Source organism: Stenotrophomonas sp. 10N36 (assembly GCF_056395005.1).
The window spans coordinates 1-44,185 of record NZ_JBFTIS010000029.1; the positions used below are offsets into that span (position 1 = coordinate 1).

General features: G+C 68.0%; 36 protein-coding genes. 10 read left to right on the forward strand and 26 right to left on the reverse strand.

Going from position 1 to position 44,185, the window contains the following annotated elements; genetic code table 11:
• Positions 1-126: 126 nt before the first annotated feature.
• Complete coding sequence (locus tag AC1DCJ_RS19180) at positions 127-1,293, reverse strand: efflux RND transporter periplasmic adaptor subunit (protein ID WP_478071690.1); 1,167 nt, start codon at positions 1,291-1,293, stop codon at positions 127-129.
• Positions 1,294-1,419: 126 nt separating this feature from the next.
• Here AC1DCJ_RS19180 and AC1DCJ_RS19185 point away from each other — a divergent pair, with 126 nt between their 5' ends.
• Positions 1,420-2,166 carry a response regulator gene (locus AC1DCJ_RS19185; RefSeq protein ID WP_102100680.1) on the forward strand — a complete coding sequence of 249 codons (747 nt, stop codon included), beginning with the start codon at positions 1,420-1,422 and terminating at the stop codon, positions 2,164-2,166.
• On the forward strand, positions 2,166-3,230 hold the full coding sequence (locus tag AC1DCJ_RS19190; RefSeq protein ID WP_137189375.1) for an ATP-binding protein: 1,065 nt from the start codon (positions 2,166-2,168) through the stop codon (positions 3,228-3,230). The genes AC1DCJ_RS19185 and AC1DCJ_RS19190 overlap by 1 nt, the downstream gene beginning before the upstream one ends.
• Here the strand turns inward: AC1DCJ_RS19190 and AC1DCJ_RS19195 are convergent.
• From AC1DCJ_RS19195 to AC1DCJ_RS19205, 3 genes are all read right to left on the reverse strand, one after another.
• The gene (locus tag AC1DCJ_RS19195; RefSeq protein ID WP_478071691.1) at positions 3,208-5,025 is read right to left on the reverse strand and encodes a DUF7844 domain-containing protein; all 1,818 of its coding nucleotides are present in this window, start codon (positions 5,023-5,025) and stop codon (positions 3,208-3,210) included. The two genes, AC1DCJ_RS19190 and AC1DCJ_RS19195, sit on opposite strands and share 23 nt — an antisense overlap.
• Positions 5,025-5,318, reverse strand: coding sequence for a DUF2388 domain-containing protein (locus tag AC1DCJ_RS19200; RefSeq protein ID WP_392732939.1), 294 nt, complete (start codon positions 5,316-5,318; stop codon positions 5,025-5,027). Before AC1DCJ_RS19200 ends, AC1DCJ_RS19195 begins: the two co-directional genes overlap by 1 nt.
• Before the next feature lie 65 nt (positions 5,319-5,383).
• Positions 5,384-6,772 carry an FAD-binding oxidoreductase gene (locus tag AC1DCJ_RS19205; protein WP_478071692.1) on the reverse strand — a complete coding sequence of 463 codons (1,389 nt, stop codon included), beginning with the start codon at positions 6,770-6,772 and terminating at the stop codon, positions 5,384-5,386.
• Positions 6,773-6,959: 187 nt separating this feature from the next.
• Here AC1DCJ_RS19205 and serA point away from each other — a divergent pair, with 187 nt between their 5' ends.
• A complete protein-coding gene (gene serA / locus AC1DCJ_RS19210) occupies positions 6,960-8,201 on the forward strand; it encodes a phosphoglycerate dehydrogenase (protein WP_137189371.1) in 1,242 nt (413 codons plus the stop codon).
• A gap of 81 nt (positions 8,202-8,282) precedes the next feature.
• On the opposite strand, the gene AC1DCJ_RS19215 is transcribed toward serA, so the two are convergent.
• Positions 8,283-8,864 carry an NUDIX hydrolase gene (locus tag AC1DCJ_RS19215; RefSeq protein ID WP_314405117.1) on the reverse strand — a complete coding sequence of 194 codons (582 nt, stop codon included), beginning with the start codon at positions 8,862-8,864 and terminating at the stop codon, positions 8,283-8,285.
• A 183-nt stretch (positions 8,865-9,047) separates the two neighbouring features.
• On the opposite strand from AC1DCJ_RS19215, the gene AC1DCJ_RS19220 reads away from it, so the two are divergent.
• The 5 genes from AC1DCJ_RS19220 to mtnC all read left to right on the forward strand — a co-directional run bounded on the left by AC1DCJ_RS19220 (position 9,048) and on the right by mtnC (position 14,777).
• Positions 9,048-10,526, forward strand: coding sequence for an amino acid permease (locus tag AC1DCJ_RS19220; protein WP_038688618.1), 1,479 nt, complete (start codon positions 9,048-9,050; stop codon positions 10,524-10,526).
• A 64-nt stretch (positions 10,527-10,590) separates the two neighbouring features.
• Entirely contained in the window at positions 10,591-12,018 is a 1,428-nt protein-coding gene (locus AC1DCJ_RS19225; RefSeq protein ID WP_038688620.1) for an amino acid permease, read from the forward strand.
• A gap of 706 nt (positions 12,019-12,724) precedes the next feature.
• A complete protein-coding gene (locus AC1DCJ_RS19230) occupies positions 12,725-13,369 on the forward strand; it encodes a methylthioribulose 1-phosphate dehydratase (protein ID WP_369968899.1) in 645 nt (214 codons plus the stop codon).
• A 142-nt stretch (positions 13,370-13,511) separates the two neighbouring features.
• A complete protein-coding gene (locus AC1DCJ_RS19235) occupies positions 13,512-14,075 on the forward strand; it encodes a 1,2-dihydroxy-3-keto-5-methylthiopentene dioxygenase (protein WP_038688624.1) in 564 nt (187 codons plus the stop codon).
• A gap of 3 nt (positions 14,076-14,078) precedes the next feature.
• A complete protein-coding gene (mtnC, locus tag AC1DCJ_RS19240) occupies positions 14,079-14,777 on the forward strand; it encodes an acireductone synthase (protein WP_141058329.1) in 699 nt (232 codons plus the stop codon).
• A 304-nt stretch (positions 14,778-15,081) separates the two neighbouring features.
• On the opposite strand, the gene AC1DCJ_RS19245 is transcribed toward mtnC, so the two are convergent.
• From AC1DCJ_RS19245 to AC1DCJ_RS19270, 6 genes are all read right to left on the reverse strand, one after another.
• On the reverse strand, positions 15,082-17,727 hold the full coding sequence (locus AC1DCJ_RS19245; RefSeq protein WP_478071693.1) for a beta-mannosidase: 2,646 nt from the start codon (positions 17,725-17,727) through the stop codon (positions 15,082-15,084).
• Between the two features lie 195 nt (positions 17,728-17,922).
• Complete coding sequence (locus AC1DCJ_RS19250; protein WP_478071694.1) at positions 17,923-19,116, reverse strand: AGE family epimerase/isomerase; 1,194 nt, start codon at positions 19,114-19,116, stop codon at positions 17,923-17,925.
• The gene (locus tag AC1DCJ_RS19255) at positions 19,113-20,105 is read right to left on the reverse strand and encodes a carbohydrate kinase family protein (RefSeq protein WP_478071695.1); all 993 of its coding nucleotides are present in this window, start codon (positions 20,103-20,105) and stop codon (positions 19,113-19,115) included. The genes AC1DCJ_RS19250 and AC1DCJ_RS19255 overlap by 4 nt, the downstream gene beginning before the upstream one ends.
• Positions 20,106-20,112: 7 nt before the next feature.
• A complete protein-coding gene (fucP, locus tag AC1DCJ_RS19260) occupies positions 20,113-21,423 on the reverse strand; it encodes an L-fucose:H+ symporter permease (protein WP_478071696.1) in 1,311 nt (436 codons plus the stop codon).
• Between the two features lie 44 nt (positions 21,424-21,467).
• On the reverse strand, positions 21,468-22,514 hold the full coding sequence (locus AC1DCJ_RS19265) for a LacI family DNA-binding transcriptional regulator (protein ID WP_038692249.1): 1,047 nt from the start codon (positions 22,512-22,514) through the stop codon (positions 21,468-21,470).
• Positions 22,515-22,619: 105 nt separating this feature from the next.
• On the reverse strand, positions 22,620-25,085 hold the full coding sequence (locus tag AC1DCJ_RS19270) for a GH92 family glycosyl hydrolase (protein WP_478071697.1): 2,466 nt from the start codon (positions 25,083-25,085) through the stop codon (positions 22,620-22,622).
• Positions 25,086-25,703: 618 nt separating this feature from the next.
• On the opposite strand from AC1DCJ_RS19270, the gene AC1DCJ_RS19275 reads away from it, so the two are divergent.
• On the forward strand, positions 25,704-28,793 hold the full coding sequence (locus AC1DCJ_RS19275; RefSeq protein WP_313426128.1) for a TonB-dependent receptor: 3,090 nt from the start codon (positions 25,704-25,706) through the stop codon (positions 28,791-28,793).
• Between the two features lie 209 nt (positions 28,794-29,002).
• Here the strand turns inward: AC1DCJ_RS19275 and AC1DCJ_RS19280 are convergent, their stop codons facing one another.
• The 15 genes from AC1DCJ_RS19280 to hisS form a co-directional block, all read right to left on the reverse strand.
• A complete protein-coding gene (locus tag AC1DCJ_RS19280; RefSeq protein ID WP_478071698.1) occupies positions 29,003-29,734 on the reverse strand; it encodes a copper homeostasis protein CutC in 732 nt (243 codons plus the stop codon).
• Positions 29,735-29,736: 2 nt separating this feature from the next.
• Complete coding sequence (locus tag AC1DCJ_RS19285) at positions 29,737-30,735, reverse strand: glycosylasparaginase (protein ID WP_478071699.1); 999 nt, start codon at positions 30,733-30,735, stop codon at positions 29,737-29,739.
• Between the two features lie 55 nt (positions 30,736-30,790).
• The gene (locus AC1DCJ_RS19290; RefSeq protein ID WP_051598834.1) at positions 30,791-31,795 is read right to left on the reverse strand and encodes a glucokinase; all 1,005 of its coding nucleotides are present in this window, start codon (positions 31,793-31,795) and stop codon (positions 30,791-30,793) included.
• Positions 31,796-31,967: 172 nt separating this feature from the next.
• The gene (locus AC1DCJ_RS19295; protein ID WP_478071700.1) at positions 31,968-33,566 is read right to left on the reverse strand and encodes a calcineurin-like phosphoesterase C-terminal domain-containing protein; all 1,599 of its coding nucleotides are present in this window, start codon (positions 33,564-33,566) and stop codon (positions 31,968-31,970) included.
• Positions 33,567-33,654: 88 nt separating this feature from the next.
• A complete protein-coding gene (gene hisIE, locus AC1DCJ_RS19300) occupies positions 33,655-34,278 on the reverse strand; it encodes a bifunctional phosphoribosyl-AMP cyclohydrolase/phosphoribosyl-ATP diphosphatase HisIE (RefSeq protein ID WP_137189358.1) in 624 nt (207 codons plus the stop codon).
• Positions 34,268-35,044: an imidazole glycerol phosphate synthase subunit HisF gene (gene hisF, locus AC1DCJ_RS19305; RefSeq protein WP_478071701.1), complete on the reverse strand. Its 777-nt coding sequence runs from the start codon at positions 35,042-35,044 to the stop codon at positions 34,268-34,270. Before hisF ends, hisIE begins: the two co-directional genes overlap by 11 nt.
• Complete coding sequence (gene hisA / locus AC1DCJ_RS19310) at positions 35,038-35,772, reverse strand: 1-(5-phosphoribosyl)-5-[(5-phosphoribosylamino)methylideneamino]imidazole-4-carboxamide isomerase (RefSeq protein WP_478071702.1); 735 nt, start codon at positions 35,770-35,772, stop codon at positions 35,038-35,040. Before hisA ends, hisF begins: the two co-directional genes overlap by 7 nt.
• Positions 35,769-36,371 (reverse strand): imidazole glycerol phosphate synthase subunit HisH, encoded by a 603-nt coding sequence (gene hisH, locus AC1DCJ_RS19315; protein WP_038688646.1) that lies wholly within the window; start codon positions 36,369-36,371, stop codon positions 35,769-35,771. Before hisH ends, hisA begins: the two co-directional genes overlap by 4 nt.
• A complete protein-coding gene (gene hisB / locus AC1DCJ_RS19320; protein WP_137189355.1) occupies positions 36,368-37,441 on the reverse strand; it encodes a bifunctional histidinol-phosphatase/imidazoleglycerol-phosphate dehydratase HisB in 1,074 nt (357 codons plus the stop codon). Before hisB ends, hisH begins: the two co-directional genes overlap by 4 nt.
• Positions 37,438-38,529 carry a histidinol-phosphate transaminase gene (gene hisC / locus AC1DCJ_RS19325; protein ID WP_478071703.1) on the reverse strand — a complete coding sequence of 364 codons (1,092 nt, stop codon included), beginning with the start codon at positions 38,527-38,529 and terminating at the stop codon, positions 37,438-37,440. The genes hisB and hisC overlap by 4 nt, the downstream gene beginning before the upstream one ends.
• Positions 38,526-39,821 carry a histidinol dehydrogenase gene (hisD, locus tag AC1DCJ_RS19330; protein WP_478071705.1) on the reverse strand — a complete coding sequence of 432 codons (1,296 nt, stop codon included), beginning with the start codon at positions 39,819-39,821 and terminating at the stop codon, positions 38,526-38,528. Before hisD ends, hisC begins: the two co-directional genes overlap by 4 nt.
• 11 nt (positions 39,822-39,832) lie before the next feature.
• Entirely contained in the window at positions 39,833-40,744 is a 912-nt protein-coding gene (hisG, locus tag AC1DCJ_RS19335; protein WP_137189353.1) for an ATP phosphoribosyltransferase, read from the reverse strand.
• A 13-nt stretch (positions 40,745-40,757) separates the two neighbouring features.
• Entirely contained in the window at positions 40,758-41,084 is a 327-nt protein-coding gene (locus AC1DCJ_RS19340; protein ID WP_159496619.1) for a YerC/YecD family TrpR-related protein, read from the reverse strand.
• A gap of 171 nt (positions 41,085-41,255) precedes the next feature.
• On the reverse strand, positions 41,256-41,549 hold the full coding sequence (locus AC1DCJ_RS19345) for a hypothetical protein (protein ID WP_448135746.1): 294 nt from the start codon (positions 41,547-41,549) through the stop codon (positions 41,256-41,258).
• The gene (gene hisS / locus AC1DCJ_RS19350; RefSeq protein WP_478071704.1) at positions 41,546-42,943 is read right to left on the reverse strand and encodes a histidine--tRNA ligase; all 1,398 of its coding nucleotides are present in this window, start codon (positions 42,941-42,943) and stop codon (positions 41,546-41,548) included. The genes AC1DCJ_RS19345 and hisS overlap by 4 nt, the downstream gene beginning before the upstream one ends.
• Positions 42,944-43,082: 139 nt before the next feature.
• Here hisS and AC1DCJ_RS19355 point away from each other — a divergent pair, with 139 nt between their 5' ends.
• A complete protein-coding gene (locus AC1DCJ_RS19355; protein ID WP_038688658.1) occupies positions 43,083-43,835 on the forward strand; it encodes a Crp/Fnr family transcriptional regulator in 753 nt (250 codons plus the stop codon).
• Positions 43,836-44,185: the final 350 nt, after the last annotated feature.

A 44,185-nucleotide genomic window follows, 5' to 3' on the forward strand; every position in this document is an offset into this window, starting at 1 on the left:
GTCTACACGGGACCCTGAGCGCCATGGATGGCGCGACGGAGCCTACAAGGACGTACTTGCGGCGTGTCCCGTGAACCCACCCACCCCGGCCCAGCCAGAGACCAGGTGCAAAAAGCAGCTTTTGCCCTAGTGCGAGCCAACGGCCTTCGCGGCAGTAGCACTGGCAACAGCAGCCGGCTGCCAAGGCCGGGCCGTCACCGCCATCCCTTCCTGCAACCGCTCCTGCCCTTCCACCACCACCCGCTCACCCGCCTGCAGCCCGTGGCTCACCACATACTGCCGGTCCACCAGACCATCCACCTCGATCGTCCGGATCACCGCCTTGCCCTCCTTACCCACCACCCACGCATACGACTGCCCGCCCGTACTGCGCAGCACCGACTGCTGCGGCACCAGCAACGCACCCACCTGCACCCCGCGCGGCACCCGCGCCCGCACGAACATCCCCGGCAACAACCGCCGCGCCGGATTGTCCACCACGATCCGCAACACAATGTCGCCCGTCTCCGCGTCCACATTGATCCCCGAAAACAGCATCCGACCCTGCTCCGCATACGGCGTCCCGCCCGTACCCAACAACGTCACCGGCAAACCCTTCGCCGCATCCAGCTGACCGGCCACCACCGCACGTTGAATACCCTCCAGCATCGACGCCGGCTGCCGCACATCCACGTACACCTGGTCCAACTGCTGCACCACCGCCATCGGCGTCGCATCGCTCGCCGTCACCAGCGCCCCTTCGGTCACCAGCGCCTGATCGATACGCCCCGCAATCGGCGACTCCACCGTCGCATAGCGCAGATCCAACTGCCGCCGCGCCAGCGACGCACGCGCCTGTGCCACGTCCGCCACCGCCTGCTGATGCTCCGCATGCGCGTCATCCCGCGCCTGCTGACTCACCGCCTGCGCCGCCGCCAGCGAACCCAGCCGCTCCGACTGCACCCGCGTCCGCGCCACGGCCGCCTCACTGCGCTGCAGCAACGCCCGCGCACTGTCCACCTCCGCACGGAACGCCGCCGGGTCGATCTGGAACAGCGGCGTACCCGCCTCCACCTCCGCCCCCTGCGCGAACAGCCGCCGCTGCACGATCCCGCCCACCTGCGCGCGGATCTGCGCCGTACGCACCGCCGCCACACGGCCCGGCAACTCATCGTCGCGCTGCACCGTCGCAGCCGAAAGCGACACCACGCTCACCTCCGGCGCCGCCACCGGCGCCACCTCGTCCTTGGCACATCCCGCAAGCATGACCGCAAGCACCGCCCATACAGCGGTTTGAATCCTGTTGGTTTTCATCAGCAGCACAGGGCCGCACGCGCGGCCAGAATCATGAATGGCGAAGTCTGCGGCGCCTGCGTGGGGTTTCGATGGAGGAACTGTGGAGATACGATGGAGCACAAGCACCTTCTGGCCCTGCCCCGCATGCACGCCACCGATTCGCCCAGCGCCGCCGCGCACTGGGACCGCTCGCTCAACGCGCTGGTCCTGATCGTCGAAGACGAACCGGAAATCGCCGACATCGTCGCCGCCTACCTCCATCGCGAAGGCCTGCGCACCGTGCGCGCGCAGGACGGCATCGGCGCCCTCGCCCTGCACCGCAGCGCCCGCCCCGACCTGATCCTGCTCGACGTGCAGATGCCCGGCATGGACGGCTGGACCGTGCTCAACACCGTGCGCCAGCGCGGCGACACCCCGGTCATCATGCTCACCGCCCTGGACCAGGACCTGGACAAGCTCACCGCGCTGCGCATGGGCGCCGACGACTACGTGGTCAAACCGTTCAACCCGGCCGAAGTGGCCGCGCGCGTGCGCGCCGTCCTGCGCCGCACGCTCAATGCGCGTGGCCCGGCCAAGCCCGGCATCCTGCGCGTCGGCAGGCTGGTGATCGACCCCGAAACCCACGCCGTGCACGTCGAGGGCGACGGCTACAGCCACGAACTGCTGCTCACCCTGACCGAGTACAAGCTGCTGCACTGCATGGCGCTGGCGCCGTCACGGATCTTCAGCCGCAGCGAACTCATGCACGAGTGCCTGCCCGAGAGCGAAGCCCTCGAGCGCACCGTGGACAGCCATGTCAGCAAGCTGCGCCGCAAGCTCGACGACGTCGGCCTGGGCAACGTGCCGGCCAGCGTGCGCGGCGTGGGCTACCGGCTGGCGGCCGACCACTGATGCGCCGCCCCGGGCTGAGCCGGCACATCGTGGTGTCGATGTCGCTGATGGTGCTGGCGGTGATCGTGATGGTGATCCTCAGCTCCTACCTGCTGTACGCGGTGCTGGTGAACTTCTACCCCTACGCCGAAGAACCCACCGGCTGGGCCCCCACCGGCCCCGAACTGGTGTGGATGGCCGCGGTCACCCTGCTGGGCCTGGCCGTGGCCGTGGCTGCCTCGGTGCGGCTGTCGCAGCGCATCCTGACCCCGCTCAATTCGGTGGTGGACAGCATCGGCAAGCTGGCCGGCGGCGACCTTGGCGCGCGCGCCGCTGCCAGCGACCGCTCGCTGGGCGAGGTGGCGCTGCTGGTGGACGACTTCAATGCCATGGCCCGCCGCCTGCAGAACATGGATGCGGACCGGGTGATGTGGCACGCGGCGATCGCCCACGAACTGCGCACCCCGGTGACCATCCTGCGTGGCCGCCTGCAGGGTCTGGCCGAGGGGGTGTTCCAGCCCGATGAAGCCCAGTTCCGCAGCCTGCTGGCGCAGGTGGAAGGCTTGTCCCGGCTGATCGAAGACCTGCGCGTGCTGAGCCTGGCCGACAGCGCGCGGCTGGACGTGCGCCGCGCGCGCAGCGACGTGGTGCATGAAGTGCATTCGGTCATGACCCTGGTCGACCCCGGCTTCCGCAGCGGCGGTTTCGTGCTGGAACTGGAAACCTCGCGCGGGGAGCATCCGGCCCATTGCGATCCCACCCGGGTGCGCCAGGCCCTGATGGCGCTGCTGGAGAATGCCCGCCGCTACGCCACGCCGGGGCGCGTGCGCATCGCCGTGCACGACACCGCCACCCACGTGCAGGTGTCCATCGACGATGAGGGACCGGGCATCGACCCCGCCCTGAGCGCGCACATCTTCGACCCGTTCATGCGCGGCGATGGCTCGCGTTCGCGCCAGCGCGGCGGCAGCGGGTTGGGCTTGGCGGTGGTCAAGGCCATCGCCGATGCCCATGGCGGCCGCGTATCGTGCACCGCCAGTGCGCTGGGCGGCGCACGCTTTGTCATCGAACTGCCGCGCCAGTAGCGGTTTCCTCGCGCGCCAGGGTACGCATGCGCGCGCCCAGCCGGTCCAGGTTGTTCTCGATCGTGACCAGTTCCTGCTGCTGTGCCGCCGGCAGGCGCGCGCGCAGCTGTTGTTGCAGCTGCTGCCACGCCGGTACGCCGCGGGCGCTGATGGCCGCGGTCGATGCGGCGGCCGCCGCCCGCTCGCTGCCCAGCGGCAGACCGTAGCCGCCGCCCGGCACCAGCGCCGCCGGGCTGACCAGCTGGCCGGTGTCGTGCAGCAGTGCCATCAAGTTGTCCCGGGCCGGGTCGGTACCGTTTGCGCGAGTGCCAAGCGTGCGTTTGAGCTGGTCTCGCGCGCGCAGTTCCTCGCGTTGGCGTGCCGCCTGTTCCAACAGCAGCAACGCCGCCGTTGCACGCAACCCACCCTGTTCCAGCCACGGTGCCCGCTGCGCCGCCGGACGCTGCAGCCATGCGGCCACCTCGGCAGTGTCCAGCGGCAGTTCGCCCCGGGCCACCTCGAACAGCTGCTGGTAGTGATCCTGCGCCGAGGCGAAGTAGTAGCCCTGGCGGGTCGCCTCGGCCCGGTTCTGCAGCACCGTCGGATCGGCGCGTCCCTCCCGGGTCAGGCGCGTCAGCAGGCCACGCGGGGTGATCCGGTTCAGGCCGGGCGTGGCCCACGCCGGCACGCCTTCCTGCAGCAGCTTGCCGGTTTCCACCGCGCAGTTGTTGCTCACGAACAGGTACCTGCCGTCATAGCTCCAGTGCACCTGGCCCACGCGTTCGAGCAGGCTGGCAATCTCTCCGGGCTGCAGCTGCAACGGCACGGAAGACAGCCCGCGCAGTTCCAGCTGGGTGTACTCGTTGATCACCTGGTTCAGAGGCAACACGAACAGCCGCGACGGGTACGAACCGGTGAGCCCGCGCCAACTGGAAATCTGCACATCGCCGACGAACGCGCGGAACGACAGTACCCGGTGGTAGGACAGGTCCATCCGGCAGGCCGGCCCCGGCGCGCGGCCCGGCGCGCAGATCACCAGCCGCAGCATGCTGTGGCCCCAGCGGCTCATCAGCTGGTCGTTGCCCTCGGCGAGCAGGTAGTCCACCGCGTACACGCGGGCCGGATCCAGCTGCAGCAGCGATGCGGCGCCCGATGCGTCGTCGGCCTGCACCAACGGCAGGCGTGAATCGCAGCCGGGGGCGTGTCCGCTGGCACCGATCTGCGCGGTGAACCAGGCATGCACTGCCGGGCGCCGGCAGGCATACGCGGGATCCAGCACGAAATGTTCGGCGTTGACCGCCAGAAACTCCGCCGGGCTGGTCCGCTCATAGTCGTCGGGGCTGCGCGTGCTGAAGTGATTGCCGGTGCGACCCAGCCGCCAGGGCCGCTGCTGCCAGCCACTGAGGTCGCGCCATCGCGCCGTCTGCGACCAGCCCCCGCCTGCGGCGCGGTCCAGCACATGGGTGAGTTCGTGGATCAGCGCGGCCTGCAGCGCGCGCGGCAGTGGCTCGCCGGTGCGTACGTCATCGAGCAGGTCACGGCGCAGGGTAATCGCGCCACGGCGGGTGCGGCCATGCACGTGTTCGGGAAGGGTGGACGACCAGCCGACCTTTACCGGGCGATCAAAGCGGTCCTGCCAGGCTGCGGGCAGCACCTGCTGCATGTCCTGCAGCGCACGTTCGGCGGCCAGGACCTGCGGCCCATCAAGTCCGTCCGGCTGCAGCTCGAATTGCAGCGCGGCCTGCGCGAAGGGGCAGGCCAACAGCGCCGCCAGGGCCGCCCAACGCCAGCGGCGGGCCCGGCGACGCGCCTGCATCAGCGTGCCAGCAGGGTCCGGGCCAGCGCCAGGTCGCTGGTATCGCGCTGCGCGGCATCGTGTTCGCGCAGGTGCAGCAGCGCCGCTTCCAGGCGGGCGCCACGGATGGCCCCGTCGCTGGCAACGAATGCCGCCGCGTCTTCGCGTGCATCGAGCACGATCTTGTCGTCGTCCGAGCTGGACGAACCGGCCGACGAAGCACCGGAGGCGGAGCCAGCGGACGAGCCGGCGAAACTGGAGGCCAGCGCCGGCAACGGCAGGGCAAGCACGGCGAGAAGCAGGATCGGACGCATCGTCATGGTGTCGTTCGAAGTGGGAAAGCGCAGAGCGTATAGCCTGCGTGAAGACCTGTCGCGCCCTACAGGTCGAACAGCTTGCCGGGATTCAGCAGCCCTTGGGGATCAAACGCACGTTTGACCGCCTTCATCAAGGCGATTTCCGGCGCACTGCGGGTGCTGTCCAGGTAACCCTTCTTGACCAGACCGATGCCATGTTCGGCCGAGATGCTGCCATCGAACCGTGCCAGCACCTGGGCCAGCAGCTTGGTCACGTGCTCGCACTGGGTCAGGAATTCCGCGTCTTCGGTGGCATCGGGCTTGAGCACGTTGATGTGCAGGTTGCCGTCGCCGATGTGGCCGAACCAGACCACGTCGAAGTGCGGGTACGCCTGCCCGATCAGCGCCTGGGTTTCGGCCATGAACGCCGGCATCGCCGAGATCCGCACCGACACGTCGTTCTTGTAGGGCTTGTAGCGCGCCACCGCTTCGGTGATGCCTTCGCGCAGGCGCCACAGCTGCGCGGCCTGCGCATCACTGGCACTGACCACGCCATCGCTGACCCAGCCCTGCTCCATGCAGGTCTCGAACGCCGCCATCGCGGCGGCTTCCTGGGCCTCGTCGCCGGCCGCGAATTCGGTGACCACGTAGAACGGGTGCACCTGCTCGAACGGCGCCTGCGCACCGTGCGCCAGCACGTGTTCCAGCGCGCGGTCGGTGAAGAACTCGAACGCCTGCAGCTGCATCCGCTCACGGAACGCGGCGAACACCTGCATCAGCACCTCGAAGCTGGGCAGTGCCAGCAGCATCACGTTGCTGGCCGGCGGCGGATCGGTCAGCCGCAGCGTCGCCTCGACGATCACGCCCAAGGTGCCTTCGGAGGCGATCAGCAGCTGGCGGAAATCGTAGCCGCTGGAATTCTTGATCAGGCCCTTGTTGAGCTCCAGCAGCTCGCCACTGGCGGTGACCACCTTCAATCCGGCGATCCACTCGCGGGTGTTGCCGTAGCGGATCACGCGGATGCCGCCGGCGTTGGTGGCGATGTTGCCGCCGATCGAGCACGACCCACGCGCGGCGAAGTCCACCGGGTAGATCAGCCCGTGTTCGAGCGCTGCGTTGTGCACCGCTTCCAGCGCCATACCGGCCTGTACGGTGAGGGTTCGGTCCACCGCGTCGAAGGCCAGCGGCTTGTTCATCCGTTCCAGGCTGAGCACCAGCTCACCGTGCGCAGCCACCGCGCCACCGGACAGCCCGGTGCGCCCACCCGACGGCACCACCGCCACCTGGTGCGTGCTCGCCCAGCGCAGGATCGCCTGCACCTCGTCCACGCTGCCCGGCAGGGCGATCGCCAGCGGCGCCGGGGTCCAGCGCCGGGTCCAGTCGCGCCCGTAATGCTCCAGATCGGCCGGTTCGGTCGTGAGCCGCAGCCCGGGGCAGTCCTGCAACAGCGAAGAAAGGCGCGGATCGGTCATGGCGGCAAGGCGGGACGAGGGAATTCCCAAGCGTAGCAGACCGCCACGCCGGGCCTGGCCGCCGGCATCCCTTCAACGTGTCAACGGATGCATCTGAAACCATCGCCGCGCCGATTGGCGCACTGCACAATCCCCCGCCCGTTCTGGCATAGTTGGGCGCTCCCGCCCTACACGCTGCGCCCCGCCCATGTCGCCGAAGAAGACCTCGTTCCCGAAGCAGGATATCCGCGTGCTGTTGCTGGAGGGGGTGAGCCAGACCGCGATCGACGTCTTCACCGCCGCCGGCTATTCGCAGATCGAACTGCACAGCAAGGCGCTGCCCGAGGACGAGTTGAAGGCACGCATCGCCGAGGCCCACATCGTCGGCATCCGCTCGCGCACCCAGCTCAGCGCCGACGTGCTGGCCAACGCCAAGCGCCTGATGGCGGTGGGCTGCTTCTGCATCGGCACCAACCAGGTCGACCTGGACGCGGCCGAACTGGCCGGCATCCCGGTGTTCAACGCGCCCTACTCCAACACCCGCAGCGTGGCCGAGCTGGTCATCGCCGAAGCGATCATGCTGACCCGTGGCATCCCGCAGAAGAACGCCGAATGCCACCGTGGCGGCTGGTCCAAATCGGCGGCCGGCAGCCACGAAGTGCGCGGCAAGACGCTGGGCATCATCGGCTATGGCCACATCGGCACCCAGGTGGGCGTGATGGCCGAGGCCATGGGCATGCAGGTGATCTTCCACGACGTGGAAACCAAGCTGTCGCTGGGCAATGCCCGCGCGGCGATCAGCCTGGACGACCTGCTGTCGCGCGCCGACATTGTCACCGTGCACGTGCCCGAAACCCCGGCCACGCAGTGGATGATCGGCGCCGAACAGCTGGCCCGCATGCGCCCCGGCGCGCACCTGATCAACGCCGCACGCGGCACCGTGGTCGACATCGACGCGCTGGATGCGGCGCTGCACAGCGGCCATATCGGCGGCGCGGCACTGGACGTGTTCCCGATCGAGCCCAAGGGCAACGGCGATGCCTTCGTGTCGCCGCTGACCGCGCACGACAACGTGATCCTGACCCCGCACGTAGGCGGCAGCACGCTGGAGGCGCAGGACAACATCGGCGTTGAAGTGGCGGCCAAGCTGGTGCGTTACAGCGACAACGGCAGCACCCTGTCGGCGGTCAATTTCCCGGAAGTGACCCTGCCCGAGCACGAGGACAGCCTGCGCCTGCTGCACATCCACCAGAACGTGCCGGGCGTGCTGTCCAAGGTCAACGAGATCTTCTCGCGCCACAACGTCAACATCGACGGCCAGTTCCTGCGCACCGATGCCAAGGTGGGCTACGTGGTGATCGACATCACCGCCAGCGAGGCACAGGCCGGCGCCGTGCGCGACGAACTGGCCGCGATCCCGGGCACGCTGCGGACGCGCGTGTTGTATTGACCCCCAGGCAGGTATCGACCGTTGGTCGATACACCTTTGAACGGGAGCCGATTGCCCCACGCGACGACCAACGGTCGTCGCCTACCGGGCGAGCCAGCGCTTGGCCATGCGCGGCAACGAATCGTCACCATCCGGCGTCGCGATCGCCGCATTGGCCACGTCACGGATCTCCCGCCACGCCAGCGCCAGCGACTCTTCGCTGATCGCAAACTGTTCGCTGCCCACCGCCCGCACCACGTAGCGGGCGTCGTAATGCCAATGGCCGGGCACGTCCCTGCGTTCGGGGATCCAGTGCTTGTCGATGTCGAACAGCGCGCCATCCTCCAGCACCAGCCCGCTCAGCCCGGACTCCTCCTCCGCTTCCTTGAGCGCCACCCGGGCCAGGTTGCGGTCGCCGTCGGCGTGGCCGCCCAGCTGCAGCCAGCGGTCCAGCTTGCGGTGGTGGGTGAGCAGCACGCGCTCCCCGTCGGCACTGACCAGCCACGCGCTGCCGGTGAAATGACCGGCCAGGCGCTCGCGCAGGAAGGGGTTCTCCGGATCGTCCAATAGTGTGCTGAATTCGTCAGCCAGGGCGGCGTGGGCAGGCTGGCGCTGCGCATACGCAGCCAGTTGGGCACGCAGTTCAGCATCAGCAACGGCAACGGATTCAGGGTTCAGCGACATGGTAGCGGGGGGTTCGGGCGGAATATGTCGATTATCGCCGGGCCATGCTGCATTTGTGCTTGTGCGCGGGCTTCAGCTTTGGCTAAGGTACAGCGGGCCCCGCACGCTGGGGCGCCCAGTTGCCATCAAGGTGCCCGGCAATGTACCGCGCACCTCACCTTTGTCCATTTAGGGAAGCACTGCATGCTGAAGTCTCTGTTGAGGGTCAAACCGGTTGAACCCGCCGGCCACGTCGACGCGGGTGAACCCATCGAAGGCAGCCTGGATGGCGAAGCCACACTGAAACGGACCCTCACAGCCAAACACCTCATCATGCTCGGGATCGGCGCGGTGATCGGTGCCGGCATCTTTGTGCTGACCGGCCAGGCCGCGGCCAACCACGCCGGCCCGGCAGTCATGCTGTCGTTCGTGTTCGCCGGCTTCGCCTGCGCGCTGGCCGGCCTGTGCTACGCCGAGTTCGCGGCGATGATGCCGGTCTCCGGCAGCGCCTATTCCTACTCCTACGCCACCCTCGGCGAAGGCATGGCCTGGTTCATCGGCTGGTGCCTGGTGCTGGAGTACCTGTTCGCGTCGGCGTCGGTCGCGGTGGGCTGGTCGGCGTACCTGATCAGCTTCATCACCACCACGTTGCACATGCCGTTCCCGGACGCGCTGAGTGCCGCGCCCATTGCCTGGAACGGGCATGAGTTCGCCGCCTCCGGCAAGCTGTTCAACCTGCCGGCGATGCTGATCGTGGCGGCGGTGACCGGCCTGCTGTATGTGGGCGTGACCCAGTCCGCGTTCGTCAACGCGATCATCGTGGCCATCAAGGTCTTCGTCATCTGCCTGTTCGTCGGCATTGGCGCGGCCCATGTGGACCCGGCCAACTGGCATCCGTTCATCCCCGAAAACACCGGCGTGTCCGGCGAGTTCGGCTGGAGCGGCGTGTTCCGCGCGGCCACCATCGTGTTCTTCGCCTACATCGGCTTCGATGCGGTCTCCACCGCCGCCGGTGAAACCAAGGACCCGCAGCGGAACATGCCGATCGGCCTGCTCGGTTCGCTGGCGGTCTGCACCATCGTCTACATCATCGTGTGCGCGGTGCTGACCGGCATGCTGCCGTACCACCTGCTGGGCACCGACAAGCCGGTGGCCACCGCACTGGAGGCCTACCCGAGCCTGTCCTGGTTGAAGACCGCCGTGGAGATCGGCGCCATTGCCGGCCTGTCCTCGGTGGTACTGGTGATGATGATGGGCCAGACCCGCATCGCCTACACCATCTCGCGCGACGGCCTGCTGCCGAAGGTGTTCGGCAAGGTCCACAAGCGCTTCCGTACTCCGTACTGGGCCACGATCGTGGTCGGCGTGATCGCCGCCGCACTGGCCGGCATGGTGCCGCTGAACGTGCTCGGCGAGCTGGTGTCGATGGGCACCCTGCTGGCCTTCGCCACGGTCTGCGTGGGCGTGCTGATCCTGCGCTACACCCGCCCGGAGCTGCCGCGTCCGTTCCGCGTGCCGCTGGTGTGGGTGATCTGCCCGCTGGGCGCGGCGTCGTGCCTGTTCCTGTTCTGGCAGGCGTTCGTGGTGCATTGGCACCTGTTCGTGGGCTGGACCGTGCTGGGCCTGCTGATCTACTTCGGTTACGGCATGCGCCACAGCAAGCTCAACACTCCGTCCGCCTGATGTACCTGACGGGCCGGCCACGCCGGCCCGTTCCACATACGCTCCACCTATAAGAAACCACACCATGTTCAAGCAACTGTGGGCCACCAAGCACCCGCACGCCGCCCACGAAGACGCCAACGGCCTGAGCCTGCGCCGCACGCTCGGCCCCTGGGGGCTGACCGCGCTGGGCATCGGCGCGGTGATCGGCGGCGGCATCTTCGTCATCACCGGTCAGGCCGCGGCCAACCACGCGGGCCCGGCAATCATGCTGTCCTTCGTGCTCGCCGCGATCTGCTGCGCGTTCTGCGCGATGGCCTATGCCGAGTTCGCGGCGATGGTGCCGGTCTCCGGCAGCGCCTACACCTATACCTACGCTACCTTCGGCGAGCTGTCGGCCTGGTTCATCGGCTGGATGCTGGTGCTTGAGTACGGTGTGTCAGCCTCGGCGGTGGCGGTGAGCTGGACCGGCTATTTCCTGAGCCTGCTCAGTCATTTCGACATCCACCTGCCCGCTGCACTGGTCAGCGCGCCGCTGGATGGGCAGCTGCGCCCGACCGGGGCGATCGCCAACATTCCGGCCGCGATCCTGGTGCTGCTGCTGACCTGGCTGTGTTACGTGGGGATCAGCAAATCCTCGGCGATGAACATGGCGATGGTGGTGCTGAAGACGGGGCTGATCATCCTGGTGATCATCGCCGGCTGGAAGTATGTGGATCCGGCCAACTGGACACCGTTCATTCCGGAAAACGCGGGGCCGGGCAAGTACGGTTTCGAGGGGGTGCTGCGCGGTGCGGCGATGGTGTTCTTTGCCTATATCGGGTTCGAGGCGGTGTCGGTGGCGGCACAGGAATCGCACAAGCCGCAGCGTGACATGCCGATCGGGATGCTGCTGTCGCTGGTGATCTGCACGGTGCTGTATATCGCGATGGCGGCGGTGATGACCGGGCTGGTGCCGTATCAGTTGCTGGGTACGGACGAGCCGGTGGTGACGGCGGTGGCGGCGCACCCGCAGTTGGGCTGGTTGCGGATCGTGGTGGAGATCGGGGCGCTGATCGGGTTGTCGTCGGTGGTGCTGGTGATGATCATCGGGCAGCCGCGTATTTTCATGATCATGGGGCGCGACGGGTTGTTGCCGCCGGTGTTCACGAAGATTCACCCGAAGTACCGGACGCCGCACATCAATACGGTGATCACGGGGATCGGGATCGCGTTGCTGGCGGCGTTGTTCCCRCTGGATATTCTGGGGGAGCTGACGTCGATGGGGACGCTGATTGCGTTCGCGGCGGTGTGTGCGGGGGTGTTGATTCTGCGTCGTACGCAGCCAGACTTGCCGCGTCCGTTCCGGATGCCGATGGCGTGGTTGATCTGTAGTCTGGGGGTGCTGAGCTGTATCGCGCTGTTGACGGCGATGACGGCGCACAACTGGATGCTGATGGGGATCTGGACGGCGGTGGGCTTTGCGATCTACTTCGGGTATGGGTATCGGAATAGTCGGCTTGCCGGGAAGTAAGGGGTGGGGTTTTGCCGGGCCTGCGGCCCGGCGGCCCGCTTTTACTGCAACGGCAAATGCAACTGCAACGGCAACGGCGGCTCTGGGGTGCTGTTGGGGTGGCGGGGCGGGGTGAGGCCGCGGGGGACGCCGCAAGTACGTCCTTGTAGGCTTGGTCGCCGCATCCATGCGGCTCACACCCCCGCAACCTCACCCCGTCCCACCCTCGACAGGTTCCGTGTGACGGTGCCAGGAGCAGATGGAGCGAGGGAGCGAGGGAGCGAGGGAGCGAGGGAGCGAGGGAGCGAGGGAGCGAGGGAGCGGGATGGTTGCTGCCTGGTTTCGTTGGTTCGCGGTGATTGGTGATAAAAAATGAAATCGAGGTAGGTGGCGACCGTTGGTCGTCACGCTTTGGAGCCGGCCACTGGCCGGCTTTGCTTTTTCTCCCCCCACCCCACAACGCTGGCACGCGCCTCAGTGTGTGGGGGGCTGGGCGGGGTGGGGTTTGCGGGGGTGTGAGCCGCATGGGCCCGAGGCATGCCTCGGGCGGGTTGGGCAGGACGCCCAACCCCGGTCTCGCCATGTGCGCACGAGAGCGCACACGCGCAAGCGGCGACCACGCCTACAGGGACGGATTCACGGCGTCCCCCGCAAACCCCACCCCGCCCAGCCCAGCCAGGAATCAGGCTTCATGTAGTACCTGCTTTTAACGATCCACCCCGTTAAAATGCCAGCCATGAACACCTTCCCCTACGATACGGCGCGCCTGAGCGAGCTGGCCCAGGTGCTGATCGACAACGTGCGTGAGCTGGCCCAGGCGGGCTGGACGCCGGCGACCAGCAGCAATTTCTCCCATCGCCTGGATGATCGCCATGCGGCGATCACCGTGTCCGGCAAGGACAAGGGCCGGCTGGTGGAGGACGACATCATGGTGGTCGACTTCGACGGCAAGGCCGTGGGGCGTCCGCTGCGGCCGTCCGCCGAGACCCTGCTGCACACCCAGCTGTATCGCCGGTTCCCGGAAATCGGCTGCGTGCTGCATACCCACTCGCCGGTGCAGACGGTGGCCTCGCGCCTGTATGCGCCGCAGGGGCATATCCGCCTGGAAGGCTACGAGCTGCTCAAGGCCTTCCACGGCAACAGCACCCACGAAATGGCCATCGACGTGCCGGTGTTCGCCAACACCCAGGACATGGACGTGCTGTCGGCCCAGGTCGACGCGCTGCTCGACACCCAATGCCTGTGGGGCTACCTGATCGACGGCCACGGCCTGTACGCCTGGGGCCGCACGATGGCCGAAGCACGCCGCCACCTGGAAGCCTTCGAATTCCTGTTCCATTGCGAACTGGAACTGCGCAAGCTGCGCGGCTGACCAGCAGCGCCTGCGTCCCGGTAATGCCGGCCGCTGGCCTGCTCCACGCCATCCTCGGAATACCGGTCGCTGACCTGCTGCATGCAATCCCGGTAGTGCCGGCCGCTGGCCGGCTCTTCCGGATCTTTTAACGTTCATGAAGATGAGCCGACTCCGCATTTTTGACGACACCGCCCCGGACGCCCCGCTGTTCGACAGCCGCGATGGCGCGGCGATCGCCGCCGAACTCAAGCAGATCGGCGTTACCTTCGAGCGCTGGCAGGCCACCCAGGCGGTCGCGCCCGGCGCGAGCCAGGAAGAGGTGTTCGCCGCCTACAAGGCCGACATCGACCGGCTGGTGGCCGAACATGGCTTCAAGAGCGTGGACGTGGCCTCGATCGCCCCGGACAACCCCAACCGCGCCGAGCTGCGGAAGAAGTTCCTCGACGAGCACTTCCACAAGGAAGACGAAGTACGCTTCTTCGTTGCCGGCTCCGGCCTGTTCACCCTGCACCTGGACGGCAAGGTCTACGAGATCGAGTGCGTCAAGGATGACCTGATCGCCGTGCCCGATGGCATCACCCACTGGTTCGACATGGGCGAAGAACCCAGCTTCGTGGCGATCCGCTTCTTCACCGAAGCCGACGGCTGGGTCGGCCATTTCACCGGCAGCGACATCGCCCAGCAGTTCCCGCGTTACCACCCCGCACAGCACCAGGCCGACTGATCCATGCCGCATCCAACCGTCATCCTCACCGACATCGAGGGCACCACCAGCAGCATTTCGTTCGTCAAGAACGTGCTGTTCCCCTATGCGCGCAAGGCCCTGCCGGCGTTCGTCGCCGCCCATGGCCAGCAGCCGGAGGTGCGGCGCTGGCTGGACGCGGTAGCCGTGGAGATCGGCGGCGCCTGTCAGGACAGCCTGATCGTGGAAACGCTGCAGGGCTGGATCGACCAGGACCGCAAGCACACCGCGCTGAAGGCGCTGCAGGGCATGATCTGGGAAAGCGGCTACCGCAACGGCGACTACAAGGCGCACTTCTATCCGGAAGTTGCGGCGGTGCTGAAGGGCTGGCATGCCGAAGGCAAGCCGCTGTACGTGTACTCGTCCGGTTCGGTGCCGGCGCAGAAGCAGTTCTTCGGTTTCAGCGAGGCCGGTGACCTGACCGGGCTGGTCTCGGGCTGGTTCGACACCGAAGTGGGCGGCAAGCGCGAGGCCGACAGCTACCGCCACATCGTCAAGGCGATCGGCGTACCGGCAGGCCAGATCGTGTTCCTGTCCGACGTGGTGGAAGAGCTGGACGCCGCACGCGAGGCGGGCCTGCAGACCCGCCTGCTCGATCGCCTGGACGACTACCCGCTACCGCGCAGCGGCGAAGCGACCCACGGCCACGACCGCGTCGAGAATTTCCAGCAGATCACGCTGTAGAGCGGGTAGACCCGACCGGTAGAGCCGAAGGGTAGAGCCGACGGGTAGAGCCGACTGTTAGTCGGCTAACGCCATGCCGATCGAAGAAAAGCAGCCGACTAACAGTCGGCTCTACCGTCGGCTGACGCCATGCCGATCGAAGAAGAGCAGCCGACTAACAGTCGGCTCTACCGGGTCGGCTCTACCGGGTCGGCTCTACCCGTCGGCTGACGCCATGCCGATCGACGAAGAGCAGCCGACTAACAGTCGGCTCTACCGGGTCGGCTCTACCGGGCGGATCTCGCCATGCCGGTCGCCCGTCGCGTTACCTTGCCTTCGTATCCGCAAGCGAGGTAAAGCGCAGCGCATCACGCAGCGTGTCCAGGTCCGCCTCACTGCGCAGGCGGATGGTGACCGTCTCGCCCGGCACCAGGTCCAGCGCGTTGTCGTCCAGGGTGGCATCCAGGCCGTCGAAGTCGATCCACAGGGCACGCACCAGCTGCGGCGCACGCAGGGTCAGCACGACACCCTCGCCCTCGGCGCGCAGCGTGCTGTCGATCTTCACCGGCGACAACGCCAGCGCCTTGGCCGCCGCGAAGTACACCACCTGCCGCGACACCACCTGCGTGCCGTCCAGCAACTCGACCACCGCCACCGTGCGGGCTGGATCGGCCCCCTCCAACAGGTCCGCATCGGCGAACCGGCCCACCTCCAGCGCGGACAACGGCGGCAAGGCCACCGTATGCCGCTGCTCACTGCGCAGCGCGCCATCGAGATCCATCACGCGCAACCGCCACGTCGCCTGCAGGCCGTGCTGGCGGTCGTTGAGCAGGCTTATCCGGGTCATGCCGTCGTCGCGCAGTGCGGCCACGGCCTGGTCGGCGAAGAAGCGCTTGGCATGGAAGTGCAGTGCCTTCCAGCGGCCTGCGTAGTCGATGCTGGACCACGACGCACCCGGCCACACATCGTTGAGCTGCCAGTACAGCGAGCCCATGGTGTACGGCCGCGACGCGCGGTGGTGCAGCGCGGCCAGCTGGATGCCGTCGGCCTGCATCACTTGGCTGAGGTACACGAACGCCGGGAAATCGCGCGGCGTGCCGTACTCCTCTTCGATGTACTTCAACAGGCGCTGGTTGCCCTCGCCCGCCATGAATTTCTGGTGGGCGCGCACCGTGGCGCTGTCCACCTGCTGCTCGGCGGCCGGAATGATGCCCTCCAGCGTGCGCAGCGACGGCCATGCCTGCAGCCCGTATTCGGACATGAAGCGCGGGGTCTCGCGCAAGTACGCGGTCACCGGCAGCGCCGGGTTCCCCCACACCTGCCAGTAGTGCTTGTCGCCCCGGCTGGAATCGTTGGCCTTGTCGTCCAGGTCGTTGCTGGGCGAACTGGACCAGTACGGCACGCCGAGCCCTTCATCGGCCACCACCTGGCGCAGGTCGTTGCCGAACAGGTCCACGTAGCCCTGCCATACCTTCGCCGCGAAGGCCGGGTCGGCAGCGGTGAGGTCGCGGCCATGGCCCCAGTCTTTCCAGGCGGTTTCTTCCTCGTTGTTGCCACACCACAGCACCACGCTGGGGTGGTGACGCAGCCGGCGCACGTTGTCGCGCGCCTCGGCCACCACATTCGCGCGGAACGCCGGATCGTAGCCGGGCTGCATGCCGCCGCCGAACATGAAGTCCTGCCAGACCAGCAGGCCCAGCTCGTCGGCGATGTCGAAGAACACATCGTCCTCGTAGTGGCCCCCGCCCCAGTTGCGCAGCATGTTCATGTTGGCGTCGCGCGCGGCGGTGAGCTCGCGGCGGATCCGCGCGGCATCCACCCGCGCCGGGAACATGTCGAACGGGATGACGTTGGCGCCCTTGGCGAAGATCGGTACGCCATTGATGACGAACGCGAAGCCCTGCCCGCCCTGGCGGTCCACTTCACGGCGCAGCTCGACGGTGCGCAGGCCGATGCGCTGTTCGATCCGGCGCGCGTCTGCACCGCCCGGTGCCAGGGTCGCCCGCACGGTATAGCGCGCCTGCTCGCCCTGCCCCGCCGGCCACCAGCGGCGCGGCTGTTTCAGCGCGACCGGCACGGTAATGGCGTTGTCGCCGAGCTGCAGCGAGGCGTCACGATCGATACGGGCCACTGACACACCGTCCGGATCCAGCACCTCCACGCGCACCGCGGCAACGCCAGGCGCGGCACTTTCCACCTGTACGGTAATCGCCAGATCGGCATGCGCGGCGTCGAGCGCGCGGGTCTGCACGGCCAAGGTGGTCAGGCGCTGCGCATTCCAGCTGTCCAGTTGCACCGGGCGCCAGATACCGGCCGTCACGTAACGCGGGCCCCAGTCCCAGCCGAAGTGGTAACCCGGCTTGCGCACGAAGTTGCCGACCATCGCGTCTTTGGGCTCGTCGCCGTACGGCGAGGGGTAGTTGCCGGCGATCTTGTGCGGCATCGCCTGCACGCCCGGCAGCAGCGTGGTGATCGGGGAGCGCAGCACGATGCGCAGTTCATTGCCGGTGGCACGCAGCCGGCCGTCCACCCGCGCGCGCCACGTGCGGTGGCTGTTGTTGGCCTGCAATAGCGGCTTCCCGTTCAAACTCACCGTGGCAAAGGTGTCCAGGCCTTCAAACGCCAGCTCGGCATGGGCGCGTGCCAGGGTGGCCGCGTCCACGTCGAAGCGGGCGCGGTATTCCCAGGCAGCCAGGCCGATCCACTGCAGGCCCGCCTCGGGCGCGCCCACGTAGGGATCGGGGATCAGGCCCTGTGCCAGCAGGTCGGTATGCACCGCGCCCGGCACCTGCGCCGGGCGCCACTGTTGCAGGCCGGGATGCGCGGCACCGCGCGCGTCTCCGGGCAGCAGGCGGAATGACCAGTCTGCCGCCAATGGGGCGGCCGCGACGGGCAATGCCCACGCGGCCAGCAGGGCCAGCAACAGCCAGCAGGCCGGTGCGACGACATGGAAATGGCGGTATGCGCGCATGGGGGCCTGCCTGGTTGTGGGAGCAGCCGACCAACGGTCGGCTCTACCGGGTTTGGGGTAGCCGACCAACGGTCGGCTCTACCGGGTTTGGGGTAGCCGACCAACGGTCGGCTCTACCGGGGTTTGGGGCAGCCGACCGACGGTCGGCTCTACCGGGGTTTTGGGGTGGCCGACCGACGGTGGGCTCTACCGGATTCAGCGGACCACGTTGAGCACTTCGTAGCACGCGCCCATGGTGTGGTAATCGGTCTTGCCGGCCGGGCTTTTCTCGTCGCTATAGGAACGGTTGTCCGCATCCAGGATGCGGTACCAGGCGCCGTAGCGGTGGTCGATCATGTGCTGCCAGGCATAGCCCCACAGCCGGTCGTACCAGTCCCAGTACTGCGCCTCGCCCGTGCGCTTGGCCAGTAGCGCGGCGGTGGCCAGCGATTCGGCCTGCACCCAGAAATACTTGTCGTCGTCGCAGACGCTGCCGTCCGGCGCGAAGCCGTAGTACAGGCCACCGCGCTCGGCGTCCCAACTACGCGCCACGGCCACATCGAACAGGTGGCGGGCGGTGGGCACCAGCCAGTCGGCCTGCACATGGCGGTCCAGGATCAGCAGCAGCTTGGCCCACTCGGTCTGGTGGCCAGGCTGGAAGCCCCACGGGCGGAACAGGTGCTTGGGATTGTCGCGGTTGTAGTCCCAATCGATCTGCCACTGGCGGTCGTAGTGCTCCCACACCAGTCCGTCAGCCTGGGCGGCCTGGCGGCGGGTCATGTGGTCAGCCAGCAGCAGCGCGCGTTCCAGGTAGCGCTGTTCGCCGCTGGCCTCGAACGCGGCCAGCATCGCTTCGCACATGTGCATGTTGGCGTTCTGGCCGCGGTAGTCGCTGAAGGTCCAGTTCGCGTCCGCCTCGTCCTTGTACAGGCCGAACGACGGTTCCCAGAAGCGCAGTTCCAGCAGCTGCCAGGTTTCGTCCATCCACCCGCGGGCGTCGCTGATGCCGGCCTTCAGCGCACAGCTGTAGGCCAGCAGCACGAACGCCACGCCGTAGCAGTGGTTGGTGGCGTCTTCGACCACGCCATCGCGCAGGGTCCAGGCGTAGCCGCCGGTGGCCGGGTTGCGGTGCACCTGGCGCAGGTAGCGCAGGCCGTGCTCGACCGCCGCCAGGTCCTCGGGCTTGCCGAACTCGCGGTAGGCCATCGCGTGGTTGAACACGAAACGGGTGCTGCTCACCAGGTGCTGGTGGCTGGCGTCGTACACGCTGCCATCGTCACGGTAGTAGTGGAAGAAGCCGCCGTTGGGGTCGATCTCATGCGGCTGGTAGAAGGCCATGGTCTGCGCGATATGCGCGCGCAGGAACGCAGGCGAACGGAAATCGGGGGTGGGCGGAACCGGCGTGGTCATGCGGCGTCTTCCTGTTGCTGCAGCAGCTGTTGGACTTCATCAAGGCTGGGCATGGCGGCGAACGCGCCCTTGCGGGTCACGGCCAACGCACCCACCGCGGCACCGAAGCGGATGGCACCGGTCAGGGCGGCCGGGTCCTGGCAGAACGTGGCGAAGGCACTGCCGTCGCCGCCGCGCTCGCCGATGCCGAACAACAGCCCCCCCACGAACGCGTCGCCTGCCGCGGTGGAATCCACCGTCTGCACGCGGAAGCCGGTGAGCACGCCCTCGGTGTGGCGGGTGTGCCAACGGATCGGGGCGGCACCGTCAGTGATCACCACCGCCTGCGCCTGCGCGCCCAGCAGCCGTGCAATCACCGCGTCGCCGCCACCCGCGTGTGCGGCGGCCAGGTAATCCAGTTCCTCACGCGACAGCTTGACCAGCTCGGCCAGCTGCAGCGCCTCCCACAACCGCGGCAGCGGGTCCACGCCGGCCGGCCACAGCGCGGGGCGCAGATTGAGGTCGATGCTGACCATCGCACCGGCGGCGCGCGCGCGGCGCATGCCGTCCAGCGTGGCCTCGGCGATCTCCGCTTCGGTCAGGCTGTTGGAGCACACATGGAAACTGCGCGTGCCGGCGAAGCAGTTGGGATGGAAGTGGCTGCTGCGGAACAGCAGGTCCGCGGCCGGCGGCCGGTAGAAGCTGAAGCTGCGCTCGCCGTGCGCGTCCAACGCCACGAACGCCAGCGCGGTCTTGGCCGCGTCGGTGCGCACGATGCAGTCGGTGGCCACGCCAGCGTCGGCCAGACTCTCGGCAAGGAAGTCACCGAACATGTCCTGGCCGAGCATGCCGGCGAAATGGGTGTCGGCACCCAACCGTGCCGCCGCGACGGCGACATTGGCCGGCGCACCACCGGCGTATTGCAGGAACGCGCGCGGGGTGGCCGGCGTGGCCGGCGGTTGGGCAAGTAGATCGATCAAAATCTCGCCGAAACAGACAATCTTGCTCATTCGGGCCTCAGGCTCCCTGGCGGAATGCGGCGTTCGGGCGCGAACCCGACAGGCCATAGAAAATGATGTAGCCGTAGCAGACCAGCGGCAGGATGAAGGACGGCTGCAGCCCGATGTGGTCGGCCAGCACGCCCTGCAGATACGGCACCACGGCGCCGCCCACGATGGCCATGATCAACAGGCTGGAGGCCTTGTTGGTCAGCGGTCCCAGACGCTCGATGCTGAGCGCGAAGATGGTCGGGAACATGATCGAGTTGAACAGGCCCACCGCCACCACCGAATACAGCGACACGTGACCCGAGCCAAGCATGGTCAGCGCCAGCAGCAGCACGTTGACCACCGCGAACAGGGTCAGCAGCAGGCGCGGCGAGAACCGCGTCATGATCGCCGAGCCGGCGAAGCGCCCGATCATCGCCAGCGTCCAGTACGCCGACACGTAATGGGTCGCCTGCTGCTCGGTGAAACCACCGATGGACGGCATCGACAGGTAGTTGACCAGGAAGCTGCCGATCGACACTTCGGCGCCCACGTAGAAGAAGATCGCCAGCACGCCGAACAGCACGTGCTTGTGGCGCAGTGCATCCATCAGGGTGTGCGTGCCACTGTCGCCCTGTTCGGTGGTTTCGGTCAGTGCCGGCAGACGGAACAGGTAGACGAACACCGCCAGCAGCGCCAGCGCGATGGCCAGGCCCACATACGGGCCCTGCACCGACTGCGCTTCCTGCACGCGGTAGGCGATCTGCTCGGCCGAGGGCAGCGCGGCGATGTCATCGGCGCTCTTGACCGTATTGCCCAGGATCAGCAGCCCGCCGAAGATCGGCGCGATCGCCGTGCCCAGCGAGTTCAGTGCCTGGGCCAGGGTCAGCCGGCTCGATGCAGTCTGTTCCGGCCCCAGCAGTGCCACGTACGGGTTGGCGGCCACCTGCAGCACGGTGATGCCGGTGGCCAGCACGAACAACGCGCCCAGGAAGGCTTCATACACGCGCAGTTCGGCGGCCGGCCAGAAGCCGAGCGCACCGACGGCCGCGATGGCCAGGCCCGCCACGATGCCCTTCTTGTAGCCCAGGTGCGCCACCAGCCGGCCGGCCGGCAGCGACATCAGGAAGTAGGTGCCGAAGAAGGTGAACTGCACCAGCATCGCCTTGGCGTAGTTCAGCTCGAACACCGCTTTCAGATGCGGAATCAGGATGTCGTTGAGGCAGGTTAGAAAGCCCCACATGAAGAAGATCGTGGTGGCCACGGCCAGGGCCATGCGCGTGTTGACCACGGGCGCGGACGATGACGAGGCAGGCAGTCGGGGCGTTGGAGAAATGGGCATTCAGGTACGCGCCTCGTTGCGCGGGCAGGTAAAGGGAAACGCCATCACGCAGCCACCGGGCCGCTGCTGGCGCGGATGCGCAGTTGTACGGGCGCCACGGTGCGTTGTGGCGCGGCATCGGGATGGTCCAGCCGCTGCAGCAGCAGTTCGGCCGCCTGGCGGCCCCGCTCGCGCGGGTTCACGGTAAGCGTGGTCAGCGGCGGCAAGGCCACCGCCGCTTCGGAGATATCGTCGAAACCGGTGACGGCGAAGTCCACGCCGGGGCGCACCCCGCGCGAGGCCAGGCCCAGCATCAGCCCGAGCGCAACGCTGTCGTTGTAGCAGACCGCCGCGGTGGGCGCCGGCACGCGCGCGAACAGTTCTTCGCTACGCGCGGCCGCTTCCAGGCGGCTGGGCGCCGACTCGATCAGCCAGTCCGGATGCAGCTCCCTGCCCGCTTCGGCCAGTGCCTGCGCATAGCCCAACCGGCGCTGGTGGCAGGAACTGGAATCGGCATGGCCACCGAAGAAGGCGATGCGTTCGTGCCCGCGTTCGATCAGGTGGCGGGTGGCCAGGTAGGCCCCCTGCTGGTTGTCCAGGGTGAGGAAATCCCAGTCGGCACCGGGCGGCTCGCGGTTGAACAGCAGCACGTTGGCGTTGAAGCCCAGTACCTGGCGCAGTTCGGCCGCATCACTGCCTTCGGCCGGCGACAGGATCAACCCGGCCGGGGTGTGTTCCATCAGGGTGGTCAGCACCGCCTGCTGCCGCTGCGGCGATTCGCCGGTGCTGCCCAGCAGGGTCACGAACCCCTTCGCGCCCAAGGCCTCGTCCACCCCGGAGGCGAATTCGGCGAAGAACGGGTTGGACAGGTCGTTGATCACCAGGGCCACGCTGGACGAGGTGCGCCGGCGCAGGTTGGCCGCGCCGCGGTTGTAGACATAACGCTGGCGGCGAAGCTCGGCCTCGACCTTGGCACGGGTGTCGACATTCACCAGCGGGCTGCCACGCAGCACCAGCGACACGGTCGCCCGCGACACGCCGATCGCTTCGGCGATATCGGTCACGGTGACGGCGCGCGTGCCCTTGCCCGCTGGTTTGACCTTGTCATTCATGGTGTCTGCCCGGTCCTTGTCATCCGGCAAGCGTAAACGATCGCATCGGCAAGCGGACCGCGCCCCTGCAGGCAGCCAGATTGCGACCAACGCCGATGCAACGGTTCATTCCAGCACCGCCCCGGGGGTGGCACAGAACGAACGCGGCAGCGCCTCGACCTGGGTGCCCCAGCCACGGGTGGGGGCCTGCGTGCCCAGCGCGAAGTCGATGCGACCGCCCTGCTGCAGCCGGTTCCAGTCCAGCCACACCGGGGCGTGCTCCTTGCCGTCCACGCGCACGCCCTGCACGTACTGCAGCGCGCGCCCATCGGCGCCGGCGGCGGCCAGGGTCAGCGTGCGGCCGGTGCCCAGGTCCACCTCCACCTTGTCGAAGCGCGGGGTATGCAGCAGGAACTGGCCGCTGCCCGGCACCGCCGGGTACAGGCCGATCGCGCTGAACAGGTACCAGGCCGACATCGTGCCCAGGTCATCGTTGCCGGTCACGCCGTTGGGGGCGTTGGTGAACAGCTGCTGCGCGGCACGCACCACGGTGGCGGTCTTCCACGGCTGGCCGATCAGCGTGTACATCCACGGCGCGTGCAGGTCCGGCTCGTTGTTGGGGTTGTAGCGGTACTGGTTGTAGTAGCTGTACGGGCCCACCACCCATTCCTTGCGCGCGGCGGTCAGCGGCGACTGCACCAGCGCGTCGTAGGCGAAGAACGCATCCAGGCGCTTGCCGGCCTGTTCGCGGCCGTGCATGGCCTGCACCAGCCCCGGCACGTCCTGCTGCGCCAGCCACTGGTACTGCCACGCGGTGCCTTCATGGAAGCCATGGTGCGAACGCGGGCTGTAGTGGCCGTCGGAGGGCACGTACCACTTGCCGTCGTCCATGCGCGGACGCGGGAAGCCGCTCATGCCGGTCTCTTCATCGCGCACCTGCGGGTCCCACACCTTGTGCCAGTTGCCGCCGCGCGCGCGCAGCGTGCTGGCGTCGTCGGCATGGCCCAGGCCATCGGCCATCTGCGCCAGCGCGCAGTCGGCCAGGGCGTATTCCAGCGTGGCCGAGCCGCCGTGGTGCGGATCCACGTCCATGCCCTTGGAGGGGAACGCGCGGTCGTAGGCGACGTAGCCGTTGTCCACGTAGCCGGGGTTGCCCGACCGGCCGGCATGCCGCGAGTTCAGCGGCGGCTGCTCGAAGGCGTTGCGGCGCAGCGCGGTGTAGGCCTCGCCCTCGCGCCCGTCCAGCGCGCCGAATCGCCACAGGTCGACCAGGAACGGGGTGACCGGGTCGCCGGTCATGATGTTGGTCTCGAAGTTGGCGTACCCCCAGCGCGGCAACCAGCCGCCCTGCGCGTTGATGGCCAGCAGGCTACGGCCGATGTCACGCGCCACCTGCGGGCGGGTCAGGGCCAGCCACTGGTTCTGCGCGCGGTAGGTGTCCCACAGCGAGAAGTACTCGTAGTAGGTCCAGCCGTCGGCGCGATGGATCGCATCGTCGTAACCCCGGTAGCGGCCGTCGGCATCGCTGCCGGTCAGCGGCTGCAGCAGCGCGTGGTACAGCGCCGAATAGAACACGGTGCGGTCGTCGCCGCTGCCGCCGTGGACGCGCGTGGTGGCCAGTTCACGGCGCCACTGCTGCTGCGACTGGCTGCGCATCTGTTCGAAGCCCAGCAGCTTGCCGCCCTGCATGCCCTCGCTGCGCAGGTTGTTGCGCGCACCTTCTGCGTCCACGTGCGAGATCGCGCTGATCGCGGTGACCGCGCGGTTCTTGCCGGTATCGAAACTCAACCAGGCGCCGCTGGGCTTCTGTTCGCCCTCCATGCGGTGGCGCGCGCCCGCCAGGCCGCCTTCTTCGCCCCAGGTGCCAAACGCCTTGAACGGGCGGTCGAACTCAATGCGGAACCAGGTGGTGTACTGGTGGCCACCGCAGAAGCTCTTGGTGACCAGCTTGCCTTCGACCACGCGATCACCGACCACGTCGATCACGCTGCCGATCACCGAATGGCGCTCGTTGGCCTGCCCCACGTTGACCAGCACGTGGCCGGTGCCGGCGTCGACCGGGAAGGTGTAGCGCTCGGCGGCGGCACGGGTGCGCGCGGTGGCTTCGGCATCGATGCCGCCGTAACCGGTCAGGCGCACCTTGTAGTAGCCGGCCTGGCCGATCTCGCCGTCGTGGGTGTAGGTGGACGCGTAGCGCTTGTGGTCGAAGCTCTTGGCATCGTCGGTGTTGAAGTCCCCGCCCTTGCCGATGCTGCCGGTGACCGGCAGTACCGACACCTGGCCGCCCTGCTCCCAGCACCCGGCCCCGGACAGGAAGGAATGGCCGAAGCCGCGGATCTTCGGGTCGTCGTAGCGCCAGCCGGCGTAGTGCTCGCCGATCGGGCTGACCTGGATCAGGCCGAACGGTGCCGACGCCCCCGGGAAGGTGTTGCCGTCATCCTTGCTGCCGATGAAGGTGTTGACCTCGCGCTCCAGCGCAACCGGGGCGGCGGCCTGCAGGACCGGCGCGAAGGCCAGCGCGAGCAGGCAGGCCAGGCGCGGCAGTGGGCGGCGCAACGGGGTAACGGCGATGACGGACGGCAGTCGGCGCATGCGTGGATCCTGTGGGTCGATGTCGGTACGGCAGACGGAAAAAGGCACGGCGGATGCCCGCCATGGCGTGCCAGCCATTCCCCCGCTGGCACCGGTCCAGATCCACGTTGGCGTGAATTTAGATCGATTCAAGTAAAGCACGGAGATTTCGGCGGATGCATTCTGCGGCGCAACATGGCGAGCTCGTTTTTCCATCTGGGATGCTGCCAGGCCCGCCGTTCCGGCCCTTGGTACGGGTGGCTGCCTTTCGCCGGTTGCCACAGCTCCAGCAGCAACCCGCTTCTCACGGCGGGACGATGGACCACCGGCTCCCGCCTCCGCCGCCCTGCGCAAGAAAACGTTTTCAGTCCTCCGACGTCATCAGCCCGGTTCCCGGCCCGCCTTGGCCATATTGCGGAGCAGCATGCTTCCCTGCCGAACCCGTGCTAAAAATTCCCCGCCAATCGTTTAGATCGATCCAACTTCAAACGGTCACGATTGCCGGAGCGGTGGGTGGGGGCCCACCAGGCTGCATGCGGGACGCACGGGAGCTCAGCGCTGGCAACAGCCCTCCCAAAACATTAGATCGATTCAACAACGTATCGCCACCGTTTCAATCCAGGAGAGGGAGAGAGTGGAATGAACAAGATGTCCCGCATGCGCAACCGCGACACGCTGTCGGCCGCCATTACCGCCGCGCTGTTCGCCGCCGCGATGGTGCCCGCCAGTGCCTTCGCACAGCAGGCCAGCCCCGCTTCGTCGCCGGAGGCCACCACGCTCGACGCCGTGACCGTCACCGGCTATCGCTACGCCATCGAAAAGAGCCTGCAGCAGAAGCGCGACGCCAACGCCGTGGTCGAAGTGATCACCGCCGAAGACGTCGGCAAGTTCCCCGACAAAAACGTGGCCGATGCGCTGCAGCGCGTGCCGGGCGTGGTGATAGAACGCAGCGGCGGCGAAGGCAAGACCGTCAGCGTGCGCGGCCTGGCGCCGGACCTTACGCTGACCCAGTTGAACGGCAACTACGTGGCCACCTCGGAAACCAACAACGAGGCCACCCGGTCGTTCAACTACACCCTGCTGCCGTCCAACATGCTGTCCAGCGCCGAGCTGTTCAAATCGCCGGAAGCGCGCATCGACGAAGGCGGCATCGGCGGTACGGTGATCCTGCACACCCGCCGCCCGCTCGAGATGGAAAGCAACTCCGGTTACGTCAACCTGGAAGGCACCTCGTCGGACACCAGCCACGACGTCGACCCGCAGGCGTCCGCGCTGTACTCCTGGCACAGCGAAGACGAGCGCTTCGGCGTGCTGATCGGCGCCACCAAGCAGAAGCGCACCAGCCGCACCATGCAGGTGAGCACTGAAGACTATCAGTGGTATGGCAACGGCACCGATGCGGTGGATGCCAACGGCAACGTGCTGAGCCAGGATGGCATCCACTATTGGTGGGGCCAATCGGGCTTCAACGACCAGAGCGGGCGCAACTACAGCGAGTTCTTCATGCCCACCTCAGTGAACTTCGCCGTGAAGGAGGAGAAGCGCGAGCGTACCGGCGGGCAGTTCACGTTCCAGTTCAAGCCGATCGACAACCTGACCCTGACCGCCAATTACTTCCGCTTCGAGCTGGAAGGCAACTACACCCAGAACATGCTGAAGGTTCCCGAATGGAACCTGGCGCGCTTCAACGGCGACGGCAACTGGGCCGGCGGGCGCCTGCTCAACGGCATGAGCTTCGACCCCAGCGGCAGCATCGTCACTGGCGCCCAGTACGAAAAGCTGGCCGGCAAGACCTACTACTGCAGCGAAGAACAGGCTGCCGCCGCCGGCATGGCGCCCGGTGGCTGGGGCCCGGATGATTGCACCATCCCCACCCCGCAGTTGACCGGCACTTACAGCAAGGAAAAGGCGCTCTCGCAGACCGCTGACCTGACCATCGACTGGGACATCAGCCCGCTGTGGAAGGCGTCCTTCACCGGTGGCCGTACCTGGTCCGAAGGCGGTCCGTCGATGAACTTCGGCATGTCGGCAAAGCCGCGCCGCCAGGTGGACGGCGTGTGGCAGTCCGGCAACAGCTACACCGCCTGGGACCTGACCGGCACGCCAAGCGTGACCTTCTCGCCGAACCTGCAGGACCAGCTGATGGCTGGCGTCGCCGAGATCGACACCGGCTCCACCGGGTCATCGTGGATGCAGACCAGCGTCAAGCAGAACTACTTCCAGGCCGACGTTACCAAGATGTTCGAAAGCGGCTGGCTGGACTCCATCCAGTTCGGCGCCAAGTACCGTGATGGCGAAGTACACCGCAACACCGGCAACACCTACTGGGTGTGCAATGGCAAGGACCCGGCCGACTACGACAACAACCGCTACCAGGCCGGCTGCGACTCCACCGCTGGCGTCGCCCAGCCCGGGTTCTTCCTGTCCAACCCGATCAGCAACATTGCCGGCGGCTTCAACGCCAATGTATTCCCGGGCATCAACTACCCCGCCTACATCAACTACCTCAACGACAAGTACGGTGGTTCGTACAGCCGCAAGGAAGACGACTTCGTCTACAACGTCAACGAGAAGATCTACTCCGGCTACTTCCAGGCCAACTTCCGTACCGAGCGCCTGCGCGGCAACGTCGGCGTGCGCGTGGTGCGCACCCAGCAGTTCGCCGAGTCGAGTGATTCGGTGGAACGCTTCAACGACTATTTCCAGGACAACGCCGCTGGCGCGCCGATGGGCTGCAACGACCCGGCTGCCGCCCCGCTGATCGCGTCCAACACCGGCTACGTCTGCCAGAGCGGCTTCGTGCGGCTGCCGGACGGGCTGGCGCGTGAGAAGACCTACGAGTTCGCCTCGCTGGACCGCACCTACACCGACTTCCTGCCGAGCTTCAACATCGCCTGGGACATCACCGACAACCTGGTGCTGCGTGGCGCCGCGTCGAAGGTCATCGCCCGCCCGGGCTACACCAGCATCGCCGCCCCCGGCAGCCTCAGCTATGTGAGTGAGGAGTACAGCAACGACCGTCGCGTCGCCGGTGGCACCGATACGCCCGGTTGGTACGGGCATGGCAGCAACAAGAACCTGGAACCGTTCAAGGCCACCCAGTACGACATCGGCCTGGAGTGGTACTTCAAGCCGGGTGCGGTCGCCGGTGCGGCCCTGTTCCGCAAGGACGTGGGCAACTTCACGGTGCCGGTGGTGCGCGACCAGCAGATGACGGTGGGCGGCCAGACGGTGACGGTGCAGAAGTACGAGACCGAAGCCAACGCGCGCGATGGCGTGTCGCAGGGTGTGGAGCTGTATGGCCAGTACACCTTCGACATGGGCTTTGGCGTGCAGGCCAACTACACCTACAACGACACCAACCTGGCCTCGATCGTGCTGGACGGTGAGGAAATCGGCGCATCGCCGCTGGTGGGCAGCGCCAAGAACCAGGCCAACCTCACCTTCTTCTACGAGAACGAGAAGTTCCTGGCACGCGCCTCATACAACCGTCGCGGCGAAGTCGTCGGCGGCTTGAACAACGGCCTCACCCAGTACTCCGAGCCGTACGACCAGCTGGACCTCAACGTGGCCTACAACTTCACCGAAGCCCTGACGTTCACCGCCTCGGTGCTGAATGCCACCAAGTCCGAACAGCGCATCTACCTCGGCGGCGACAGCAAGGCACGCCTGATCTCCAACACCTACACCGGCCGCCAGCTGTACTTCGGCGTGAACTACAAGTTCTAAGCATCACCCGCCCCCGCCTTCGGGCGGGGCAACGGTCCTCCACGGCAGCCGCGCTGGTACAGGCGGCTGCCGTTTTTTGTGGTCGCGCGGGATGCATCCACGCCTCCGGTAGAGCCACCCCAWGGGTGGCTGTCGCAACCGTCGGTGGCTACACGCGGTGGCGGAACCAAGAGCAGCCACCCATGGGGTGGCTCTACCCGCCTGATTCTTCAGATCCGGTCCAGCGCGGCGCGCAGCGCGGCGACTTCTTCGGCGTCGGTAACGGTCCAATCCGGCGACAGGCCGACCAGGGCCGGGTTGTGGTGGCGCATCGCCGAATGTTGCACCGCCTTGGCCGATGCGTGCAGTTCAACGCACCCCGTACGTGCGGCCACCGCGGCGATGTTGCGCGCATTGAGCCCCGCGCCGGCCATCACGCCAATGCGCGCGTTCGACTGCGCCACCAGCGCCGCCACCCTCTCCGCGCCCGCTTCGGCACTGGCCTGGCCGCCCGAGGTCAGCACCCGCTGGCAGCCCAGCGCGATGACCTGCTCCAACGCGGCGTGCAGATCGCGTGCGGCGTCGAACGCGCGATGGAACGTCACCTGCAGCGACCCGGCGGCCGATACCAGCGCCTGGCACAGCGCCGTGTCCACGTTGCCGTCGGCGTCCAGCGCGCCAATCACCACGCCATCGCAGCCCAGCTGCCGGCACTGGGCGATATCGCGCAGCATGATCTCCGCCTCGATCGGGCCATAGTGGAAGTCGCCGGGGCGCGCGCGGATCAACACGAACAGCGGAATGCGCAGGCGCTCGCGGGCCACGGCAATGCTGCCGTAAGACGGCGTGGTGCCGCCCTCGGCGAGGTTGTCGAACAGCTCAATGCGATCGGCGCCACCGGCCTGCGCGGCCAACGCCGAGGCGACCGAATTGGAGGCGATTTCCAGCAGCCGCCGCGCCATGCTCAGGTCTGCTCGCTGGTGTAGACCGATGCCGAATCACGCAGGTCGTCCTGGCGATCCTTGTCGCATACCGCGTAGACGAAGCCCCGGTGCAACGCATACGCACCGACCTGCCCGTGCTTGTCCAGCGCCAGGAAGCAGACCTGCAGAGTCTTGCTGGCCTCGGGGCGCTTGCGCACCAGCCGGGCGATCGCCTCACGGCAGGCCTCGGCCGGCGAGCGGCCCTGGCGCATCAGCTCCACCACCAGGAACGACGCGGCGTTGCGCATCATCTCTTCGCCCACTCCTGACGCGGTGGCGCCGCCCACCTCATTGTCCACGTACAGGCCGGCGCCGATGATCGGGCTGTCGCCGACCCGACCGTGCAGCTTCCAGGCCATGCCGCTGGTGGTGCAGGCACCGGCCAGGCGGCCGTTGGCGTCGATGGCCAACATGCCGAGCGTGTCATGGTTGCTGCTGTCGCCGGGACGCCCGCGGCGCTCGACGTTGATCTCCGGCGTGTACTGGGCGGTCTTCAACCAGTCGCGCCACGCCTTTTCGGCCGCCGGCGTGAGCAGCTTCTGGCGCTCGAAGCCCTGCGCGACCGCGAACTGCTGCGCGCCCTGCCCGACCAGCATCACGTGCGGCGTGTTTTCCATCACTTTGCGGGCCACCGACACCGGATGCAGGATGTCGGTGAGCGCTGCCACCGAACCACAGCGGCCATCGCCGTCCATGATGCTGGCGTCGAGGCTGAGCACGCCGTCGCGATCGGGATTGCCGCAGCGGCCCACGGTGGGGTTGCACAACTCGCTCTCGGCCCAGCGCGCGCCGGCTTCAACCGCGTCCAGCGCGCTGCCGCCGCCGGCCAGCACTTTCCACGCCGCCTGGTTGGCGCCCACGCCAAAGTCCCAGGTGGACACCACCCGCGCGCCACCGGCTGCCCGCGCACCGGCGCGCGGCAAGGCCAGCGCGCCTGCGGCCAGTACACCGGCCTGGAGGAACTGCCTGCGATCGGTCATCCCACCCACTCCCTGCAAGATTGGTCATCGAACCGCCCGCTGCCGGGCGGACGCGTCATGCCACGGCGCGTTCGTGGCGCGCAGCGTGCCATACCGCCGCACCCAGCATGCCCAGTTCGCCATGTTCCACCCGCCACACCGGCACCTGCGCCAGCACCCGGCCCATCACACCCTTGGCCAGGAACCGCGCCTGGAAGCCGCCCGCGTGCAGGAAGTGCGCGATGCGCGGCGGAATGCCGCCCACCAGGTACACCGAGCGCGCACCGAAGGTGATGGCCAGGTCGCCGGCCAGGCTGCCCAGCCACGCGCTGAAGACCTCCAGCGTTTCCACTGCCACCGGGTCGTCGCCCAGATGCGCGGCGGCAATCAGCTGTTCGGGGGTGTCCCACTGCGGTGCCACGCCGCGAAGGCCGCACAGGCAGGGGTACAGGTTCATCAGGCCGCTGCCGGACAGAATGCGCTCCTGGTCCACGTGCGCCCAGCGCTGCTGCATCTGCCGCAGGATCTCCAGTTCCAGTGCGGTGCCGGCAGTAAGCGCGGCATGGCCGGCTTCGCTGGCCAGTACGGGTTGGTGCCCGCCCTGGAAACGCAGGGCCGCGCCGAGCCCGGTGCCTGGGCCCAGCACCAGCGCCGGCCAACGCGATGCGGTGTCAGGCGCGCCATTGAGCGGCACCAGGGTATCGGCCTGCACATGCGGGATCGCATAGGCAACCGCTTCGAAATCGTTGATCAGCGCCAATGACCGCAGGCCGGCCTGGGTGCGCGTGTCGGCCACCGACACTGGCCACGGCAGGTTGGTGTTGACCAGGTGGTCGCCTTCCAGCAGCCCGGCGATCGCCACCACGGCGCTGTCCAGCGGCTGCCCGGCGCTGGCGATGAAATCGGCCAGGATCGCGGCCAGGCTGGCAAACGCGGCGCAGCTGTAACGGCGCAGGCCAACAAGCTGCGGCGGCTGACCGGCGCGCAGTTCGGCCACGGCCAGGCGCGCGAACGTGCCACCGACGTCGGCCACGAGCAGCGTTTCAACAGACGATTCCCGGCCGGGCGTCAGCAAAGACACATCGGAAGGGGCCGGAGACTGCTCCGGAAACGGTACCGCAACGCTCACTCGCAGGCCTTGGCTGGGGTCGAATAACCCGGTGCGATTTTCGGCGATCGCACCGGGTTTGCAAAGCAGGTCGCGCCGTACAGCAGCGTATGCAGCCGCTGCGCCGTGCGCGGCAGGCGCCCCATCAGGGCTTGCCGACCTGCAGGCGATAACTGGTGCTGGCCGACGCGGTGGGGCCATCGGCATGCACCGCGCGCACTTCCACCTTGTGCTCGCCGGCGGTCAGGTTGGTGGGCAGCGCGCCGCGCCACAGGTGCGGCGACGGCGTGGCTTCAGGAGAGCGATCGAAACCGCGCAGGTGCTCGGCCTGGTCGTCGGCCACGTTCTCCACCAGCAGGCGCGGGTCGGGCTGTTCCACCCGCTTCATGGTCTGCCAGGCACCGCTGTCCACGCGGTATTCCACCAGCGTATCGGCCTGGCCCATGAACACATTGGCGTACACGCCCCACGCCGGGTAGGCGTCCTTGCGCAGCACCTTGGGCGCGTGCAGGGCAATCTGGTAGTCATCCGGCGCGCGGGCCACGTAGTAGCGCAGTCCGTAGTCGCCGCCGGGCTTGACCGACAACACGGCATAGCCGTTCGGCGTGCCATCGCTCATGGTGGCATCGGGGATCCCGTTGCTGTCTTTCACGCCCGACCAGAACGCGCCACAGGCAGCGCCCACGTTGTACTCATGCAACGGTTTGCTGCCCTGCCAGCCCTCGGCGGCGCCATGGTAGTAGTGCTGCTGGGTGTGGCTGTGGCCGCTGAGCACCAGCACGTTGGGGAACTCCTTGAGCAGCGCGAACAGGCGCGTGCGGTCGGCGTGGCGGAAGGTTTCGCGACCGGGCGCGGCATCGAACAGCGGGATATGCATGCCCAGCACCACCAGGCGGTCGCGCGGCAGGCCCTTCAGGTAGTTGCCGAGGAAGGTGAACTGGTCCGGGCGCAGCCCGCCCACGTAGCTCGGCTTGGCGGCAGGGTCGTAAACCACGTCATCGAGGAACACGAAGCTGGCCCCGCCCTCTTCCACCGCGTAGGTATCGGGCCCGTACACCGCGCGCCAGCTGTCCAGCGAGTGGCGGTCATCGCCGGCGTCGACATCCAGGTCATGGTTGCCCGGCACGTGGAACCACGGCACCTGCAGCAGCGCGGTGGCCTTGTTGATGGTCGGGTACAGGTCCAGGTCGTCATTGACGATATCGCCGAGCGTGGTGCCCAGCCGTGCCGGATGCTTGCCGATGATGGGGTCGACGATGGCGCGCTGGTAGTAGTCGATGTCCTGCCGGCTGGCGGTCTGCGAATCGGTGAACACCAACATCTCGAACCCGGCGCGGGCGGCATCGCTACCCTTGGCCGGTTCCAGCGCGAAGTCCCAGTTGCGCACGTTGCTGCCAGTGGCACGGATACCGTCGTACTTCAGCCGCGGCGAGCCCTGCGGCGCGTAGTGGCGCCAGTACGAGGGCAGCCCGTTGCTGGCGGCCGGGAAGCGGTACTCATCGGGCTTGATCACAAACACGGTCTGCCCGTCGCGCACCGGCAGGCTGTAACTGCCGTCGGCGGCGGTGCGCACGATCACCTCGCCGTTGGACACCTGCACCCCGGCCATGCCCGGGTCGGTGGGCCCGCGCCCGGGCTTGCCGTCGCGCTCCTGGTAGACCTTGCCGGTCACGGTCACCTCGGCGGCCAGGGCGGGTGCGGTAGTCAACAGCAGGCAAGCCAGCCAGGCAGCAGTGCGGGTCATCGGGACGGTCCGTTCGGGGTGGGTGATTGTAAAGCGGCACATCATCGCTTGTGCCGCGTTTCACCGACGTTAAACGCGATTCATGCGCTCACCCCGCGTGGCGCGCCGCCAACACGGCCACCGCGTCGGCCAGCGACAAGCCGCGCGCGCGCAGCAGCACGATCAGGTGGAACAGCAGGTCGGCTGACTCGCCCAGCAGCGCCGCATCGTCCTGGGCCACCCCGGCCAGCGCGGTTTCCACGCCCTCCTCGCCCACCTTCTGCGCGATGCGGCGGATCTCGCCATCGAACAGCGTGGTGGTGTAACTGCCCGGGGGGCGCTGCTGCTCGCGCTGGCGCACGAACGCATCCAGGCGGCCCAGGAAGTTGCCCGGGGCACGCTCGAAGCAGCTGTCGCTGCCGGTGTGGCAGGTCGGGCCGGCCGGGCGCGCACTCACCAGCAGCGTGTCGTTGTCGCAGTCCACGCGCACCGCCACCACCGCCAGCACGTTGCCCGACGACTCGCCCTTGGTCCACAGGCGCTGCTTGCTGCGGCTGTAGAAGGTCATGTGGCCGGTGGCCAGGGTCAGTTCCAGCGATTCGGCGTTGGCATAGCCGAGCATCAGCACGGCCAGGCTGTCGGCATCCTGCACCACCACCGGCAGCAGGCCGTCGCCCTTGCTCCACGCCAGTCCGTCCAGCGCCTCGCGCGACGGCAGTACTTCAATAGACATCTCGAACCTCGATCTGCTGCTCGCGCAGGAACTGCTTGAGCGCGGGAATGGCGATGGCGCCACTGTGGAAAACGCTGGCGGCCAACGCACCGTCGACATCGGCCTGGTCGAACACATCGGCGAAGTGCTGCATCTCACCGGCTCCGCCGGAGGCGATCAGCGGCACCTGGCACAGCGCGCGTGCCTGGCGCAGCTGGGCCACGTCGTAGCCGCGGCGCACGCCGTCGCTGTCCATGCAGTTCAGCACGATCTCGCCGGCACCACGGCGCTGCGCCTCGACCAGCCAGTCCAGCGTGCGCACCGGCACGGCCTGGGTCTTGACCGGGTCGCCGCTGAAGCGCCGCACCCGCCATTCTCCGTCGGCCTCGCGCACCGAATCGATGCCGACCACCACGCACTGCACGCCGAACGCATCGGCCAGTTCCTCGATCAACGCCGGGCGCCCCAGCGCCGGGGAATTGATCGAAATCTTGTCGGCACCGGCATACAGCACGCGGCGCGCGGTCTCCACGTCGGAAATGCCGCCGGCCACGCAGAACGGAATATCGATCAGGCGCGCGATGCGCTCGATCCAGCCCACGTCCACCGCACGGCCTTCGGGGCTGGCACCGATGTCGTAGAACACCAGCTCGTCGGCGCCCTGGTCGCGGTAGCGCAGCGCCAGCTCGGCGATGTCGCCCATGTCGACGTGGTCGCGGAACCGCACGCCCTTGACCACGCGGCCATCGCGCACGTCCAGGCAGGGAATCAGCCGGCGGCTCAGCATGCCAGTGCCTCCGGCAGGGTCATGCGGCCTTCCAGCAGCGCCTTGCCCAGGATCGCGCCGCCGCAGCCCACCGCCTTGGCCTCGGCCACGTCGGCCGCGCTGCGCACGCCACCGGACGCCTGTACCGCCACGCCCGGCAACAGGGTGGCCAGGTGCTGGTACAGGCCGATGTTGGGGCCGGACAGCATGCCGTCGCGGGCAATGTCAGTGCAAAGCAGGTGGGTCATGCCGGCCTGCGCGTACCGCGTTGCCAGCACATCCAGGGTGTCTTCGGCGGTTTCGGTCCAGCCGTGCACCGGCAGCAGCCAGCGGCCGTCGTCGGCCTGGCGGGCATCCAGCGCGATGGTCAGCCGCTCCGGGCCGAACTCGCCCAGCCAGCCGATCACCGTCTCCGGCGCGCGTACCGACACCGAGCCGACCACCACGCGGGTCGCGCCGGCATCGAGAATACGCGCCACGTCGTCGCGCGAGCGCACGCCGCCGCCGGTTTGCACCTTCAAGCCGGTCTGGCGGGCAATCGCCGACAGCAGCGGAGCCAAGGTGTAACCGCCGGCGCGTGCGGCATCCAGGTCGACCAGATGCATCCAGGTGGCGCCGGCATCGGCGAATGCCTGGGCGCGCGGCAACGGGTCGTCGCCATAGGTGGTCTGCTGCGCGTAGTCGCCCTGCAGCAGGCGCACGACGTGGCCTTCGCGGATGTCCAGGGCGGGATAGACGGTGAAACTCATGACGGTTCGTTCTCGATGAAGTTGCGCAGGATCCGGGCGCCGGTGGCGGCCGAACGCTCCGGGTGGAACTGGGCGCCGCTGTGCAGGCCGCGCTGCACCACCGCGGCGAACAGGCCGCCGTGGTCGCAGGCCGCTACCGTGTGCTCGCCCAGCGGTGCTGCATAGCTGTGCACGAAGTAGGCGCTGGCACGTTCGGGCACGCCGTCCAGCAGCGCCGACTCGCGCAGCGGCCGCAGCCGGTTCCAGCCCATGTGCGGTACGCGGATGCCGGTGGCCGGGTGCAGGTGGCGGACCACCCCGGGCATCAGCCCGAGGCATTCCACGTGTCCCTCTTCGGAGCCCTCGAACAACAGCTGCATGCCCAGGCAGATGCCCAGCAGCGGCACCTGCAGCTCGCGCAGCGGTTGCACCAGGTCCTGTGCGTGCAGGCGCGCCATGCCGTGCGGGGCCGCGCCCACGCCGGGCAGGATCACCCGCGACACGCCCTGCAGGCCCTTCGCGTCGCGTACCAGCCGCACCTGCACGCCCAGCCGTTCCAGTGCATAGCGCACCGACCCCAGGTTGGCGCCGCCCGCATCGATCAGGGCAACCTCGGTCACAGCGCCCCCTTGGTGCTGGGCAGCGCGGTGCCCTGTCGCGGCAGCGCCTGGCGCAAGGCACGGGCCAGCGCCTTGAAGCACGCCTCCACCTTGTGGTGGTCGTTGTCGCCACGCACGCTCAGGTGCAGGTTGAGCCCGGCGGCGTCGCACAGCGAACGGAAGAAGTGCGGCACCAGCTCGGTGGGCATGTCACCCACGCGCTCGCGCTTGAACTCGCCTTCGAACACGAAATACGGCCGGCCGCTGAAATCCAGTGCGGCGCTGGCTAGGGTTTCATCCATCGGCAGGGTGAAGCCGTAGCGGCCGATGCCGCGCTTGTCGCCCAGCGCTTCACGCAGCGCCTGGCCCAGCGCCAGGCCGGTGTCTTCGATGGTGTGGTGTTCGTCGATGTGCAGGTCGCCCTCGGCCTGCACGCTCAGCGCGAAACCGCCGTGCTTGCCGATCTGTTCCAGCATGTGGTCGAAGAACGGCAGGCCGGTGTGGGTCTGTGGCTCGGCGGTACGGTCCAGGTCGACCTCAACGCGAATCCTGGTTTCCTTGGTATTGCGCTGCACGGTGGCGCGGCGCGGTGCATCGGCCAGTTCGTGGGCGATGCCGTTCCAGTCCCACTGCCCGCCGAACTGTTCGGTGCGCAGCTGGAAGCCGCGGATCTTCATGTTCTCGGCGAACTGGATGTCGGTGGGCCGGTCGCCGACCATGCCCGAGCGGGCCCAGTCGATGCTGCGGTCCTGCAGGTAGGGCAGCATCATGCCGATGCCCGGCTTGCGGGTGGGCGCGTTGTCGTGCGGCCAGGTGCCGTCGATCAGCACGTCACGGAACACGATGCCCTGGCTGGCGAAGATCTGCAGCATCAGGTCGTTGGGTCCATCGAAACTGGCCTGCGGGTAGCCTTCGCTGCCCAGGCCGTCCTGGTTGCTGACGATCACGAACTGGTAACCGGCATCGCGCAGCTTGAGCATCGCCGGGATCACATCGCGCACGAAGCGGATCTTTTCATAGGCATCGATCTGGAAATCGGCCGGCTCTTCGATCAGCGTGCCGTCGCGGTCCACGAACAGGATGGGCGTCATGCCGCTACCCTCCGCGCAGCCAGCGCACTGAGCACACGGTCGTTTTCCAGGGTGCTGCCGATGGTGATGCGCAGGGCATCGTGCAGCTGCGGTGCGGCACGCTGGTCGCGCACCACCACGCCGGCCGCCAACAGCGCATCGAAGGCCTGCTGCGCATCACTGAAGCGCACCAGCAGGTAATTGCCCTGCGAGGGATACACGCGCACCACGCCGGGCAGCACGGCCAGTGCCTGCTGCAGGCGACCGCGCTCGGTCTTGATGCGCTCCACGCGCGAGGCGGTGAGCTGCAGGTTGCTGTCGCTCAGGCCAGCGAGGGCCAGCTCGGCGCAGGGGCCGGGAATCGGGTACGGCGCCTGGCAGCGACGCAGCAGCGCGATCAGCGCCGGCGCGGCAATGAGGCTGCCGATGCGCGCGGCGGCCAGCGCGTGCGCCTTGGACAGCGTGCGCAGCACGGCCACGTTGTCGTAACGCGGCAGCAGCGTGACCGCCGACGGCAGCGCGGCGTACTCGGCATAGGCCTCGTCGACCACCACCAGCGCCCTGCCCTGCAGCGCCGTGGCCACCCGTTCCACCTGGTCCAGCGTGATCGCGCTGCCGGCCGGGTTCGAGGGCGAACACAGGAACACCAGCTTGGCGTTGCCGGCCAGCGCGGTGGCGATTACCGCATCGATATCGGCGTTGAGCGCATCGCCGTCGTCGCGCAACGGCACCTCCAGCAGCGGCGCGTTCTGCAGCCGCGCGCACACCGCGTACATGCCGAATACCGGCGGGGTCACCAGCACCGCATCGCGGCCGGGCTCGCACAGCGCGCGCACCAGCAGGTCGATCGCCTCATCGCTGCCGCGGCCGATCAGCAGCTGCTCGGTCGCGCAGCCATACAGTTCAGCCAAGCGTGCACGCAGCGCAGCCGGCTGTGGATCCGGATAGCGCCGCGCGCGGCCTTCGCTGTCGGCCGGGTTGGCCCAGGCCGACTCATTGGCGTTGAGCCAGACATCGCCGACCAGCGCGCTGCTGCGCGCCGACGAATAGCCGGCAAAGGCCTGCAGGTCCGCACGGACCAGCGACATCACCGCATCGGGCGCGCTCATGCAGCCACCTGCATGCGCAGTGCCACCGCATTCTCGTGCGCGTCCAGGCCTTCGGCACGGGCCAGCGTGCGCGCACAGCCGCCGATCGCGGCAATGCCCTGCGCGGTGGCCGACTGCACGCTGATCAGGTTCTGGAAGCTGGCCACGCTCACCCCGCTGTAGGCGCGTGCGGCGCCCGCGGTGGGCAGCACATGGTTGGTGCCGCTGCAGTAATCGCCCAGCGCCTCGGGCGTGTAGTCGCCGAGGAAGACAGAGCCCGCCGCCTCGACCTGCTCCAGCCACGCGCGGGGTTCGCGCAGGGCCAGGATCAGGTGCTCGGGTGCGTAGCGATTGCTGATCTCGAAGGCCTGCGCCAGCGAATCCACCCGGATCAGCTTTGAGGACTGCAGCGCCTGGGTGGCGATGGCCACGCGCGACAGACGCGCCAGCTGCGCCTGCACTTCGGCGTCGACCCGCGCCAGCAGGGCGTCGTCATCGGTGAGCAGCAGCACCTGCGAATCGGGACCGTGCTCGGCCTGGGACAACAGGTCGGCGGCGACGAACGCGGGATTGGCGCCGGCATCGGCGATCACCAGCACTTCGGACGGGCCGGCCGGCATGTCGATCGCCGCCGCACCGTCCTGCGCCACCTGCTGCTTGGCTTCGGTAACGAAGCTGTTGCCGGGACCGAACAGCTTGTCGCAGGCCGGCACGCTGTCGGTGCCATAGGCCATCGCCGCGATCGCCTGCGCGCCGCCCAGCTTGAACACGCGGTGCACGCCGGTCAGGCGCGCGGCCACCAGCACCGCCGGGTCGGCACTGCCGTCCTTGCGCGGCGGCGTGCACAGCACCACTTCGCGGCACCCGGCCAGTTGCGCGGGCACGCCCAGCATCAACGCGGTGGACGGCAGCGGTGCGCTACCGGCCGGTACGTACAGGCCCACCCGGCCAATCGGCCGCACCACGCGCTCGCAGCGCACGCCCGGCGCGGTGTCCACCGCATAGCCCTGGCTCATGCCGGCCTTGTGGAACACGCCGATGCGTGCGGCCGCCTCGACCATCGCCTGGCGCAGGTCGTCCGGAACGGCCTGTTCGGCGGCGGCGAATTCGGCTTCGCTGACTTCAAACGATTCGGGGGCCACGCCATCGAAGCGCAGGCTGATCTCGCGCAGCGCAACGTCACCGTCGGCGCGCACGGCAGCGATCAACCCGGCGACCGCATCACGGGTCTGCGCGGCCACGGCCTGCACCGGGCGCTGCAACGTCTGTGCCTGGGCGCTGGCGTCCAGGGTGGACCACTGCACTACATTCATCGAAAGACGGTTCATGCCAGCGAACGCTCCACGCTCAATACCATCAGGCCCTGGGCGCCAGCGCGCTCCAGGTCTTCCAACCGCTGCCAGGTCAAGGCGCCGTGGCACATGGTCTGCAGGCGCAGGTGGCCGCCGTCGTCGGGCAGCTGCACCAGCGGGTCGGCATCGGGCAGCAGCCGGGTCAGCTCGGACACGCGGTCCAGCGCGGCGCGGAACATCAGCAGCTTGCTGTCCTGCACCTTGACCACGCCATCCAGCCGCCGCAGCAGCATCGCCATCAGGCCGGCGCGGGCGTCGTCGGGGGTCTTCACCGGGCCGGCCAGCACCGCTTCGCTTTCCAGCAGCGTTTCCACCGGCTTGAGCTGGTTGGCGGCCAGGGTGGCGCCGCTGGAGACCAGGTCGCAGATCAGGTCGGCGGTGCCCAGGCGCGGCGCGATTTCCACCGACCCGGACAGTTCCACCACCTGCGCATCCACGCCGCGCGCGGCCAGCCAGTCGGCCAGAATCGCCGGGTAGCTGGTGGCGATGCGCTTGCCGGCCAGCTGCTCAACGCCGGTCCATTCCCATTCCTCGGGCACCGCCAGCATCAACCGGCACTGCCCGAAATTCAGGCCGCGCAGCGCCTGGTAGGCGTCCGGCAGGCCGATCCGGCGGCGCGCGGCGCCCTGCTCGTCCAGCTCGTTGCGGCCGACGATGCCGAAGTCGCAGACGCCATCGGCGATCAGCCCGGGGATGTCGTCGTCGCGGACCAGCAGCAGGTCCACCGGCAGCGATTCGCCGTAGCAGAACAGCTTGTCGCGGCTCTGCCGCCAGCTCAGCCCGCAGGCGGTGAGCAGGCTGCGCGCCGGCTCGGCCAGCCGCCCGTTCTTCTGGATGGCGATCCGCAGCCGGTCACGGGCCGGGGCGTTCTGGGTTGCACTCATGGGGGAGGCTCTCTTACTCGGATTCGGGGGGCGTAGGCGTGGCGGTGACGGCAATGGCGGCGGCATAGCCGCCGTGGCCATGCTCCAGCGAACGCGCGACGCGCCCGGTGGTGGTCACGCTGACGCCGGTCAGTTCGTGGATTTCGCGATACGGCACGCCCTGCTGCAGCAGCGGCACCACCTTCCAGCGGTCCGACAGCGCCTCCAGCTCGGCCGGGGTGCACAGGTCGCGCAGGAACGCGGTGACCTGTTCCGGGCTGGACAGCGCGGCGAAGGCCGCCGCCAGGCAGGCCAGATCGGCCTGGGCGTCTTTTTCTCGGGGGGCGGGGCGTAGTTTCATCGTATCAATGTAATAGCGTGCTATTACATTAGCGCAAACGACAACACTCGGTCAAACCGGGTTGATATCCGGACCGGGTTGGTTCAGGGGGCGGGAACGAAAAACGCCCGCTGAGCGGGCGTCTGTTTGGGGTATAGGGCGTCCAAGGGCGTACCGACCAACGGTCGGTACCTACCGGCACGTTACCTCGGCGCGGAGGGCGCCGCTGCGCAGGCACTCGCCGAACAGGCTGCCCTGGCGGCTCGGGATGGACTGGATGGCTTCCAGCTCCCCTGCCCCGTCCGGGCACTTCTGCCCGGCCAACCCGCGCAGGTCATGCTGCAACTGCTCCCGGTCGATCACGTGGCAGCGGTCGACCGTCAGCCGGTACTGGCCCGGACCGATACGCTGGCTCTGCAGCGCAGGATCGGTCCGGCACGCGGTCAGCAGGAGCAGCAGCGTTGCCGCCGCCCCCAGCCGCCTCACGGCATGACCTTGGCCTGCTCCAGTTCCACCTGCAGGGTGCTGGCCAGTTCCTCGCGCGAGACCTCGAACTGCTGCTCGCGCAGCAGGTCCTTCACCGCCACCACGCCGCGGGCCAGCTCGTCGTCACCGGCCAGCACCACGAAGCGGATCCCGGCCTTGGCCGCGTACTGGAACTGCTTGCCGATCTTCTTCGGCTCCATCTGCACTTCGGCGTTGATGCCACCGGCGCGCAGGCGGCGGGCGATGTCCAGCGACTGCGGCAGGCTGGCGTCGTCCATCAGCGCCACCAGCGCGTGCACGCTGCTGTCTTCGATCCCGGCGATCAGGCCGGCTTCGCGCAGCTGCCAGAACAGGCGGGTCAGGCCGATGGAAATGCCCACGCCCGGCAGCTTGGACTTGCTGTAGTGGCTGGCCAGGTCTTCGTAACGGCCACCGGAGCAGATCGAGCCGATCTGCGGGTGGTCGGTCAGCGTGGTTTCGTACACGGTGCCGGTGTAGTAATCCAGGCCGCGCGCGATGGAGAAATTCAGGCAGTACGCGGTTTCCGGCACGCCCAGCGCCTTGACCAGCTCCAGCACTTCGCGCAGTTCGGCCACGCCTACCTTCAGCGTCTCGCTGGCGGCCGGATCGGCCAGCAGCGCGTCCAGCTGCGCCAACGCGTCGGCGTGGCTGCTGGAGCGGACCGCGACGAAGGCCAGGATCCGCTCGACCTGCTCGGCCGGAATGTCAAAGCCTTCGCCCACCAGGGTCTCGCGCACGTAGTCGGGGCCGCGCTTGTCCAGCTTGTCCACTTCGCGCAGCACCGCCAGCTGGCGCTCGCCATCGGCCACGCCCAGGCTTTCAAAGAAGCCGCGCAGCAGCTTGCGGTTGTTCAGCTGGATGCTGAAGGCGCCGATGCTGAGCTCGGCGAACACCGCATGGATCACCGCCAGGACTTCGGCGTCATAGCGAATGCTCAGCGCGTCCTTGCCGATCACGTCGATGTCGCACTGGTAGAACTCGCGGAAGCGGCCGCGCTGGGCACGTTCGCCGCGGTACACGCGCTGCATCTGGTAACGACGGAACGGGAACGTCAGGTCGTGCTCGTGCTCGGCCACGTAGCGGGCCAGCGGGACGGTCAGGTCGAAGCGCAGGGCCAGCTCGGGCAGCGTTTTGTCGCCAGCTTCGGCCGCGTTGGCCAACGCGCCGGTGGACTGCACGAAGTACACCTGGCGCTCGGTTTCACCGCCGGACTTGGTCAACAGCACGTCGGACAGCTCGAACACCGGAGTTTCCACCGGCAGGAACCCGAACCGCTCGTAGTTGCGGCGGATGACGTCCAGCATGCGCTGGAACGCGATCTGCTCGCGCGGCAGCAATTCCATGATGCCGGGCGGCGTACGGGGCTTGATCACTTGCGGGACTCCTGCGAATCGGGGGATGAGCGTGGTGCATATTCTAGCCGCAGCCAGCGCGCGCGGCTGAGCCGATCGCGCCAGTCCGGGCCACTGGCCGCATGAAGTATCATAAGCAGGCCCCGCTCCCTGGTTCGACATGACCCGGCCCCACTCCGGTACCGCCCTTTCCGCCGTTGAAGATCCCGCCAGCCCGGGCTGCTCGCCGCTGCGCGACTGCCTGCACTGCTCGGTACGTCATCTGGCCGTGTGCTCGGCATTGTCGCCGGACGAAGTGCTGGCGCTGGAACGGGTGACCGTGTCGCAGCCGGTGGCGCTGGGCGCCACCCTGGCCCGCAGCGGCGAACCGCGCCTACATGTCTATACCTTGACCGCCGGCGCACTGCGCCTGGTGCGGACACTGCCCGACGGCCGCCGCCAGATCAGCGGTTTCGTACTGCCCGGCGATTACCTGGGCCTGAGCGGCAACGACCACCATCGCTACGACATCGAGGCCATCGCCGACAGCCGTGTCTGCCGGGTAGCGCTGCCGCAGATGAAAGAGTTGCGCGCCCGCTTCCCGCACCTGGAGCGCAAGCTGCTGCAGCGCGCCTGCCAGGAACTGGACGCTGCGCAGGACGCGGCCATGTCACTGGCCCGCCTGCAGCCGGCGGAAAAACTCGCCGATTTCCTGCTGCGCCTGGCCGCCCGCGAAGCCCGCCTGGGCGGCAACGGCCTGCGCGTGACCTTGCCCATGGGCCGCGGCGATATCGCCGACCACCTGGGCCTGACCATGGAAACGGTGAGCCGCACGTTCACCAAGCTGCGCCAGCAGGGCCTGATCGCCCTGCCCCACCTGAACACCGTCGAGATCCTCGACGAAGCCGCCCTGCATACGCTCTCCGGCGAGTAACCGGTAGCGCCGGGCTCTGCCCGGCTGGCGACAGCCGCCCGTAACGCACGCACCCCCGGTAGAGCCGGGCCCTGCCCGGCTTGCATCAGACATCATGACCCCGGAACGAACGGCAGCCGGGCAGAGCCCGGCGCTACGTGAGCAACCATTCCGGCGATTGGCGCGTAGAGCCGGGCTCTGCCCGGCTTGCATCAGACATCATGACTCCGGAACGAACGGCAGCCGGGCAGAGCCCGGCGCTACGTGAGCAGCCACTCCGGCGATTGGCGCGTAGAGCCGGGCTCTGCCCGGCTTGCATCAGACATCATGACCCCGGAACGAACGGCAGCCGGGCAGAGCCCGGCGCTACG

What these genes read in the sequence shown, in the direction of transcription:
- AC1DCJ_RS19180 (WP_478071690.1), bottom strand. Translation starts at nt 1,293, where the DNA reads ATGAAAACCAACAGGATTCAAACCGCTGTATGGGCGGTGCTTGCGGTC.
- AC1DCJ_RS19185 (WP_102100680.1), top strand. Translation starts at nt 1,420, where the DNA reads ATGCACGCCACCGATTCGCCCAGCGCCGCCGCGCACTGGGACCGCTCG.
- AC1DCJ_RS19190 (WP_137189375.1), top strand. Translation starts at nt 2,166, where the DNA reads ATGCGCCGCCCCGGGCTGAGCCGGCACATCGTGGTGTCGATGTCGCTG.
- AC1DCJ_RS19195 (WP_478071691.1), bottom strand. Translation starts at nt 5,025, where the DNA reads ATGCAGGCGCGTCGCCGGGCCCGCCGCTGGCGTTGGGCGGCCCTGGCG.
- AC1DCJ_RS19200 (WP_392732939.1), bottom strand. Translation starts at nt 5,318, where the DNA reads ATGCGTCCGATCCTGCTTCTCGCCGTGCTTGCCCTGCCGTTGCCGGCG.
- AC1DCJ_RS19205 (WP_478071692.1), bottom strand. Translation starts at nt 6,772, where the DNA reads ATGACCGATCCGCGCCTTTCTTCGCTGTTGCAGGACTGCCCCGGGCTG.
- serA (WP_137189371.1), top strand. Translation starts at nt 6,960, where the DNA reads ATGTCGCCGAAGAAGACCTCGTTCCCGAAGCAGGATATCCGCGTGCTG.
- AC1DCJ_RS19215 (WP_314405117.1), bottom strand. Translation starts at nt 8,864, where the DNA reads ATGTCGCTGAACCCTGAATCCGTTGCCGTTGCTGATGCTGAACTGCGT.
- AC1DCJ_RS19220 (WP_038688618.1), top strand. Translation starts at nt 9,048, where the DNA reads ATGCTGAAGTCTCTGTTGAGGGTCAAACCGGTTGAACCCGCCGGCCAC.
- AC1DCJ_RS19230 (WP_369968899.1), top strand. Translation starts at nt 12,725, where the DNA reads ATGCCAGCCATGAACACCTTCCCCTACGATACGGCGCGCCTGAGCGAG.
- AC1DCJ_RS19235 (WP_038688624.1), top strand. Translation starts at nt 13,512, where the DNA reads ATGAGCCGACTCCGCATTTTTGACGACACCGCCCCGGACGCCCCGCTG.
- mtnC (WP_141058329.1), top strand. Translation starts at nt 14,079, where the DNA reads ATGCCGCATCCAACCGTCATCCTCACCGACATCGAGGGCACCACCAGC.
- AC1DCJ_RS19245 (WP_478071693.1), bottom strand. Translation starts at nt 17,727, where the DNA reads ATGCGCGCATACCGCCATTTCCATGTCGTCGCACCGGCCTGCTGGCTG.
- AC1DCJ_RS19250 (WP_478071694.1), bottom strand. Translation starts at nt 19,116, where the DNA reads ATGACCACGCCGGTTCCGCCCACCCCCGATTTCCGTTCGCCTGCGTTC.
- AC1DCJ_RS19255 (WP_478071695.1), bottom strand. Translation starts at nt 20,105, where the DNA reads ATGAGCAAGATTGTCTGTTTCGGCGAGATTTTGATCGATCTACTTGCC.
- fucP (WP_478071696.1), bottom strand. Translation starts at nt 21,423, where the DNA reads ATGCCCATTTCTCCAACGCCCCGACTGCCTGCCTCGTCATCGTCCGCG.
- AC1DCJ_RS19265 (WP_038692249.1), bottom strand. Translation starts at nt 22,514, where the DNA reads ATGAATGACAAGGTCAAACCAGCGGGCAAGGGCACGCGCGCCGTCACC.
- AC1DCJ_RS19270 (WP_478071697.1), bottom strand. Translation starts at nt 25,085, where the DNA reads ATGCGCCGACTGCCGTCCGTCATCGCCGTTACCCCGTTGCGCCGCCCA.
- AC1DCJ_RS19275 (WP_313426128.1), top strand. Translation starts at nt 25,704, where the DNA reads ATGAACAAGATGTCCCGCATGCGCAACCGCGACACGCTGTCGGCCGCC.
- AC1DCJ_RS19280 (WP_478071698.1), bottom strand. Translation starts at nt 29,734, where the DNA reads ATGGCGCGGCGGCTGCTGGAAATCGCCTCCAATTCGGTCGCCTCGGCG.
- AC1DCJ_RS19285 (WP_478071699.1), bottom strand. Translation starts at nt 30,735, where the DNA reads ATGACCGATCGCAGGCAGTTCCTCCAGGCCGGTGTACTGGCCGCAGGC.
- AC1DCJ_RS19295 (WP_478071700.1), bottom strand. Translation starts at nt 33,566, where the DNA reads ATGACCCGCACTGCTGCCTGGCTGGCTTGCCTGCTGTTGACTACCGCA.
- hisIE (WP_137189358.1), bottom strand. Translation starts at nt 34,278, where the DNA reads ATGTCTATTGAAGTACTGCCGTCGCGCGAGGCGCTGGACGGACTGGCG.
- hisF (WP_478071701.1), bottom strand. Translation starts at nt 35,044, where the DNA reads ATGCTGAGCCGCCGGCTGATTCCCTGCCTGGACGTGCGCGATGGCCGC.
- hisA (WP_478071702.1), bottom strand. Translation starts at nt 35,772, where the DNA reads ATGAGTTTCACCGTCTATCCCGCCCTGGACATCCGCGAAGGCCACGTC.
- hisB (WP_137189355.1), bottom strand. Translation starts at nt 37,441, where the DNA reads ATGACGCCCATCCTGTTCGTGGACCGCGACGGCACGCTGATCGAAGAG.
- hisC (WP_478071703.1), bottom strand. Translation starts at nt 38,529, where the DNA reads ATGAGCGCGCCCGATGCGGTGATGTCGCTGGTCCGTGCGGACCTGCAG.
- hisD (WP_478071705.1), bottom strand. Translation starts at nt 39,821, where the DNA reads ATGAATGTAGTGCAGTGGTCCACCCTGGACGCCAGCGCCCAGGCACAG.
- hisG (WP_137189353.1), bottom strand. Translation starts at nt 40,744, where the DNA reads ATGAGTGCAACCCAGAACGCCCCGGCCCGTGACCGGCTGCGGATCGCC.
- AC1DCJ_RS19340 (WP_159496619.1), bottom strand. Translation starts at nt 41,084, where the DNA reads ATGAAACTACGCCCCGCCCCCCGAGAAAAAGACGCCCAGGCCGATCTG.
- AC1DCJ_RS19355 (WP_038688658.1), top strand. Translation starts at nt 43,083, where the DNA reads ATGACCCGGCCCCACTCCGGTACCGCCCTTTCCGCCGTTGAAGATCCC.